The organism is Alteromonas sp. ABH4_454 (assembly GCF_056311775.1).
The window spans coordinates 2,998,912-3,056,582 of the sequence record NZ_CM149972.1; the positions used below are offsets into that span (position 1 = coordinate 2,998,912).

A 57,671-nucleotide genomic window follows, 5' to 3' on the forward strand; every position below is an offset into this window, starting at 1 on the left:
AAATAGTCTGAAACATCAATGCCGAAATGCGTGTCGCAAAGTGTCTGAATCACGTTATCGGGTGTGCCACACTCGTCAATACCATAGTGCTTCCACAGCAGTTGCATTACGTTGTCTAAGCTTACTTGGTTGTTTGATCTTTCGCGAAGCAGCAAATCTAGACCAAGGGCAATAATGCCGCCCTTAGTGTAATAACTGACGATGTTGTTGGTAGCGCTCGCATCCTGCTTGTAAAACTTTGTCCAAGCGTCAAAGCTACTTTCAGCTGCGCTTTGTTTGAAGCGCCCAGCGTTTTGTAACAGTCGACTGATATTTTGAGCCACAATATCTAGGTATTTTTGAGGCTCAATAACACCAGCTCTTGCTAGGGTTACGTCATCATAAAAGCTTGTAAAACCTTCATAAATCCAAAGCTGATTGGTGTAGGTTTCCTGAGATAAATCAGGTTTAACCATCACCTCAGGTTTGATGCGCTTCACATGCCATGTATGAAAGAATTCATGGCTACACAAACTTAAGAAAGTTATGTAGCTGTCGGTTTTGTTTTCACCTTCACCAATCTGTGGCAAATCAAAACGTGGATAAAGAAGGGCGGTTGAGTGCTTATGCTCTAAACCACCAAAGCCGTTATCGGCAAGCAAAGTCATAAACAGATAATTATTTATGGGTTGTGGAGCACCAAACAAATCCAAGTGATGCTTGCAAATAGGTGTGAGGTCTCTAGCTATGCGCGGGTAATCGATATTGTTGTTTCCAGAGAAAAGCAACGTAAAAGTAATACCGTCTACGTCGAAGCTGTGGGTGTCTGCAATACCAACGTAAATAGGGTGGTCGATGAGTTCATCGTAATTCTTTTCGGCATAATGCCAGCGCTTCGAACTCATACTTTCGCTGCGAATTGGCATAGAGGTGTAAGCCTTCCAATTTACGGTAGATGGGTCACTATCATCGAGTTCAATGTCTAGTTCGCAGGCTGATTGCTCAAAACCGGAAACGCGTAAAAACGCACTCGTGCCATTTATAAATGCGTACTGATCGTTCATGAAGGCAGAGCGAATTGACAAATCATTGGCATAAACCGTGTAGTTAACGGTGCAAGGTTTACCGTCAGTTTCAACGCGCCACGTTTGTTTATCGAGCTTAGTTACGGGAATATGGTTAGCGTTTTCGCCGCTAGCATTCTCTATGCGGCGGTCACTTGACTTAGCACTTAACCTAACTATGCTTTTCGCAAAGTCGCGAACCATGTAGCTTCCTGGGATCCAGCTTGGAAGAGTAAGTGTTAGCGATGAATCGTTATGTTCAGGAATGTGTAGCGCAACAGTAAATTGGTGTGCACGCCAATTTGAAATAGTTAACGTATAGTGAAGAGCAGAAGGCATAGACGTCCAAAAGGGTAAAAATACTATACCTTAACTATATCAACCTATTAGGTTAATCCCAATAGATTAGGAACCACCCTGTAGATTTTTACGACTTATAGAAGTCGGTTTACCATCATAGTATTGATAAGTTTTGGTTTGATGCGTAAATTGGACGAACTTATATTAAATCCAGCAATAACAAGTACAAATGGCTGACAAAATTCAAAGCGACTTACTGAGCGAAGATAATTTGGAATCGTTGCGAACGCTAGTACCTGGCGATGTCGTCGACTTACAAATTGCGATGCCCGCTGCCCCGAAGCGTGTAAAAACAGACTACGTAGGCATGCTTACTGATGAGTGCCTGCTTTTTCATATACCCACCTCGGCCAAGTGGATAACCGTTCGCGATGCACTCACCGTAGGTAATGAGGTTGTCGTTCGTTCCATACTTGAAGGTGATACTGGCCAAGTGATTGCCTTTAAAGTAAAAGTGTTAAAGTTGCTCGCTAAGCCTTCAGGTTTACTTATTACAACCTTTCCTAAACGGATTGAAAGTATTGGGCTTCGTGCAGCTAAGCGCGCGCAATTAGGCGTATCTGTAACATTGGAATCTGAGGTGTATCCAGATGATGAAAATGTGACAGGTATAATCATTGATTTAAGTGAAAAAGGATGCAAAGTAGCACTTCAGGTTAAGCCAAATTGGCCTGTAATGCTTGATGAAGCCGAAGTTCGGCTAAACTATTCGTTAGACGGTAAAGAAGTAGCCCTTACAGCAAGGGTAAAAAACCATAAGCATGAAAGCGATATGGTTTATTATGGGCTCGCCTTTACCTGTGATGAAAAACTGATAAAAACGCTGTTGTCCCGACATACATTGTTGACCTAGTGGTTCGTTAAACGTGTTTACGGGGCGATTTAGATAATTATTAAAACAGGCAAAGGGGCAGGTATGAGAAGCATTGAGCGGCTTTTAATGCAGTATGGCGAAAGCCACCAAAACAAAACGAACGTTATCATTCACGCTATCGCCGTACCAAGTATATACTTCGTTTCTATTGGCTTGCTGTGGAGCTTGCCGGTACCTGATTTTATTGCCCAGTTTGATATAACCTGGGCACACATTATTGCAGTCCCCGTGCTCTATTATTACTTCATGTTGTCTGGGCCAATAGGTGCAGCAATGACACTGCTTACCATATTGTGCTTTGGTGCCGTTAATACGTTAGAGCACTTTAATATCTCAGTATGGTTATTCTCCTTAGTTTTGTTTGTTGTCATGTGGGTATTGCAGTTTATTGGGCACCATATAGAAGGCAAAAAACCATCGTTCTTCGAAGATCTGCGCTTTCTGTTAGTTGGCCCCGCCTGGTGGTGGGTTCACTGGCTTAAGAGAATGAACATAAGCTATTAATATAAGCAACGTTCTATTGAAAAATGCTTAATTTCAAGAATTTGCCCTGCGACCAGAGGTATAAGGTGTACGACCAAGCCGCTTGGGTCACAGCTGGGCTGGCGTATAATCTTCTTATTAGTTTTTAAATTGGTAATATTGTGAGTCGCTTTCAGCGTGTAATAGAAAGTAATGAGCGGTTATTTTGGACGTTGCACAGCGCAGGCTGGGCAGGGTTTGCGATAATTTATTACATCGGTTCGTTTCTTCATGATGTAAGGCCCATTTGGGTTTTTATAATCATGCTTAATGCCTATGCAGGGTGGTTGTTAACTATTCCACTGCGCTACGTTTATCGTTGGGCAAGGAAACAATCGCCGCTAAACATGATCATAATAGTGATAGTGTCATGTTATCTAATAGCGTTATTATGGGCAGTAGTGAAAAACATTAACTACTGGGAAATATATAAACACGGATATCGCCCAGATGAATGGTATATGTATTTCACCAACACCATTAACTCACTGATAATGGTCGGCTGCTGGAGTGGTGTGTACTTCGGCATCAAAAACTTTCAGATGCTGCAAAAAGAAAAGCAAAATGCGCTAAAAGCCAGCACCATGGCGCACCAAGCGCATATCAAAATGCTTCGCTACCAGCTTAATCCGCATTTTCTTTTTAATACGCTGAACGCTATTTCTACCCTTATCCTTTTGAAAGAAAATGATACGGCGGAGGCTATGGTCTCGCGCTTAAGTGATTTCTTGCGCTACTCGCTAGATAATGACCCGATAAAACGCGTCCCGTTAGGTCAAGAGATAAAGGCGTTAAGACTTTATCTTGAAATAGAAAAAGTGCGTTTTGATGATAGGTTGGATGTACAGTGGGATATTGATGAAGGCTGCGAAAGTGCTCTTGTACCTAGTATGATCTTGCAGCCAATTATTGAAAATTCAATAAAGCATGCCATATCTAAGATGGAAAATGGTGGTCGTATTTCCATAACGGCACGTACGTTTGGTAATGATTTATTAATGGACGTGGCTGATAACGGCCCAGGTGCAGATATCAAAGATGGCAACCTTAGCCGTGAAAATGGTGTGGGCTTAGCCAATATAAAAGAGCGTTTGCAATCCCTTTATCATCGCAATTTTGCATTCTCTATAGAACACAATCAGCCTTCCGGTGTGCGGGTTAGAATTCGCATACCGTATGAAGTTAAGGACGTATAACATGACAAAGCAAGTGATTAAAACCATTGTAGTGGACGACGAACCTTTAGCGCGCAGAGGCCTTCGTGCTAGGTTGGAACGTCATGATGATGTACAGGTTCTTGCAGAATGTCAGAACGGTCTTGAAGCTGTGAGCAGTATTTCTCAGCATCGTCCAGACTTAGTGTTTTTAGACATTCAAATGCCGGGTTTAAATGGCTTTCAAGTTATTCACAAGCTTCGTGAATTAAAGCAGCCAATACCAATGATTGTTTTTGTAACTGCCTACGACAACTATGCGATTAAGGCTTTTGACATACACGCGCTGGACTATCTATTAAAGCCCGCAGACGATGAGCGTCTTGGCGCTGCATTAGACAAGGTTCGTGAATACTTCTCAACACAACATCAAGATGAGCAGTCTCAAAAGTTGGTGAGCCTAGTGGCTGAACTAACCGGTGATGATTGCGAGGAAATTCTACGTAAATTAGCTAGCGGAGAGCCGGTTGAGACGAACCCTTACCCTGATGTTTTAGCAATTAAGGATGGTTCAGAAGTAACCCGTGTAAATGTACAAGACATTCAATGGATTGATGCGGCAGGGGATTATATGTGCGTACACGCACTTGATGGCATGCACATAATGCGTAAAACCATGAAAGAGCTTGAGCAAGAACTAAACCCGCAATTTTTCGTTCGCGTGCACCGTTCCGCCATAGCTAATATTCGTTTTGTTAAAAAGCTAGTCAGTCACATCAGTGGCGAGTATCACTTAATACTCCAAAACGATACAGAACTTAAGGTAAGCCGCAGTCATCGCGACAAAGTCAAAGCGGCTATGAAAATGTAATCTAGCTTAAGTGGTAAAATAATAGCTGAGGCGTTGTTTGAAATAGACAACGCCTTTTTTGTTTGTGCCTTTGAGTAACTAACTATGCGGATTGGTATAAGCTTTTTACTTTCAAATTACCGCCTCTAACCGTCAATTCAGTTACCACTGTATCGCTCATTCATAAGCGTACGCATAGCGTCAACACGGGCCTGGTTTAGAGGTTTGGTATCTTCCCACGTTTTATTGAGAGGCACAGTAACAGGGCGTTGATTTACTTCACCCACCATAATGTTGGTAATGTCGCTACCGACTAGACTTATAGCGAATTCTCCGAGCGTCGTTGCGAGCAACCTGTCTTGGGCAACAGGCGAACCACCACGCTGAACATGGCCTAAGGTTACCGGCCTGACGTCACAAATATCGTGGCTTTGTAATGCCTCAGTAAGGCCAGGTAAGCCATTTGGCCATACGTTTTCAGCAACAACAACGATGAAACTAACTGGCCCTTTTAACGCACGCTGGGCTTTTATCTGGGCGACAAGCTTTTCTATCTCTTTGTCAGCAGAATCGAAAAACTCCGGTACCACGACATAGTCAGCCGCAGAAGAAAGAGCAGCATTCAATGCTAAAAAGCCTGCGTTTCTGCCCATGACTTCTATAAGGAATATACGCTCGAATGCATCTGCAGTATCTCGAACTTTATCGATAGAACTCATGGCCGTGTCTATAGCAGTAAAATAGCCGATGGTTGCGTCTGTGCCGCTAATATCGTTATCTATCGTACCGGGTATCCCCAAAATTTGGCCGTCCCATTCTTTCCCTAGTTCAGCGGCACCACGAAACGAGCCATCGCCGCCAATCACAATAAGCGTATCAATCTCTGCCTTCATTAAGTTGTTAGCAGCTTTTTTAATTCCTTCTTGGCTCTTAAGCTCTTTACACCTTGCGCTGTGTAGTATGGTACCGCCTTGTTGAATCAAGTTGTGAGTAGAGTCGAGTGAAAGGGGAATATACTCTTGTTGCAACAGTCCATTATAACCATGCTTATAGCCAATCAGCGTATGATTAGCTTTCTGGCACGCAATAATAGCAGCACGTATACATGCGTTCATACCTGGTGCGTCGCCACCAGAGGTTAAAATTGCGACACGTTTTGACACATTAAAGTCCTTCTTTGTACCTGCATTACAGTTAAGGTAACGTTAAGGTAACAAGACGTAAAGTGAACATCTGTATTGTGAAGAATTTAAATAACTTAAAATAATAAAGCAGCACAATGTCGCAAGCGCTTCACTATTTACGATTACTATTTAATTGAAGTTATAAATAAGCGAATTTGCAGTAAATAACGTAGCTAACAAAAAAGGATGAGTTATGCGTGTACTGGTAGTATTTATTTCTGTTGTGTTTCTTGCTTCATGCAGTTCCAAACTGGCCTACAACAACTTGGATTGGTGGGTTTACTGGTACATGGACGACTATATTGAGCTTAAAGATGCACAAGAAGATAAATTTGATGACTATCTTCAAAACTGGCTTCGCTGGCACAAAACCTCTGAGCTTAAACGTTACCAGGCTCAACTCACCGATATTAAACGTCAAATTAAAGAAGGGCGCTTAGATTCAGATACTGTCCTTGAGCATCTCGCAAACGCAAGAACGCATTGGGAAAGAGTGCGTGATGAAGTTAGCCCTGAATTGGCAGAAATAGCAAAAACGCTCGATGACGAGCAAGTCGTTACGCTTTTCGCCGCGCTTGAGAAAGATAACAAAGAGGAAGAAGAGGAGCGCAAAGAGTCGTTAGAAAAGTCTGAAGAAGAGCGGTTAGAAGATCGTATTGAGCGCATAGAGGAGACTATAAGTGAACGCATAGGGAAGCTAACTAGCGAACAAAAGCAAATCGTGGCCACGTACTCTTCGCAATTCATTTCCACAGGGGGGGAGTGGCTAACCTATCGCAGAGCGATACAAAATGCGGCACGAAAGCTATTTGTAACTCGTAAATTTAACGATAATTTCGAGGCGGAACTGGTTGACCTAATGCAAAACCCAGATCGCTATAAAAGCGATCTTTATAAGCAAAGTAGCGCCCATAATATGACCGTTAGTGCTACGTTGATATCCGAGCTTTTTTCCACCCTAACTGACAAGCAGCGAGAAACTCTTATCGAAAATATAGACGACCTGATTGATACTGTAGACAACTTCAGAGACTAAGTTGGTTCTTACAGCGCCAGTGCTAGTCCACAGTTAAACCAACGTATAATCAAAGCTTGGTCCACAGTTAACGGGCTAAGCTCTGTTGTATCAGCTCAGTTGTATTAGCCTTAGCCCCGTAATATTAGTTCGTTTACATTGGCTAATTTTTGTTACCACAAAGCTTATTACCATCGCTGATCATCTTTCTGGCCCGAGCGTCCGATTGCTTAATCATATCGTCTATTAGCGATGTCTCTGGCATATTTTTCCAATATTTCTTAGGCATTTGATTTAACATCGCGTTTGTTTTGATGCGTGCAGGATTAAATATATTGGCGTAATAGGTCAGCCAGTATTTTTCAATGCGATCATCATCGGGTACAACGCTTGAATCGGGATTATCTTCTAGTACTAGGGTTTTGGTATCCCAATGAGCTGCACGATAGGGCGTTAAAATAGACCACCGCATATTCTTAAATCGGGTTTGGAAGAAGTTAAGCTTTATCTCTAAACTGAAATGCTCGGGTTCATACCATGCAACAAAATGCTCTTTCCCCTCTACGTCTATTTCTCTGAACCTCAAGAAGGCACTCATTTTATAAGCATCACGCTTTACCGCTTTCGCCATGGCAAACAGCTGGATAACATCGTCATCAGTTTTCATTTGAATGAGTTGCTTATTTTCATAAACGACACGCCACAATACTCGGTAACAAAGCGCAAATCGATTTTCATCGTTATGGCATAGAGCGTACTTTAAAAGCATTACCGTAGATTTAGGAATACTAAGGTTGCTTCGCGGCCTTTTTCGCGGCCTTTTGCTTTCGCATGGCTCAGCACCACTACCGAACAGATCGTCTTGTACTGAATGAGCGCTCTGCCAAATAATATGTTCAGGGGAGATACGCTCAGCAATGCACTCTCGAGAGGCTTCCCGCCATTCATCAAAGCCAGGTACTGAAGTAATGGTAATGGTCTTCATATAAAGCTACCTTTTAGACTAGGGCTAAACTTAGCTGCATTAACAACCCACTCAAGCGCTAAACAACTCAAACTGTTTAGGCTGTTTAAACTGAAGCTCGAAATTATTACTGTCGAGTAAATGGATATCAGGGAAGTAATCTCCAACACTGATAAAAGGCTTCAACTTTTTAAGAGGTAGCCGCATTTTAGTAAGGTCGATCCAGTTGAGCTTTGTATTACGCCTTATTGATAAAATCTTTTGTACCGTTCGCGCTCCAAGACCGGGAACGCGCAGCAGCATCTGCTTGTCCGCTTTATTTAAATCAATAGGAAATAGGTGACGGTTACGTAATGCCCATGCAAGCTTCGGGTCATAGTCCATATCTAACATGTCGTCTTGCAAGATTTCATCTAGGCCAAAACCGTAAAAGCGTAAAAGCCAATCCGCTTGATACAGGCGGTGTTCTCGTATCAATGGCGCAGGTTTTAGTGGTAAAACTTCCGAAGCATCAGGAATAGGGGAAAATGCTGAGTAATAGACACGTCGAAGTTTTTGATCGCTGTAGAGCTTAACGCTTGTACCTAAAATGGTTTTATCGTTTGACCCATCGGCACCTATAATCATTTGGGTAGACTGCCCTCCAGGTGCAAAACGGGGAGGGCGTTTGCCCGAATATGTTTTGTCTATTTTATGCTCAGCGATTTTTTCTTTTAACGTGTTCATCGAACCGTGAATATCGCCAAGATCTTTCTCTGGTGCATATTTGTTTAGCGAAGACTGTGTAGGCATTTCCACATTAATACTAAGTCTATCAGCATAAAGACCCGCTTCTGCTTGTAGTTCTGGCGACGCATTCGGGATAGTTTTAAGGTGAATATATCCTTTAAACCCGTGATCAAGACGTAGCGATTTAGCAATACGTACCATGCTTTCCATAGTGATATCGGGCGAACCCACAATTCCAGAGCTTAAAAACAAACCCTCAATGTAATTGCGCTTATAAAAATTTAGGGTTAAATCTACCGTTTCTTTGACTGTAAATCGCGCCCGTTGAACATTGCTTGAAACCCTATTAATGCAATAATGGCAATCATAAATACAGTAGTTTGTCATAAGGATCTTAAGCAGCGAAACACATCTCCCATCAGGTGTGAAGCTATGGCATATTCCCGAGCCACCAGTAAGCGAACCTATACCGGTCTTTTCGGTTTTCCCAGCTTGTCGTTTACCTGCTGAACCACTGGCGCAAGACGCGTCGTACTTGGCCGCATCGGAAAGAATTTCAAGTTTTTGTATCAGTCTGTCATGCATCGCCGATGTTTACTTCCTTTAACCAATTACATTCAAGCAGCCTAGTATTTTTCACCAAATCATGGATACGGGAATTTTTTTGGCCATAGGCTACGTGGTATTGCGTTATAGCATGTATATATATACAGTACAATTAATCACGGCGACAGAAGGGTAAGATTTAATGTTAGCCTAAGCAGGCTATGGCATAGATGCATGGGTTTATGGGCATGAATTACCAGTGATAATAAAGGTAGGTTTGCTTTTAAAAGAACCTAATATGTCACTGGATTTCAAAAGCCAATATACTTAGAAAGTTCATCTCGAATGTTTTCGTACTTTTCTTTGTACGGCGCTTTGAGCGTCATGTCATCAATAAGCTTAAATAAACGCTTACATTCGTTTATTAACTTCATTTCCGCCTTATCTTCTTTTATGGCTATCTGAAGAAGACATTGAAGCAAGTTAAGTACGACACCAGTGTTAACAGGTGCGAAACCCTGAGCAAGCGCAAACGAGGCTTTAGCGCGCTCAAAGTCTTGTTGCTGGTAGTGTTGAATGCCTTCACGGTTAAACTGCTGATAACTAGCAAGGCTTTTTTGTGCTTTTTGCGCTTGTGTCTTTAGCATGTAAGAACTATTTTGGTCGAGTTCTTCACCTCTCGATGAAAGTAGAGAATTCAACTGCAGCGCGTCGTCGAACTCTCCTAGTTTGTACATAACGTTAATGCTATCTGGAATAAACGCTGTAGGTACTTCTACGTATTTATCATCAAGCTGTATTTGCGATGTATTCAGATGACGCTTTGCATCAATGAGTTTCCCATCAATTGCGCTTATTCTTGCATTTACAATATTGCCAAATATTTCTACGTCGAACTCCCTGTCGATTCTATATAGATGCTCATCGAACTTACCTCGCTGTAACGTAAGTAACGCTTCTTGCTGATACTTATTGCGCTGGCTTTTGTCATCAGCTGATTCAGCAACATCAAGTAGGCTGCGTATCATTGTGCACCAATGTAAGCTTGCTTTGTGCACAGTGCGTTTTGATAGGTTCCAAATTGCTTGGCTAGAGTTGGCTGCTAGCACTAAATCGTCATTTTCCCGACCAATTTCACAAGCTTTAAAATGACGAGGTAATGAAAAGGGCGACAGCTTGATAGCTTCCTTAATTGCATCTAGGGCTTTTTCACCCGCTTCCAAGGCGTGGTGTGCTTGCGCAAGAATATCATGAGCATCAGCATTGAATCGGTTGCGTTTTAACGTTTTCTTGGCAATAGATATCGCTTTTTCATAATCGTTCAACAGCAAGTAGGTTCTACCTATTGCTATTTGTGCCCATAGTACAGGTCTACCTTCGATATACTCTTTTAATACATCTAAAGCTTTTTGAGGTTGAGAGATGCGCCAATAGAGTTCAACTAGCAGTTGTTCGCAGTGTCCTTTGTAGTGCTGGGGGTTTTCTAAAAGAGTCTCAATATGATCTACGGCGCTATTGTATTCACCTTGCTCTATTAAGTTGAACGCTTGCTGAAGAAATTGTCGTTTTTGCCATGCACGAACAATGCGAGACTTTAACTGTACTTGTGAGAAGGGCTTTATTAGAAAATCGTCTGGGCGGCGTTCAATACTGCCAAGCACAACCGGTCGAGCACTATCAGCACTGATAAGAATAAATACTGAGGTGGGGTTAATAAGCCTTCGCGTGCGCAACTCTTCTATGAGTTCATAGCCATTTTTGGTATCAGCGCCCAAGTGTAAGTCACAAATGACAATATCAAATTTATGTTTTTTACAAAGCGATACTGCCTGTTCAGCAGAAGACTTAGTGACAACATCAGACGCACCCATTGAATGCATTAGCCCTTTCAAAAGAAGAAGGAAAGGACGTTGGTCCTCAACAATCAGTACTTGTTTGTTGCTAAATTGCATTTCGAATCCGTGAATAAACCCGCTATCAGTAATTAGAAGTATATCTAACTTTAGAAAATAAGCTTAAGAAAAACATTATCTTGCCGACAACATACGTATACAACAACAGCATTGTGTACGTATGTCGCCAGATTTAGCCTCAGCAAGTGAACAAACAACACTAGACCCCAGTATTTACTGGGAGCGAAGTGGTGTACTTGCTCGAGCGTCATCGCAGGGGGCCTTGTTCTCGTTATACCTTGCAATGCAGCAACATAGCGTAGCTGAGCCGTTTGAAATTGAAGCGGCAACGTCAGACGCTGACACCGCGAATAGTATAGAGGCACAACTTGCGGCGTTAAATCACTACAGGCGACCGTCGTTGTCGGTCAGCGAAAATGAGTGGACAGACATGCATGTGCACTCAAATTTAGTCGCTACTGACTATGAAAGTGCACGCCTTTTTCTTAGTATGAATCCCGCGCCGTTAGCTCAAACCGATGACGCAAAACGCATCCCCGATGACGTTGTAGACAACTGCAGCCTAGCTACCCAGAAACGATTGAAAAAGCAGTATGACAACGCCATAAAAGAAGATAATACGTTACTTTACGATGTTATATCTTCTCAAGGCGACGCCGATGACGAGAAATATGGGAAAGATAAGCACCAAGCTACAACGCCAGACTTTTCTTCATTTGAAAATATCGCCTAGTTTTTAACGCTCAGTTTTGTTATATTCCGCGCCGCATTTTTGCACTGGTCTTACGCTCCAATCAGCAAAGGTTAAAATATGTCTAAATATATTGTTTGCGCAATGTATAAATTTGTTGCGCTTGAAAACTTTAAAGAAATCCGCCAGCCGCTTCTAGAAGCTATGGAAGCAAATGGTATCAAAGGTACACTTCTTCTTGCCCACGAAGGCATTAATGGCACTGTTTCAGGTACTCGCGAGGGTATCGACGCATTGCTCGCTTATCTGAATAGCGATGAACGTATCAATCCTATCTCTTACAAAGAATCACTTCACGACGAACAGCCGTTCTATCGCACTAAGGTGAAACTTAAAAAAGAAATAGTGACTATGGGCGTTGAAGGTATCGACCCTCGCCAAACCGTAGGTACTTACGTTAAGCCTAAAGACTGGAATGCACTAATAAGCGACCCAGATGTGACGGTAATCGACACCCGAAACGGTTATGAAATAGAAATTGGTACTTTCAAGAACGCCATCGACCCTAAAACCGATACGTTTCGTGAATTCCCAGAATACGTAGAAAAAGAACTCGACCCGTCAAAAAATAAAAAAGTGGCCATGTTCTGTACCGGCGGCATTCGCTGTGAAAAGTCGACAGCCTATTTGAAAGAGCAGGGGTTTGAAGAGGTTTACCACTTAGAAGGCGGCATTTTACAGTATCTTGAAGATGTACCAAAAGAAGAGTCTATGTGGGAAGGCGATTGTTTTGTATTCGATAATCGCGTTGCAGTAAACCACGACCTTGAAAAGAGTCATTACGAACAGTGCTACGCGTGTCGACTTCCTATTACCGCAGAAGACAAACAGAGCGATAAATATGAGCCTGGCGTAAGCTGCCCTCATTGCTACGGCACACATACCGACGACCAAATTGCTCGCTTTAGAGAGCGTGAAAAGCAGGTTCAGTTAGCGAAAGAGCGTCAGCAGGAACACGTAGGTACTGAAGCGCGTTTGACCATGGAACAAAAGCGTAAGGAAAAAGCAGAAGCTCAACGTTTACGCGCACTTAAAGCAAAAGAAAATCAGGCGTAGACAGTCAGAAAGAAGGGCGTTACACTCGTGTTTATTGCAGTTGAAATAAGGAATGCGAGTGGACACTCAACTTTCAGAATCTAAAATTGAAGAAATTAGAAAGGACTTCAGCTTTTTCGATCGTGATGGCAATGGCCAAATCGATTTACCTGAGTTCATCGAGCTTCTAACCGTAATTTCACCAAAGACTAAAGCTAGCCACGTACAGGAAGGCTTTAAGCTTATCGATAGTAACGACGATGGTTACATCGACTTTGAAGAGTTTTTGGAGTGGTGGCAAGAAGGGTGGTGGGAGTACTAAGTTTACTTAGTAACGCAAACCATCACTAAAGCTTTGTGTAGGCTCTTTCGAATGTGTCTTAAAAGCTTATAGTTACCCCAAAAAGAAGACGATAAAACGGGTGCTTTGTAAAGCACCCGTTTTTTATGCCTGAATTTTGCGCTGGTATGAATTGGCTAAATTTAGGTTTACATGTTTATTGTTTGATGGCTGCTTTGAGCGTTTAGCGGACGTTAAATAAACTATTATATTTCTCAATGGCTATTTTCCCCTTATTAATACTAGCAGGCAATTTGCCTGTTTTCTGAAACAGATAAAATGTTAAATTTCAGATCACTATCTGACTAGTAGCAGCTAATTATCAGTGTTATAAATTGTTGCAAAATGTAAACAGGCGATGTAGTGGCAGAAAAAGAGGCAACTTGCCAATTGATAAACTTTTATGCGCCAGAATGATTTGCCAATTTATGGATTAAAGATCAAGGAAGTTGAATGACTGATTTGTTAAATGATGCTCGACAACAATTCATCGCCTGCGAATGGCAGTATGACGTACAACCTGAAAATCATTATGGGTACTCTTCTGTCATGCAAAGCCTTCAGAAGCATGCAAAAGTGAAGGCTGAAGCTGGTTTAGAAGAACAAGCAAAAATTCTTGAATTACTTGGACGTGCTGCATCAATGATGCTTGCTCCTGGCAGCTTAAACGAGCCTTTTAATCCCTATTTTGCAGATTATCAGGCTGGAAGGCGTTCGGCTATTCCTGAAGATTTCACGGTAGATGACTTAGCTTTTTTCGAAGTAATACTGAATGACATAGTTGAGCCTTGGTTGAAGGCAAGGCTAGCGGATTTATTATGGCTGTGTAAAAAGCCAAGAAATCCGGAGCATGCGAAAGTCGCTATAGAGTCTTATATTGTGCACACCATCGATCCTGATACTTGGCATCGTGACATAAATGACTGTTGGGAACGTTCTGCAAGATTATGTATGCAAGTAAAGGACTTTGAGAAGCTAAATGATATCAAGAACCAACTATTTGGAGCATTTGGTATTGAGTATCCAAGTAATAAATTCATGGCTCTACGAATCGCGGGTTTACTGGACAAACTCAAAATAGATCATGAACTCAGAGAAAATATAGCACATGAATTAATGAGATCTGGCACTGGCCTAAAGCGCGAAGGTGATTTCAATTCTGCGAGATCTTATTTGGAGTTGGCGGCAAAGAAATTCCAACAGTGTCGTGATGAGCAAGCCTGGCTGGAGTGTTTGGTTTCGATAGCTGATTGCTTCGAAAAAGAAGCTGATTCTCGATCTGGCGGCAGTAATATGGTCTCCAACTCCTTCTATGAAAATGCAATACAAGCATACCGTCGTATTCCAGTCAAAAATCGTGAGAATTACAACGTCAACAGCAAGATAGAAGTAATTCGTACAAAGATAACAGAATCAGGCAAGGCTTCATTAGATGAAATGGGGCTGGTGAAAACACCGGGAGTGGACATCTCCGATATGGTCGAATCATCAATAGCGCATGTCTCAGGAAAACACTCTATTGAAGAGGCATTAATGTATTTTACCGGACTTTATCCTGGCCCTGAATACCAAAGGCTAGCCGATAGTGCTAAAGAAAGTATGCAGAATAGCCTCCTAGGAAGTCTAATTGGCTCTAGTCACATGAGTGGCGATGGAAGAGTAATCGCAAAAACACCACCAATGAATCTAAATGCAGGTGAAGATGATCCGGCCAACCAAGCAGTTTTACATAGGCAGATTCAGCGGCAATTTTCTATCGAAACTCAGATTACTGTTGAGGGACAAATACTACCAGCTTTAAAACAATTGCTTATGGAGCATAGATTTACGAAAGAACTCATGGAGGCATTGTGTCATCATTCTCCTATTGTTCCGCAAAACCGGAAACACCTTCTAGGTTATGCGTTGTGGCTAGGTTTTGAACACGATTTCGGAAATGCAATTCACCTATTGTGTCCGCAACTCGAACATATCGTTCGTGTTCAATTAAAAGAAGTTGGTGCACATACTAGCAACATAGACCGAAAAGGTATTGAAAACGAAAATGGTTTGAGCACACTGATGGATTTGCCGGATGCAGCGAACATTTTTGGCCAAGATTTAGTTTTTGAAATTAAAAGTGTTTTCACTGATGCTTTGGCTTTCAACTTGCGAAATGAGGTCGCACATGGGCTTTTGGACGACAACTCATCATCATCAATCTCGGCCATATATGCATGGTGGATGATTCTTAGGTTAGTGGTTCGGTCCATGATGCTTGGAGGTCTTCGAAAACCTGAAGGGTTTCCTGAAGGTGGGCAGCCTAGCGAATAATCTGCATAACAAATCAAAGATCTCGGAGTCTGTAAACGACGCCAGTGTTTATGGCGTACGAATGACAGCTTCTGGCACAAATCGGAAGTTTATAGCCTAACCCTTAAAGGTCTGGTGTTTGTCTATAACAGAGCTTTAATCCTTAAGAGGCGAGCGTATATATTGGACGAAGGTAGAAAAGTAAGCCAGCTTAGTAAGAGCTACCATTCAGTACTGTATTTTTTATTAGCTTTGGCAGCCTCGACTTCTAGTGGTGCTTTGTCGTAGCCGAACTCAGCCATATCAAAAAAATGTTGGGTGACAACCTCGTCTAAGCTAGCTCTTTCAATTTGTAACACGTGAACTAACTCATGGGCTAGTTTAGGTCTATTAAGTACGAAGTCCTTGCGCGAGTAAATTGAATAGCCAAAAACTTGTGCGTTATTTATTATGCCTTCTCCAACAAGTCCAACGGCTTCACCAAAAACCTTAAGGGCGAAACTTTCATAAGGGAATGGCACTTCATCCACATAGACGACTCTTACTTTTTCGGGGTGTTTAATGCCTATTTCAGCTGCTAGCGCCAACTCTTGTTCATTTAGCGGTTTACCTATTTCAAGCCCTTTCTGATCAGTTTCATGCGCCCATTCAATGTATTGAGGCAATAAGACACTCGCAATTATTTTTTCATAAAAAAGTACGGAAATAATGAGTACAGCAATGAGTAATATTGAAACGAGTTTTAGTGCTCTCATGTTTATAAAATCCATTTTAAAGAATGGCTTAAGAAGCTTTAAAGGTAATTAGAGTAACGAATAACGCTAGAGGGTAACCTCTCGCTATATATATAAATTAAAGCATGTGTTACGAAGCGATGATAGGGAAAGTGTGTAAGAGAGTGTTGGTTAAGAATAAATGAAGCGATGACCGCCGCTATTAACGCTAGCTATGATAATTAGCGGCGAATTAGTATTAACTATTAAACGTGTTTTACTCTTCGTCGTCCTGCTGTGTATTTCTTGGTTTGCGTTTAACAGGAACCATTCCGATATCTTCACCCAACATGGTGTCAACGCGCTTTTTCACATTTGTTTTAACAGGTTTAGCCACACGCTTTTTACCATTTTGCGCATTAGCTTTTTTCGACACTTTTTTCTTTGGCTTGAAACCCTTGAACGAGGCTGCGAATTCGTCGTGCGGTGAGCACTCTAAAGCATATTGAAGGTGATTCTTAAGCCCTTCAAAGCTGTTCCAATCGCGCGGGCCAATTAAAGAGAAAGCTTCGCCTTTTTGCCCAGCACGCCCAGTACGGCCGATGCGATGAATATACTCATCGGCGTTTTTCGGTAGGTCGAAGTTAACTACCAAGCCAACTTTTGACAGGTCCAGACCACGGGAGGCGAGGTCGGTGGTAACCAAAATACTGTGCTGCCCACGAGCAAATGCACTCATTACTGCTGCGCGTTGGCTTTGTAGCATATCACCACGAAGAGCAATAGCTTCTAAATTCTCTTCGTTAAGCAATGCTGCAATTCTATCGGTATCTTCACGGGTAGCAGTAAATACGATAGCTTGGTTGTAGGTACGTTTGGCCAGCTCAAACTGTAAGATTTGATCTTTGTTATCAACGTTGTCTGCAAAGAAGCACTTCTGCTCAATGTCGCCATGCTCTGCCGTTGAGTCTCCAACAGCAACGCGTACAGCACCTTGGGTCAACTGCGTTGTCATATGCTTAAGCTCAATATTATCGAGCGTGGCAGAAAACAGCATAGTTTGACGTTTTCTGTGATCAGCATAGTCGTTGATCATTTTAAGCTGAGCAGAGAAGCCTAAATCCAACATGCGGTCGGCTTCATCAAAAATTAGTAGTTCTAGACCGTTCAGATACACACTTTTGTCTAAAAGGTGATCGGCAACACGACCAGCTGTACCCACGATGATATGAGGGTTGCGTCGAAGCGCTTTAACTTGGTCGTTGTAGTTTTCGCCGCCCACAATAAGCGAACACGTAAGGTTTAAGCCCGTGCACATTGACTTGGCTTCAATGAAAACTTGTTTAGCGAGTTCACGTGTAGGAGCAAGGATAAGTGCACGCGGGTCTTGTCTGCTTAACGCTTTTTGCGACATTAGCCGGTTTAAAGCAGGTACTAAAAAGGCGAAGGTTTTACCTGACCCTGTTTTTGAAGACGCGATAATATCCTTCCCTTGTATTGCAGGAAGCATAGTACGCTCTTGAATTTCGGTTAGCGTCGAAATGTTTTTCGTTTCGAGCTTTGAAATAATTTTGTGGTGTACAGGTAAATCAGTAACTAGCAAGAAAGGTGAGCCTTTTTAAAAATATCGTTCGCGCGCATTATCCCCTAATGCACACTGTATTAAAAGGCTTATTGCGCCTCACGCTATAAACTCGGGTGTGTGGCACTGATAACGAACAAATAACACCTGTAATCCTGTAATAAGGGGCAGGATAGTTTTAGAATAAACGAATTGGCATGTTGCCTTGTGAGTCGCGCTTACCTTGAACACACAATGTGCTACTTGGTAAGCGCGAGCGATTTAGACGTAATTGTATAATGTTGTATGTAAGCGTTTCATGTGTTTTTGTTGAACGTACTAAAACTGCATCTCTGGTACGTTTTCAGGTACTACAAGGTTTCCACCGGTTTTCTCTTTGATTTCGTCTACGCTCACGCCTGGTGCGCGCTCCTGAAGGACAAAGGCGCCGTCCTCGACGCTCAGCACTGCTAAGTCAGTAATTATGCGTGTGATACAGTTCACGCCGGTTAACGGTAATGTACATTCGCTTAGTAACTTAGGGTTACCGCGTTTATCGGTGTGGGTCATGGTTACAATTATGTTTTTCGCGCCAGCAACAAGGTCCATGGCGCCGCCCATACCTTTAACCAGTTTGCCCGGTATCATCCATGAGGCAATATTGCCCGATACATCAACTTCAAATGCACCTAGCACAGTAAAATCTACGTGTCCGCCACGGATCATGGCAAAGCTCTCGGCACTGTTGAATATCGAAGCGCCGGTTATAGCCGTCACCGTCTCTTTACCTGCGTTTATCATGTCGGCGTCGACTTCACTTTCAGTAGGGTAACGGCCCATTCCTAAAAGGCCGTTTTCCGACTGCAGCATAACGCTGATATCATCGGGGACATAATTAGCCGCAAGGGTAGGGATACCTATGCCTAAATTCACGTAATCGCCATCTTTGAATTCTTGGGCTACGCGCATTGCAATCTGTTCTCTACTAAGCATTATACGGTCTCCTTGCTAACTACACGACGTTCTATACGTTTCTCAAATGACCCTTTAATAACACGGTTTACATATATACCCGGGGTATGGATTTCGCTAGGGTTTAGCTCGCCAGGCTCTACAATTTCTTCTGCTTCTACAACAGTGATCTTGCCGGCAGTTGCCGCCATAGGGTTAAAGTTCTGTGCAGTGTGGCGATAAACACAATTACCGTAGGTATCTGCTTTCCAAGCTTTTACAATTGCAAAGTCGCCAGTAATGGCATGCTCAAGAATATAAGGGCGCCCATCAAACTCTTTAACTTCTTTCCCTTCGCCGACCGGCGTGCCATAACCTGTGGCAGTGTAGAACGCGGGAATTCCTGCGCCACCAGTTCGCATTTTTTCAGCTAACGTGCCTTGTGGGGTAAGTTCAACTTCTAACTCGCCATTAAGCAATTGTTTCTCAAACAATGCATTTTCACCGACATAGGAAGACACCATTTTTGATATTTGTTTATCTTCTAACAATAGGCCTAACCCAAAACCATCCACACCACAATTGTTAGACACTACCGTAAGGCCTGACACTCCCAACGTCTTAATTTGACTAATTAGGCCTTCTGGAATTCCACAAAGGCCGAAGCCTCCAGCAATAACCGTCATCCCGTCTTCAAGGCCTTTCATGGCCTCATCGTACGAGGATACAACTTTGTTAAACCCTGCCATTTCTTATCTCCAACACTATTGTTAAAAATAAGTATCAGCATTGTTGCAAGATATGTAAAATCGAATTAATCTTTTAATTAATAAATATTATTTATTAATAAGTTGTAGAGGACTGCATTTATGGATGTCTCATACCGTCAAATAAAGGCATTTGTTGAAGTGGCCAAGTCTTCAACGTTTGCCGAAGCTGCAGTGAACCTGCACTTGACCCAGCCGGCTTTGTCTTCTGCGATAAAAAAAATGGAAGAGCAATTAGGCGGTAAGTTGTTTCAGCGTAATACACGTAACGTAAGCTTGACGCCTGAAGGAGAGGTATTATTTCCAAACGCGCTGCGTTTACTTCATGACTGGGACAACACTTTTTCAGACATGCAAAACCTATTTGCTATGGCTAAAGGCCAACTCACTGTATGTGCTATGCCTTCGTTTGCCGAGTCACACTTACCCAACATATTATCAATGTTTCACCAGCGCATTCCTAACGTAAACCTAAGAATAGTAGACGTTGTTATGGAACAGGTTATTCACGAAGTAACTACCGGGCGCAGTGAAATAGGCTTTTCTTTCGAGCCAGAACGCAAAGACGGCCTTGTATTTAAAAGCCTTTTTACCGATGAGTTTGTTGTAGTAGGAAATAAAGCGTTATTGTCTAGCTTGGGCAAATCACTTAATTGGAAGGATTGTCTCCAGTTCCCTTTGGTGATGATGAACCGTGGTTCTGCGGTACGTCACTGGACGCAGTCTAAGCTTCAACATTTCGGCGAGTTGAATATTATTGCAGAGACAGGGCAACTATCTACCCTTGGAAAACTTATACAAAATGGATTGGGCATATCTATTATGCCTGCTATTTGTAAAGATCAAATGGACGGGCTTGGTCTTGTAACTCTAAGTATTGCTGATGAGCCTTTAGTGAAAAATATAGGAATAATCAAAAACGCAAGAAAGGGCTTGTCGTTACCAGCTCAGTCTTTGTGGGACTTGGCCATTGCGCATTATGCACAAACGACATAACACGCGACGTAATTTACGAGAGTAGGGACTACCATTTCTTTTTAGGAGCAAATAGCTCGTCCAGTTCGTCTCTTTCTTCTTCTTGCTTTTTAGCGCGGTCTTTTTCGTTCACGCTCTTAAGATTGCTTTGAATTTCGTTTAGCCACTCGTTAAGTGTGGAAAGCTTAGATGCAGAGTATTCATCCTGCGGGTTCTGATTTTCCAGCGCCGTTTTGGCTTTTTCAAAATATTGTCTTGCTGAGCCCAACATATTGGTTTGTAGTGCAGCGCGGCCGCGCTTAATAAGCGTCTCTACGTTTACTTTGACCTGCAAACGTTCCAATTGCTTATCTTCATCCATGAATACTTTTGAATCAATTTGCCCTTTACTATGTTCAGAGCGAAGCACAATGCGCAGTTTTTTAACCGCTTGAATGTACTGAATTATCATTTTATCGTTATCAGGCAACGAAAACTCTGAAATGCCAGTCGACTTATCTGACAGCGCAGTCTGCGGTAGCTTGCTCGCTACTCGCTATCCGTTGTTTTAATTCTGCGGTGCTCGATAATTCATTCATGGTTTTGAGTGCATTAAGAATGCGATTGTGAAGAATACCCATGATCCGTGAAGAAACCGGCATATTTACACTTGCAGCGATAATGTTCTCGGTTTCATCAACAATAGTGCGCTGTTTGGCTAACTCGGTGCGACGCTCGGCGTCTTGCTTTTGACGATGTTGTTGAATTGCATTAATGAAAATAGCTGCGATTAGCAAAACAACAATTAAAATAATAATAATCACGTACATGCGTGTGTTTCCGTCTGTTTTTACATCTTATAACGTCAGTTTTTTATCAACCACGAGCGTTACTTTTTGAATTATCTATTGTTATCGGACAATCTTACGGTATTTTTACTTCAAATACACTCCCGCCTAGGCTTCCACCGTTATAAAGGGTAATCGTTCCTATTCTGTCGCCTTGAGAATGCGCGCTTGCAATGAGTTTAGCAAAGAACAGTCCGAGGCCTGTTCTACCTTGGCTTAATTCAAAGTCACATAGCGCGTCGTGGCTTTTAGACAACATTGCTTCGGGGTATCCACTCCCATCATCTTCAACCCTTAAAATCATAAATTCATCTTCATCAATACGGGCTGAAACAAGTATCTTCGACGTGCCATAGCGCATTGCATTTATAATCACATCGTTTAAAAGCAAATAAATTAGCTCACTGTCTAAATACCAACTTAGGTCCTCTTCAGCATCAACAGTAATTTTTATATTTTTCTGAGATACGTAGAGTGCGTTGGAGCCGACAACATCCTCAACTAAATCTTTGACAAAACTTTCATCAACCGTGATAGGCAGGCTTTCTAATTCTGCTCGATATAAAGAGAGTATCTGAACAAGGTTCGTGTTTAGCCTTGATGCTTCATAATGGACACTTGCTACTTGTTCTCTTGCTTCAGTGTTTTGCGGTGAAAGCGAATCGCTCAATGTTTCAATAGATTGAATTAAAAGAAATAGTGAATTCTTCATATCGTGTACAGCAGCAGCTAATACAGATGAAAAATCGATTGAAGATGTAACTTGTTTACTACTGCTCATTATCTATTAAACGCCGTGCGACTCTTTAACCCTAAACATACTGTAGAAGAGATTAGAAAATGAAGGGCAAATTACGCGTAAATTTGTAAAAAAATGAATTAAATTCAACTTTATAATGCTAATTTTGTAATAGCAACTAGTAAAAAACCGTAGTTTTGGTTATAACGGAGGGAGTAAAGTGTCAGTCGATCCCATAATACGGTGTAAAATATGAAGCTACAGCAACTACGGTATATCGTAGAAGTTCTCAATAATAATTTGAATGTGTCTGCAACGGCAGAAAGTTTGTATACCTCACAGCCAGGTATTAGCAAGCAAGTGCGTATGCTAGAGGACGAATTAGGCGTTCAAATTTTTGGCCGTAGCGGAAAGCACCTTACTCACGTAACCGACGCGGGTAATGATGTAATCAACATTGCTCGCGAGATTCTTGCGAAAGTAGAAAGCATCAAAGCCGTTGCAAGAGAACATACACTTCCCGACCAAGGCAAGCTTAATATCGCTACCACGCACACTCAGGCACGCTATGCGTTACCAGACGTGATCCAAGGTTTTATGACAAAGTACCCCAAGGTGTCGTTACACATGCACCAAGGTACGCCTTCTCAAATTAGCGACCTAGCCGCTAAAGGCGAAGCTGACTTTGCTATCGCCACTGAAGCGCTTCACTTGTACAACGATTTAGTTATGCTGCCGTGTTATCACTGGAATCGCAGCGTAATTGTAAACAAAGATCATCCGCTTTCTAAAAAGGGCACAATAGATATTTCAGACATTGCAAAGTATCCGTTAGTGACTTACGTGTTCGGATTTACAGGACGCTCAGAATTAGACCAGGCTTTTGAAAGAGCAGGGCTGACGCCAAAAATTGTTTTCACTGCCACCGATGCCGACGTAATTAAAACTTATGTGCGCTTGGGTGTAGGTATTGGAGTCATCGCGTCGATGGCCGTTAGCGAAGAGTTAGACGATGACTTGGTTAAAATAGACGCAAGCCACTTGTTTGATTACAGCACCACAAAGATTGGTTTTAGAAAAGGGTCATTCCTTAGAAGTTACATGTACGACTTCATTGAGCGATTTGCACCTCACCTTACAAAAGACAAAGTCGAAAAAGCGATGATGCTGAAAAATAATGAAGAAGTTGAAAAAATGTTTAAGGGCGTGACGTTACCAGTTAAGTAACGTTGTGAAAAACCAAGACGAATGAAAAAAGGGGCTGTCGCCCCTTTTTTTTAATCTTTGTTCATAGTGAACTTACGATTAACACTCGATGATATTTACCGCGAGACCGCCTCGCGCTGTTTCCTTGTATTTTGTCTTCATATCGTTACCCGTATCACGCATCGTTTTAATGACTTTATCTAGTGACACTTTTTGCTCACCTGTACCGCGTAGTGCAAGGCGAGAAGCATTTATTGCTTTTATTGCACCCATTGCGTTACGCTCAATACATGGAACTTGCACCAGGCCACCTACAGGATCACAGGTTAATCCAAGGTTGTGTTCCATGCCGATTTCTGCAGCATTTTCTACGGATGCCGCTGTTCCGCCCATTATTTCGGCAAGGGCGCCTGCAGCCATTGAGCATGCAACACCCACTTCTCCTTGGCAACCTACTTCAGCGCCAGAGATAGATGCGTTCTCTTTGTAAAGTATGCCAATGGCTCCAGCGGTGAGAAGAAAGCGGCTTGCTACTTCTTCATCAACAGGTCGAATAAATTTATCTACGTATTGAAGTACGGCGGGGATAATACCTGCGGCACCGTTTGTAGGTGCGGTTACAACACGCCCTCCCGCAGCATTTTCTTCGTTTACTGCCAAAGCAAAAAGGTTCACCCAATCCATAGTTTGCATAGGATCGTTCGTATGCTCGGTTTGAAGGCGACGATAAAGCCCAGGTGCGCGACGTACTACCTTTAGGCCTCCAGGCAGTATTCCTTCGCTCTCAATACCGCGTTGAATACAAGCTTTCATTACTAACCAAATATGATGTAACTGTTGCTTCACTTCATGTTTCGGTCTAAACGTCGTTTCGTTACGCAGCATTAAAGAGCTAATACTTAAACCGTTGTTTTTACACAGCGCAAGTAATTCTTCAGCGGTTTTAAAAGGAAAGGGCACCGAAGCTTGAAGGCTGGCGGCATGCGCTTTAGTTGCGTCAAAATCTTCGTCTTTGATAATAAAGCCGCCACCTATGCTGTAATAGGTTTGCTCTTTAACCAGCTCATCTTTTGAGTAAGCGTAAAACGTCAGTGCATTAGCATGTTTGGGCAGTGTCTTACGGCGATGAAATACAATCGCATTTTTATTCGGGAAGTTGACCTGCTTCTGGCCATTGAGACAAAGTAGTTCGGAATTACGAATATCCTCGAGTTTGCTGTCAATAGCGTCAACATCCACTACGTCGGGAATTTCGCCTAACAAACCTAGGATGACAGCTTTCCCGGTACCGTGTCCGATGCCAGTTTGACCTAGTGACCCAAATAGCTCAACTTTTACGCTATCAACTGAATCGAAAAGCGCAGTATCTTGTGCAAGTTCAGAAACGAACTCGGCACCTGCTTTCATCGGTCCTACTGTGTGCGAACTTGATGGGCCAATACCCACACTGAACATATCGAATACACTGATCATAAACATTCATAAATTAAAACTAAGTAATATTAAGATCATGCATCTACTACGTTAAAAGCTCAATACAGAAATGCTAATAGTGAGATTAGTTTTGCTAATAGGCTGTAAAGTTTAATTTATAGGGCCTTAGACAAGGCTGCCTAATTTTCGATATCAGGGGTGAATATGGTGCGAAAGGTTTCGTAGCATAGCAGCTGTTGCGCCCCAAATCATACGGTGCTGCCAAGGAATAAAGTATATAGGAAAAGTTTTGTTATTTCGGTGAGTATTATGGACTAGGTGGTTCTTTCTATCTAACACATGAGCAAGCGGGACTTCGAAAGCGCTCTCTACTTCATTCTTATCGATAACCGGTGTGAAGTCAGGGTTTACAAAGCCTACAACAGGGGCTATTTCATAGCCACTGATTGTTCTATATTTTGGCAGCATGCCAATAACATCTACGTGAGTAGACGGAAGGCCAACTTCTTCTTCTGCTTCGCGAAGCGCAGCGGCAAAAAAAGAATTGTCGGTTTCATCCACCGCTCCACCCGGAAAGCTGATTTGGCCGGGGTGGTGTTTCAGATGATGTGCACGTTCAGTTAACAGAAGCTGTAGAGAGTTGCCATAGTCTATCAAAGGTATTAACACCGCCGCGGGCCGTCCTGTTTTCTTTAAAGGAAAGTCAGGCTCAGTGTGAGTCAGCCTTAAGTGATGAAATTGTGATAGAAATTCGCTTTTCTTCATAGATACTAATTATTTATAAGTCACAATCCAACGCAAGTTACAAACCAAGGCAGGTCAAAAGCCAGATATTAAGCTTGCCGTTAGAGCGCATAAAACTGTTCTGTTACTGATTCATCATTGCTAGCACGGGCAGTATTTTTGATACCTTATCAAGTGTTTCCTGGTATTCTTCACTTGGTACAGAGTCTAGCACGATACCACCGCCTGCCCAGCAATGTAATCTATTGTTCTCAGCTAACACCGTGCGAATACAGATACTTGAATCCATATCTTCTCGGTACCCCATATAAAACACGCTGCCACAATATATATGTCGGCGGTGAGGTTCTAGTTCATCAATCACTTCCATAGCGCGTATCTTTGGTGCGCCAGTAATTGAACCACCAGGGAACGCAGACGCTAAAAGCGCCAAAGGCGACGACGCGTCGTTTAATTCGCCCGTTACGGTACTAACTAAATGGTGCACCGCTTCATAACTTTCAAGTGCAAAGAGTGCGGGTACTTTTACTGTGTGGGGCTTGCAGTGTTTTGAAACATCGTTACGAAGTAAATCAACAATCATAAGGTTTTCTGCACGGTCCTTTTCGGCGTTAAGCAAACTCTGTGCACTGGCTTTATCTTTTTCAATATCGTCAAAGCGAGGGCGAGTGCCCTTAATAGGCTTAGTTTCTACAACCTTGTTTTTCACACGTAAAAAACGTTCAGGTGAAATAGACGCTATACAGCCTTGTGGAAGGTTGTAATAGGCAGAAAAGGGCGCTCGATTCTGATTACGTAACTCGCAATATGCCTGCCACATGCTTCCTTCAAACTCCGCACTAAATCGCTGTGCCATATTTACCTGATAGCAGTCGCCTGCACGAAGATAAGCGTTAATTTTAGCTAAACATGTTTCGTAGGCGTCTTTCGATAGATTAGATTCAAAGGGCGATGTGAGCTTAAAATCCTTAGATGTTGCTACTTGCATTAACGACTTAAATACTTGCGACAAAGGACGATTATCTGCGCTGCAAAAATATATATAGCCCGTTTGGGTGTCTTCAATAAGTGAATACAGATACAAGCCAACAGTGAAATCAGGTGTACTGTAGTCGCTTTGAGCCATACTGGGTAATGTTTCATAGAATCGACCGGTGTCATATCCAGCCATTCCTGCTACACCAACAACGAAAGGTAAGTGGGTAGTGTCAAAAGTAGCCTTTACTTCGATAGATTCGACTCTGGCATGCAAATGCGCTTGAACCGCCTCGAAAGGCCGCATGTTAAGACGTTGGCGTGAAGAGGTGTGTAAATCGATTAGTTCTGTTTGTTCGCCTTTCGCCTCAATGACAGCGGTAGGTGAAAAGGCCATTATATTAAACCGGCCATCGCTCTTAGAAGAGCCTGAAGTGTCGAATAAAATAGCGTAGGGCTGTGCAGATATTTGTTCAAATAATCTATTGAAAAATAGAGTTTTATCGCAGTCTAGCGCAAATTCGTTGACTAACTCCTGCTGAGTAAAACGGGTGACATGAACATTGATAGTATCTGCGTGTGGCATAGGTTTTTCTGTACTTCTTTTCATCCAGGCCGTCGAGTGCTTAAAAGCAGAAAAGAACGACCGCCAATTTGTAACTGACACTTGCGAACAAGTGTTTTTATTGTCGCTATTACAACGCTTTCTAATGCGTATAACTAATATAGCGCGTAAAAATATCTGGAATTAGCCCCAAGCACATGGTTTTGCATGGTGCGATGTCTTGAGATGCGCTAGTATACGCTTTTTTAGCTAGCTAAGACCACGAAAGCCAAATAAAAAGAGGATGTCATGACCGTTATCCGTCAACAAGACTTCATTGACAGCATTGAAGATGCCCTGCAGTTTATTTCTTACTATCACCCACTCGACTATGTTAAGGCCGTAGAAGAAGCGTACAACAAAGAGAAGAGCCAAGCCGCGAAAGATGCAATGGCCCAAATTCTTATCAACTCGCGTATGTCGGCCGAAGGAAAGCGCCCATTGTGTCAAGACACTGGGATTGTAACCTGCTTCGTTAAAGTGGGTATGGGCGTAACATGGGACAAAACTGACATGACCGTTCAAGAAATGGTTGATGAAGGTACACGCCGCGCTTATCTTAATCCTGACAACCCGCTTCGTGCATCTATCGTTGCTGACCCAGCTGGTGCGCGTAAAAACACGAAAGATAACACGCCATCTGTTGTTCACATCGACATGGTTGCGGGTGAAAAGATTGAAGTAATGATCGCAGCAAAAGGCGGCGGTTCAGAGAATAAATCTAAAATGGTTATGCTAAACCCAAGCGATGATATTGCTGATTGGGTTGTTAAAACATTGCCTACAATGGGGGCGGGATGGTGTCCTCCTGGTATGTTGGGTATAGGCATTGGCGGTACAGCTGAAAAAGCTGCAGTACTTGCTAAAGAAAGCCTTATGGATCCAGTAGATATTCAAGAACTTATTGAACGTGGCCCGCAAACTACTGACGAAAAACTTCGCTTAGAAATTTTTGACCGAGTTAACAAACTGGGAATTGGCGCACAGGGCTTAGGCGGTTTGACGACCGTTGTTGACGTTAAAATTAAGTCTCTGCCTACACATGCTGCATCTAAGCCAGTGGCTATGATCCCTAACTGTGCCGCTACACGTCACGCACACTTTTACTTAGATGGGTCAGGTCCAGCAGAACTTACGCCGCCTAAGCTTGAAGATTGGCCAGAAGTAACGTGGGAAGTGAGTGAAAACACCCGCCGCGTGAACCTTGATGAAGTGACCAAAGAAGACATTCAAGAGTGGAAAGTAGGCGAAACGGTATTACTATCAGGTAAAATGCTTACTGGCCGTGATGCCGCACATAAACGCATTCAAACCATGATGGAAAATGGTGAAGGCCTTCCAGAAGGTGTTGACCTAACCAATCGCTTTATCTATTACGTGGGCCCAGTTGACGCTGTAGGTGACGAAGTAGTGGGTCCGGCTGGCCCTACAACAGCTACCCGTATGGATAAGTTCACAGACATGATGCTTGAACAAACAGGTCTTATCGGCATGATTGGTAAAGCAGAGCGTGGCCCAGCAACGGTTGACTCCATTGCAAAACACAAAGCTGTATATCTTATGGCCGTTGGCGGAGCAGCTTATCTGGTATCGAAAGCGATAAAGAACTCACGTGTTGTGGCATTTGAAGATTTAGGTATGGAAGCAATCTACGAGTTTGACGTAGAAGATATGCCGGTAACCGTTGCTGTAGACAGCACAGGTGCAAATGCACATAAGAATGGCCCAGCTATTTGGAAAGCTAAAATAGAAGAGCTTGACGCTTCACTTTCTAAATAGTGAGTTACGGTGAGGCTTTTGCAAAGCTTTTACAAATAACTTGGCTAATGCGAAAATCATCACGAAGTGAGATTATTTCGCTTACCAAAGCAAGTATAAAAGCTTTGATTGATTAAATGAAACGGGCGCGCAGTCGCTCGTTTTTTGTTTTTAATTGAGACTACATGGCCTCGGGCGAGAAACTAACACTCACTTGATTCACCTGTTTTAACCCTTACAAATTGGTATATTTTCATTATTTTGTTTATAGTGCTGTACAAAATAACAGTATGAATGTGCACTATGATTACCAACCTTATCTCAAGCGAACCCGTCGCTTTCTTAATTGCTTTTATTAGTGTTTGTCTATTAGCTCTCTATTCTTTCATCCGCAGCCAAAATATCTCGGCGAAGCTTTTTCAATCTTCACAGTATTGTGACACGTTGCAAAATGAATTGAGCAGCGAGAGGGTGGCTAACGCAAAAATTCAGGCACAAAACGAGGCCCACCAGGCCAGAATTCAGGCGCTGCATGCGGCGCATGAAGACAAGTTAGCGGCTATGAATGCTTCTGAACAACGGTTGCAAACCCAGTTTGAGAACTTAGCAAACCGAATTTTTGAAGAGAAACAGCAGCGCTATACACAACAAACTAAGCACAATATTGAGGCTGTGCTGGCACCGTTTAAAAATGAACTAGATGGCTTTAAACGTCAAATTTCAGAGCAGCATATACGCGAAGGCCAGGAGCGAGCGTCACTTAAAACAGAAATATTAGGCTTAAAAGCTTTAAATCAAAAAATAACAGAAGAAGCAGCTGCACTTACCAATGCACTAAAAGGTGATAACAAGAAGCAGGGTAACTGGGGTGAAGTCGTTCTTGAACGCATTCTTAAGGAATCTGGTTTACGGGAAGGACACGAATTCGAAACTCAAATGTCTGCGACATCTGAACAAGGCAAGCGTTTCCAGCCTGATGTAGTAGTGCATTTACCAAATGATAAAGACGTCATCATAGATTCAAAAGTAAGCCTTGCAGCTTATGAGCGCTATTTCAATTGTGATGATGAAACGGAAAAAGCGCAGTTTTTAAGTCAGCACGTAGCTTCAATTAAAGGGCATATTAAAGGTCTTGGCGCAAAAGACTACCAGAACTTAAAAGGATTAAAGACGTTAGACTACGTTTTACTTTTCATTCCCATAGAACCCGCTTTTTTAATTGCTGTAGAAGAAGAGCCCGACTTGGTCACCATGGCGCTAAACCACAATATTATGCTGGTAAGCCCTACAAACTTACTTGTAGCGCTTAGAACCATTAATAATATTTGGCAATACGAGTACCAAAATCAAAATGCACAGCTTATTGCTGAACAAGCCGCTAAGTTATACGACAAGTTTGTAGGTTTTGTTACTGATATGGAAAAAGTAGGAAAGTCTATGGATACCGCTCAGGCAAGTTATGAGCAAGCAATGAATAAACTAACTAACGGGCGAGGGAACATCGTTAGACAAATTGAAAAGTTCCGTGAACTTGGGGTCCAGCCAAGTAAGAGGATGTCACAGCATCTACAGCAACTTTCGAAAGACGATTAAAAAAGGCCGCGATTGCGGCCTTTTTTACATTTTTAGTAAACGTTATGAACGTTTCATGCGTCTACGCAGGTATACCGCTGGTGCAAGAAGTAATGCAATCCAGCCCATAGAACCACCAGACTTATCGTTAACTGCAATAGTTACGGTTTCTGTAGTTGTATCGATACCGTCTGTCGCTGTTACTTCTACCGTCACAGTTGTCGATTGCTCATGACTTGGTGCAGTACCAGTGAATGATGTCATTTCAACACCATTGATAGCGATCGTAACGTCATCGCCGTCTGCGTCAGTTGCTGAAGCTGTTACGGTAAATGACTCGCCTTCATCAACGCTTGATGGCGCAGAAATTGAAAGTACTGGTGCATCTTGAACGCCAGCAACTTGTACAGTTACCGTACCTTCACCAATGATATCACCTTCTACAACTTCACCTTCATCAGTAGTTGTACCTTCAACTTGGACTGTGTAGGTAAATGAGTCTTCACCAAAGAAGTCTGTATTTGGTGTGTAGGTTACCGTACCATCATCGTTAACTGTCACTGAACCGTTTGCTGCTTCAGTAGTAACTGTAACAGTTGACGGGTCAAGTGGCTCTTTATCGATAGTAATTGGCGTAAACGTTCGGAAATCACCTGAAAGTGATTCCATTGTAAACGTGTTAATGATCGTGCTATCCATCTCGTTAGCAAGGATGTTAGCCGTTACCGACGCATCTTCATCAACAGTTAGCATATCATCCATGTATTCGCCTGAAGGAAGAACAGTACCTGCGTAACTGATCGTTACTTCATCACCAGCATTAGCTGTTAATGCGAACTCATCACCTTCCGCAGGAAGCGTGCCTTGAAGGCCATCTGTCGTAAGTGAAGCGAAAGTAGTACCAACGCTACCAGATGCGTTTTCAGCACCTACAACCGTTGCATATACTGGCGTGTCCATTGGACCGTAAACAAAGTTAACGCTGCCTGTTTCATACTCAAACCATACCTGGAAATTAAAGCTTGTACCATCTTCACCCCAAATTTGAGCATTTTCCCACTCAACAACAAAGTGACCTGTACCTAAAGGAACTGCCCATATTCTGCCCGTCCCTGCGCCGCCACCTTCTAGATCAAAGTCGGTCCAGTAAGGAGCAACAACGTTATTTGGTTCGCTCAGGCTAGGAAGTACCTCTGCGAATGGAGTAGTAATATTACCCGAACTTGTACCCAACGAGACAAAGCCATTCGTTGAAATTTGCATAGTCGTGTATTCACTACCTAAATAAGTGATAGCCTGAGGTAGACTAACTGTAATAGACGTATCATCACATGCGTCAGAGCATTGGATAGGCTCAGCCCCTCTAACAAACGCCATAGGTAGGTAACGTGGTGCGCCTAGACTTTCAAGTAAATCACCGATTGAAGTATCTGCGCTCATTGAGAATGACGCAGTATTCAGTGCACCTTCCCAGTATAATGTGCCAGAATCAGCGTCGAAGCTTACCGGCTCTTGGTTGCCGTTTTTGACCGCAGAAATAGTTGACGGGTTGATGTCGTATTTATGGTCAATCTCACCAGAAATGCTGATCATACCTGTAACATCGGTGTTGGTCGCAAATGCTTCAGTAACAACTAGCTCACCTTCAGCGGCAAGTTGAGTACTCACATCACTATCAAATAGAGTTGGTTCATCGCTGCTGATTGGGTAAACCGCTACAGGAATAAAGTAATCCGTCGTTGTATCGTCTGTATCTGCCCAGTTGATGCCACCGAAAGACCATGAGCCTGTAGAGGCTGTTGTAACGTCTACCGCAACCATAATTTCAGCAGAAGCACCTGCTGGCAGAGTAGCCATTTGTGGTGTAACGGTTGCTACAATAGCAGAGTCGTTAAACATAGCTGTTGCATCAACAGTCACTTCTTCGTCGCTAGTATTAGTAACCGTGATAGACATTTCACAGTTCAAGTAGCAGCTACCATCTACCAAGCTTAGATCACTGTATGTAAGCTCAACGGTTGTAGCACGAGGTAGATCTAAACGACCTGCACCCATGTCAAAGTTGTCTGCTTGTGTAGCTGCATCTTCTTTAAGTACGTCTCGGATAGAAGACGTTACAAGAGCACTCTTAATTTGCTGTGCAGTCCAGTCTGGGTGCATTTGTTTAAGTAGAGCCGCTGCGCCTGCTACGTGTGGTGACGCCATAGACGTACCATTTTTGAACGAGAAAGATTCGCCTTCATGTCCTGGTGCATCTGGTGACTCACCCGAGAAAATACGTGTACCAGGTGCCGCAATATTAGGCTTAAGGAACGTAGGATCACCGTTTGGCCCACGAGAGCTGCTTTCATTCATGATGTCAGCAAGGCTATCTGAGACCACTCGAACAATTTCACTACCAATGGTCACATTTAGCGACTCGTCTGTTTCCACTGCAAGAGTTGCAAGCGCTTGTCCTGGCGTAGCAGGGAGCATTAACGAAGGAATAGTTTGCGCTTCGCTTAGGCCGCCCATTAAGATTGGTGCTTCTCCGCGACCATCTACGTTGTGGATGAGCACGGCTTCGGCGCCAGCTGCTTCTGCGTTTTCAATTTTTGTTACGAAACCACAAGTGCCACGGCTGATAAGTGCAATTGCACCCTCAAACGCGCCAGCGTCGAATGCATCACAACCTTCCACATTTTCCGCATTAACTTCACCAGCATAAACAACCGGTGCCGTAATTGGGCTATCGAAAACAATTGCAGGGTTACCCACTGAATAAAGCGCAGGGATTGAACCAATTGTGGTATCACCTTCGATAGTCACTTCGTTTGCAAACAAACGACCCGTTGTTGTGTTTGCAACCGTGATAACGTCTTCAGAACAACCCGGGCAACCAATTGTACCTTCACCCGGACCATCGTTACCCGCTGCAAATACGGTAACTACACCAGCATCGTGCATGGCTTCAAGTACATCTTCGTATACAGAGCCGTTAGGGTTACCGCCAGCGCCGCCGCCCCAAGAGTTATTAACAACATCAGCGCCGTCTGTCAGTGCAGCTTCAAGCATTGACAGTAACATTGAAGATGCACCGCTTGAAGATGCAGGGTTTGCTGGAGTTGCGTACAGGCCTTTGTACACCATCAGGTAGGCAGCTGGTGCCACACCAGAAATCTCTGCTTCAGCACCGTCGCGCTCAGCCATAACACCGTAGTTACCCACCGCAGTACCAGCAACGTGAGTACCGTGACCGTTAAAGCCTAGCGGGCTTTCATATTCATCTTCAACAACTGCGAAGCCTTCTACGATATCCGCTGCACGTGCCACAATTAGCTTGTTGTTACAAAAATCAGGGGCTTCTGAACAGTAATCGTCAGTAGGTAGGGTATCTGCGGCAGGCGCTTCGAAGTTCTCTCCGCTAAATAGAGGGTTCTGTGGGCGAATACCACTATCGATGATAGCTACTTTGACACCTGCACCGGCACTTTCTTTACCGCCAAACTGTTCCCAAGTTTCAACCGCACCGATTAAGTCTAAGCTGGCATCCATTTGTGCGTGGTGAATAACGTCTGGGTATACCGCTTTAACTGTAGATAGGCTCGAAAGCTTATCAAGCGCGCTTTTCGATACAATACCAGCAAAACCGTTGAATGCCGCTGTGTAAGACAAGTCAGCTTTAAATGATTTATCAAACGCTTTGATTGATTGGATAACAGATTGCTGTTGAGTTTCAAGGAACGATTTATATTCCTTAGCTGCGTTTGACTCAAAGTTAACCTTTTGCCCTTTATGCGCAGACATACTGCTAACACTCGGGTTAACAGCGCTAAATTGCGCCATTGGTACGTCGTTTAACTGAACGATAACGCGAACACTATCACTACTTGTTTGGATAGCATTTGCAAGAATATTCTTTTTATCGAAAGAAGCCTCAATTGCGTTTTGTTGTTCAACGCTGTGGCCGGAGATTTGATTTGATAGAGCAAACGCGCCAAAAGCAGAACCTGCTAGTGCAGTTGCAACTACCGTACTGATAATTGTTTTTTTCATAATTATTCTCGTGTGAATAGTTCCCTGGGCCTGACGGTCTTTATTTGCTTTAAAGGCTTAATGCCCTTTTTTAATAGCTATTTGCCGTCATGACACATTTATTGTTAGCACAATTTCGCGGGTTATGTAATGTGTATTTCAGAAATACACAAATTACATATTTTGTTACATTTGGGTGTCAGTTAAATTTGAAATAAAACTAGAATAATTGGCTGCTGAAGTAATAGTTCGTCGAATAAAATTGAAATAAAATTACATAAAAAACCACCAGCGAACTTTGTGTTTCGCTCAATTATACAATTTTACTATGAGGATTATCCTACGCTGTTTTCATAAAATTTACATGAGCTTTACTTTATTAGGACGATTATCCTTTTAATTTAGACTAATTGAGTATAGTGATTTCATCCATCTGAATTATTACCTTCGAATAAGTAAGACACTCCTGCAATTCCTCATCTAGCATATCCCAAACTATAAAAGTCGCTATTAACCCTCATATTTAAGGGGAACAAACGTGAAAGACAGAAATCATTTGGCCGAAGTAAAAACAACAAATCAGGTCGAAATCATTACAAAAGGGGTTGTTGATATCCCAATGCTTCAAATTTTGTCATCAGAAGGCGAGATTATCGAAAAAGCGGTAGAGCCTGAACTTGACCAAGATGAAGCATTAAAAATTTTTAATACCATGCATTATATCCGCGTTTTGGACGAACGCATGGTAGGTGCACAACGTCAGGGGCGTATCAGTTTCTATCTTGCGAGTACAGGTGAAGAAGCCGCATCAGTAGCAAGTGCTGCTGCGTTATCAGACGATGACATGATTATGTCGCAATATCGTGAACAAGGCGCTCTGGCCTACCGTGGTTATACGACCGAACAATTCATGAACCAAATGTTTAGCAATAAGGACGACCCTAACAAAGGTCGTCAAATGCCTATCCATTACGGTGACAAGCCCCTTAACTTCATGACCATTTCCTCGCCTTTAGGCACACAAATCCCTCAAGCTTCTGGTTACGCTTACGGACAAAAAATGTCGGGTAAAGACGTGGTGACCATTTGCTACTTTGGTGAAGGTGCAGCTTCAGAGGGCGATTTCCATGCTGGCTTAAATATGGCAGCTGTACTGAATTGCCCCGTAATTTTCTTTTGTCGTAACAATGGTTACGCCATATCAACGCCCGCAGAAGAGCAATTTGCAGGTGATGGTATTGCGTCTCGCGGCTTAGGCTACGGTATCAAAACTATCCGTGTTGACGGTAACGATGTGTTAGCTATTTATGCCGCTACTAAAGAAGCCCGCCGAATCGCCATTGAAGAAAAGTGCCCTGTGCTCATTGAAGCCATGACGTACCGCTTAGCTGCACACTCAACGTCGGACGATCCAACAGGCTATCGCTCTCGTGAAGAAGAAGACAAATGGCGTGCAAAAGACCCTATCGCTCGTATGGAAAAATGGCTGGAAAGCAAAGGGTGGTTTGATGCAGCTGAAAATCAAAAGCGTGTTGATAAAGCAAGACAAGATGTATTAGCTGCGATGAAGAGTTGTGAGAAAACAGACGTATGTGCTATCGACGATATAGTAGAAGACGTTTACGACACAGCGCCATGGCACCTAAAAGAACAACTTAACGAACTAAAAGCACACATAAAGAAATACCCAAAGATGTACCCTAAAACCGCAGGGAGAGTGAAATAATGGCCAAGATGAACTTACTACAAGCAATTAATAATGCACTCATCACTGCCATGACCGAAGATGAGAAAGTAATGGTCTTTGGTGAAGATGTGGGTCACTTTGGTGGTGTATTTCGGGCAACGAGCCATCTTCAAGAAAAATTTGGCAAAGCCCGTTGCTTCAACACGCCACTCACTGAGCAAGGCATTATTGGCTTTGCCAATGGTTTAGCCTCGCAAGGCTCGGTTCCTGTTGCAGAAATTCAGTTCGGTGATTACATCTTTCCAGCTTTTGATCAAATAGTAAACGAAACAGCGAAGTGGCGTTATCGTTCAGGTGGACAGTTTGATGTAGGTACATTAACTATCCGCACTCCATACGGCGGTGGGATCGCAGGTGGACATTACCATAGCCAGTCACCTGAAGCGTTCTTTGCACATTGCCCAGGTCTTAAGATTGTTATCCCTCGTGATCCGTACCAAGCAAAAGGTTTATTACTTGCGTCAATTCGCGATAAAAACCCCGTATTGTTTATGGAGCCTAAGCGACTTTACCGTGCCTCCGTATCAGAAGTACCAGAAGAAGATTACGAGCTACCGCTAGGTAAAGCGGATATTGTGCAGGAAGGTAGCGATATTACGCTTCTAGGTTGGGGGGCACAGATAGAAATCTTGCAAAAAGCTGCAGAAATGGCCCTTGAAGATGGTGTGTCCTGTGAAATTATCGACTTGCGCAGCATACTTCCGTGGGATGTTGAAACAGTGATGCAATCTGTCATGAAAACTGGTCGTCTACTGATAAACCATGAAGCTCCGTTAACAGGTGGCTTTGCAAGTGAAATAGCAGCAAGCATTCAAGAGCGCTGTTTTCTATATCTTGAGGCGCCGATTGCTAGGGTTTGTGGTTTAGATACGCCATATCCATTGGCTCATGAAAAAGAATACATGCCAGACGAAACCAAAACGTACGAAGCTATTAAGCGTACGCTTCATTATTAAGCCGGGAGACAATGATATGACAATTGAATTTATCTTACCGGATATAGGTGAAGGTATTGTTGAATGTGAACTTTTAGAATGGTTGGTTTCAGAAGGTGAACACATTGAAGAAGATCAGCCCGTAGCTGAAGTAATGACCGACAAAGCCACCGTTCAAATTCCAGCTATGCATGCTGGGGTGGTTAACAAGTTGCATTATGCGGTTGGCGATATTGCTAAGGTTCATGAGCCACTATTTTCAATGACGCCGGATGATGCGAACGATGCAGTAGCAAATAGCGACACAAGCACTGAGGCAAATACGCAACGTATAAAAGAAAACGATAGCGCTGAAGGGCCTGAACATACAACTGCCGGCCAAAGTGGTTTATCAGCTTCAGGTGATTCCAACGGCAAACACATTGAAGACTTTATACTGCCAGATATTGGTGAAGGTATCGTTGAGTGTGAAATTGTGAAATGGAATGTGGCTGAGGGCGACGACATCGAAGAAGATCAAGCTGTTGTTGAAGTGATGACTGATAAAGCAGTGGTTGAAATTCCTGCCAAAAATGCGGGAACCGTGCATCGGCTTTATTACGCCCAAGGTGACATCGCTAAAGTACATAGTGCCTTGTTCGCACTAGAAGTTATCGGCGAATCTGCGGTAACAAATGACACGTCTGACAGCTCAGATGATAAATCTAAACTGTCAAGCACGAGTTCATCAAATGCTGTACCACAAAACTTAGATGACAGCCCACAATCGAAATTCAGTGACGGTGAGTTTGAGCCACCTATTGCTATTGAAGGTAAAGTGCTAGCGAGCCCTGCGGTAAGACGTGTTGCTAGAGAAAAGAATATCGACCTGTCTACAGTTAAAGGCTCTGGTAAAAAAGGGCGTATTCTTAAGTCTGACGTGTTGAATCTACAACATTCGAATGTTGATGCGTCGTCTCAAAATACGTCATCTTCTGCGCCAAGCTCATCTACCGCAGATAAAGGTGATTCGAATAGCACAAGCACTGTGATTAAAGGCACCGTTAAGACGGAAAAAGTGCGCGGTATTCAGGCCGCAATGGCCAAGCAGATGTCCGCGTCGGTCTACACAATTCCTCACTTCACTGTAAGCGATGAGTTAGTGATGGACAACCTAATGTCGTTACGTAGCTTGCTTAAGCCTGAGTTTGAGGCGAACAATGTTAAATTAAGCTTTATGCCATTTTTCGTTAAAGCGATGTCGCTGGCACTTAACGAGTTTCCTGTAATTAACAGTCAACTCAATGAGGATGCCACTGAGATTAGCTACTATTCTGATCACAATATTGGCTTTGCGGTAGATTCCAAAATTGGACTTCTTGTGCCTAATATTAAAAGGGTACAAGATCTTTCACTACTGGATATTGCCGTTCAAATGCAAGATATTATCGAGCAAGCGAGGGCAGGGCGCGTAGCCGGCGAGCATTTAAAAGGTGGTACTATCAGCATCTCAAACATTGGGGCTATCGGCGGTATCACTGCTACGCCGGTAATTAACAAGCCGGAAGCCGCTATTGTGGCGTTAGGTAAGACTCAAAAGCTTCCTCGCTTTGACGATGAGGGTAATGTTAGCGCACAACATATCATGGCAGTTAATTGGTCGGGTGATCACCGAATTATTGATGGTGCAACTATGGTGCGCTTCAATAATTTATGGATGAGTTATCTTACCCAGCCAGAAAAAATGCTAATGCACCTTAAATGATCTATTTAGTGCATTTTTATATGCTGTAGCGTAATAGTAAGGAGGCCAATATCAACGTATTGGCCTTTTTTTGTTTTGTGTACCTCATCGCGGGATGGCGTTATTATAGTTTCCTATAAACAAACAAATATTTTACTGAGGTTTTGTGCTTAGTTATCAACACGCCTTTCATGCTGGCAATCACGCCGACGTCATCAAACATCTTTGTTGGATTGGTGTTATCAACGCCTTAAAAAAGAAAGACAAGCCCTTTACGCTTTTTGACACGCATGCCGGTGCTGGCACATATGATTTAACCGACGACCTATCGTCAAAGAACAAAGAATACGAATCAGGTATTTCCCGTCTTTTCGGGCAAGGTGATGGAACTGCAACTCCAGGAAACCTGGCTCCCAAAAACAAGAGCACGGAAAATTTGCCAAGCTTACTTAATGACTACCTGTCATTATGTGAACCTTTCTTAGCGCAACAGCAATATCCAGGCTCTCCTGCAATAAGCGCTAAGGCTAAACGCGGTATTGATACTTTACATTTAATGGAGCTTCATCCTGGCGAGTTTCAAAAATTAGAGAAAAACATGTCGCGACTTCGTACCGGACATAGCCATACACACAAACGGGATGGCTACGAAGGACTTCGTGCTCTCACCCCACCAAAGCCCAATCGCGGTGCTATTTTAATTGACCCTCCATACGAAAGAGCGAATGAGTATAGCGACCTTGTTAAAGGCGTTGCACAGGTGTTGAAACGTTGGCAGCAGGCGCAAATTGTCGTGTGGTACCCACTGCTATCAGAAAGGGCTGGCGCTAAAAGCGGTGCAAGTGAGGCTATGTGCGACAAACTCGCAGAACTTGGCAGACCCTGCTTCAAAGCTGAGATATGTGTTGCAGAAAATACGTCTGACGCAGGCATGTATGGTTCTGGTGTGTTTGTACTGAACCCGCCATGGCAGCTAGATACGAACCTAGACAGTGCATTAACAAGCGTTGTTGACATGCTAGGTGAAAATGAAACGGGTTTTCATGCCACGGCGCAAATTACTTGGGTAAATGAAGATTCCTAATTAATGGTATTGATAGTCAACTAGGTGCCAATTAACCGCAAGCACATAGTTAATTGGCTAATTACTGGGTGAATAGTACATCAATAATTCCATAACCGTGAAACAATGAAATGTCTCAGCTTAAAGGTTTAAAACACTTTTACATACCAGATGAACAGTCGATTTACTTGCTATCCCATGCGGATGCAAAAAAACTGAAAGACTGGGTAAATCTTTGTATGTCTCAACTTGCTGGGTTGGGGTATAGCGATATTGAACTTTTAGGAAAAGGCGCATTTGGTTTTGCATTTGCAGGGAATGCGCCGAGTGGAGAATCACGGGTATTTAAGTTCTCGCGTATAACCTTGCCGCAGCATGTCCAAGACCGCTTAGAAGAAGAAGCTTTTATGCTTTCTCACGTTAACCACGAGTTTGTGCCGCGTTTTATTGAATATCAGCAGATACGTAAGCAATCAATATTAGTGATGGGCAGAGCGCCTGGTGAAGATTTAGAAAAAGTAAGCTTGAAAACAGGCCCTTTGTCGCCCCGTATAATCGTGAAAATAGCCGTTCAAGTGGGCGAGCTTTTGTCGAGTTTTCGCCAATACAGCGAGAATGGCGAAATTAAGCCTATTGTCCACGGCGATATTAAACCCTCAAATCTGGTCTGGGATGCCACTAATGAATCTATAGGCTTAATAGACTGGGGGTCTTCGGTCTTCGCTCAGACCGATATCGCTGGGCAATATGTGGGTAACAACGTCATGGATTTGATGTCCGGCGAACTTCATCAGACGAACGCACGGCTTGGTGACGTTTACTTTATTGGGGAAGAGCAGTTAAACGGTGCGCTTTCAAGCCCGCGCTTTGATGAGCAGGGATTAGCTAGCACGCTATACGCTTTAGCATCTGGGCAATCTTGTCGCTATGGAAGTAAAGTTATTACGCCATCATCCCTCGGGTTACCCAAAATGCTTGCTAATATTTTGGAATATATGCTTAGTGATGACCCTGTAAAAAGAAGACAGGGTGGCGATTATTTGTTTAACCACCTTCACGTTTTAAAAAACATGGTTTTCACCCAAGACAAACCTACGCAATACACGCCGTTAATACCCACTTGGCTCACCCATACTTTTAATGCTGACATTGAAACCGTCGTTTACAGTTCGCGGAAGTCTTATTTACGCCAACAAGCGCTGCTATCTGACTCTTTAGATGATAAAGACGTAGAAGAGTTACGCTACATAGACGATGCGCAATTTGACCGCTACTACAAAAACTACCTGCAAGGTATGGGAGATACTGAAAAAGCATTCGTATCAGCCATCAGTAGGCTAGGACGCTACCCAGTAGTAGGCGGTATGGCGGTACGTTGGGAGCCAGAGGGTATTTATGTAGATTCCAGCCTGAACTTGTATGATGAAACCCTCAAAACTACCTTTGATTTAGCGGTAAATAACGTGATTAATTTAGCGAGAGCTATACACAAGCCAGCCGTTTTTAAATGCTGTATGTTTAATGCGAAGAATACGCTTCATATTGAACGCGACAGCGAAGATGAAGATTTTCTACCTGGTAATGACCTTTCCATTCCTTATGAGTTGTCACGTGTTTCTGCACAAAAAGACGAGAGCCGAACTCACTCTTACTTTGAAGACGGCGATGATCCTGATGAATTACTTAAGCTGCCGAAAGATATCATCGAAACTATCGTACAGTTAAACACAATTCATCACACAGGATGTATTATATTTGAAGCATTACCTAAACACCTGAAGATACACAACTATTATACCTTGCTTGACCATAGCCAAGAAGAGCGCTTTAAAGCTTTACTGGCGCAACTAGTGCAACAAATTCCTAACATAAAAGGGCTAGGCATTTCAGGGTTTATGAAGTTACCCTATAAAGATACGCGCTTTTTTGAGCATAAAGCAAAATTGCCTGAAAAATATTACCCGCGAAACCCCAAAGCAGTTATAGAAGAGAACGTACAACATGTCCGAGATTAAACTATCATCACTATTTGAACTTGAAACAGTGGAAGCTGGCATCTATCGAGGTCAAAGCTGGGATTTAGGCTTTAGAGCTTTATTTGGCGGGCAAGTTTTGGGACAAGCTCTGGCAGCTGCTTATGAGACCGTATCACCAGACAGAGTGGCCCATTCATTCCATACCTACTTCCTTTTACCGGGCGATGCTAAAAAACCGGTTGTATACGACGTAGAAATAGTACGAGACGGAAGAAGTTTCTCGGCTCGTCGCGTCAAAGCGATACAAGATGGCAGAAACATATTCTACATGACTGCATCTTTCCAAGTGCCACAAGAAGGCATGGAGCATCAGAATCCCACCATGCCCGATGTCCCTCCGCCTGAAGAAGTGCAATCTGACATAGAGTTTTACGAAGCGAACTTCAACAAAATAGCGCGCCCTATGCAGGAAGCGTTAAGCTACCACAAACCGGTTGATATTCGCACCGTAGATGCAGCAAATTCATATCATTCAGCTAAGCGTGAACCTACCCGCTATATTTGGTTAAAAGCAAGAGATACCATGGATGCGCAACTTGCCGTGCACCAAGCTGCACTTGCTTACGCATCAGACTATCATTTTTTAAGTACCTCATTACAACCTCATGGTGTTGCTGTAACTGATAAGTCACTTCGCATTGCAACCATTGATCATGCAATGTGGTTTCATCGCCCAATTAGCATGAATGAATGGATGTTATATGCAATGGAAAGCCCATTTAGTGGTGGGTCTAGGGGCTTAGTTCGCGGTCAGATTTTTAATCAAAAAGGCGAACTTATTGCATCAACCATGCAAGAAGGGTTAATGAGAAAAGTAGACGAATAGGGAATAAGCGAATGCGTTATAAGTTAGGTTCAGCAACACCGCAAGTTCACCAGAGCGCTTTCATTGCACCGGGGGCTCACGTTATTGGAAACACAGAACTTAAAGAGGGGGCCAGTGTTTGGTTTAACGCGGTAATCCGTGGCGACATGGACAAAATATCGGTGGGTGAGAATACAAATATCCAAGACGGCAGCGTGTTACATACTGATGCGGGAATTCCTTTGGTCCTTGGCAAAGGAGTGACAGTAGGTCATAAAGTTATGCTTCACGGCTGTGAAATTGGCGATTACTCGTTGATAGGTATTAACGCCGTGGTGCTAAACGGTGCGAAAATTGGAAAGTTCTGTATTATTGGCGCTAATACACTAATCACTGAAAACATGGAAATCCCAGACTACAGCTTAGTTGTAGGAGCACCTGGCAAAGTTATCAGAACTTTTGATGAAAACGTAGAGCCAAAGTTAAAGGCCTCAGCAGACCACTATGTCAGCAACGCAAAGACTTACATGACATCTTTGAAACAGATTGATGAGTAATCATCCTACTCGCGATTTAATTTTTTCTTCCCCATAAAAAATGCCCAGAACAAACGTTCCGGGCCTAGGGGAATGGCTCATTGCTGAGCCGTGCGCTAACTTTTACAGGGAGAGTTTAAATAAAAAACTTTAAACGGACAATGAGTATAGTTTAAATTAGCTCAAAATATAAACAGCAATTGTGTGAATTTTATCTTACACCCTGATTAATAACGTAAGTATAGAAATAACCTTAAATATATCAATGAACTAAATGCTGGTCGGATGTGGTAAAAATTTTAACTCAATTTGACGCACTTATTCACTCGGCCGTAACTTTCCCATCTTTATAGCCTTTTGATTCCTGCATATACATAAAAGTGAATGTGTAGTTCGGCGCTCATTCATCTTATTTATGTTCAAAACAGACGGTTGTTCCTTTTAACCAAACTTGTAGTATGACGGCATTGGTCATGCTTTTAAGGCTAGACACTAACTATAATCATTGGCTCTCACAAAAATAAGGATGGATTATGCAATCTTTTTCTACTTTTATACCGCCTGAACGTACCTTGATGGGACCAGGACCATCCGACGTTAATCCAAGAATACTAAATGCCATGGCTAGACCTACTTTAGGTCATTTGGATCCTCTATTCATTGAGTTAATGGATCAAACGAAACAGCTATTACAATATGCATTTAAAACCGAAAATGCTCTCACTATGCCCATTTCTGCCCCTGGCTCCGCGGGTATGGAAGCGTGTTTTGTTAATCTGGTAGAGCCTGGCGATAAAGTACTTGTTTGTATTAATGGCGTTTTTGGCAACCGCATGGTCGAAAATGTTGAGCGATGCGGTGGTGAAGCTATCACTATTAAAAATACTTGGGGTGAGCAAACCGACCTTAACGCTGTTGAAGATGCTTTAAAAACCAACCCCGATATAAAAATTCTTGCCTTTGTTCATGCAGAAACATCAACGGGTGTACGCAATGAAGCCAAAGCACTGTGTGAAATAGCCCAAAAATATGATTGTTTAACTATTGTCGACGCGGTTACTTCATTAGGGGGCATTGAGTTAGATGTAGATGGATGGGGTATCGATGCTATTTATTCAGGCTCACAAAAATGCTTAAGTTGCGTGCCGGGAATTTCACCAGTTTCTTTTAGCGATAAAGCAGTTCACGTCATTCAAAACAGAAAAACAAAAGTGCAAAGCTGGTTCTTAGACATGAATTTGATTGTCGGTTACTGGGGCCAAGGCGCAAAACGTGCGTACCATCATACGGCGCCCGTGAACACTATGTATGCAATGTACGAATCACTTCTAATATTAAAAGAAGAAGGGTTAGAAAATGCGTGGAAGCGACATGCCGCAGGCCACGAAAAACTTGCACAAGGTTTAAGTGACATTGGTTTAGAGCTAACCGTAGACAGTGCTTATCGCTTACCTCAGCTAAATGTTGTCAAAATACCAGATGGCGTAGATGATGCAGCCGTTCGGAAGCAACTACTTGAAGATTTTAATCTAGAAATAGGGGCTGGGCTGGGCGATCATGCAGGAAAAGTATGGCGTATTGGGCTGATGGGTTATGCGTGTAAACCACGCAACATAGACCACTGTCTTGCAGCGTTGCGAAGCGTATTGAAATAGCAGCTTTTTGAAACAAGCCAGGGTGACCAAACCCCAAATATTTACTTTTACCTAATGCCTAATAAACGCCAACATGCGAAGCTTCTAAGTTGTTAAACATGTTGGCTTTTTGAGCTTCATCTTTTGAAATAATCTCAACTAGTTGCCCCTGTTTACTATTGTTAACACGAGGCTTAACTTATAAATAACGCTGCTCGACGAAGTTGTAACTCTCTAACTTGCGGTTCAGTGCTAATATTTCCTGCATCAAATACATTCATACACTATTCAGCCATGTACATTTATTCTCAATAACAAAGTGAATAAACATGTCTTCTGAAAAGGAATCATTATGAAATTATTTATGCATACTAAACCAAACATGTTCACAAGAGCGCTTTGGGCTTCAGCAGTAATCGCATTGTCCGCCCCAGTGGTTTCTGCTCAAGCTGCACAAGATGCAGTAATAAATGTTCAAGGCGTAGGTGCTGTAGAAGTGACACCAAATGCTTACTCAGTGAAGTTGGTTGTTGAAGAAGAGGGCGCGACGGTAGGCAAACTCAATACGCGACTAGATGCAGACTTGCGTTCTATCGTTAAGTTTCTCCTTAATCAAGGCATAGACGAAAAGCATATTCAAAGTATGCAAGTGCGCTTGCAACCTCGTTATACCAATACACCGCAAGGACGACAGCAAGAAGGTTTCACTCTGTCTCGTGATATCACAGTCACCTCAACCGATCTTGAAACCTACGATAAAGTGCTAGATGGCGTGCTAAAGCGTGGTGTTGACCGTATCCAACAGTTTAACTTTATCACTATTGGTGAAGGCGATGCATACCAGAAAGCTCTAATTGCTGCAGTGAAAGACGCAAAGCAACGCGCCCACTTATTAGCGAAAGAATTAGAGGTGGAAGTAGGTGAAGTAGTTGCAATCTCAGAATCTGGTGGCAATATGCCGATTCCAGTAATGCGTGCTGAAGCTTTTGCCAAAGACATGTCTATGTCTTTACCGGGTCAAGAGCGTATAGAAGCGCGGATTAATGTGTCTTTTAATATTGTTCAATAGCAGGAAATTCGTTTGAAAGAACAACAGTACAGCCAGTTAGTCGCCCAAGCAAAGAGCTTGGTTTCTGGCGAGCATGATCTCATTGCTAATATGGCCAACATCAGTGCACTGCTTTTCAATAACCTCGAAGAGGTAAATTGGGCAGGCTTCTATCTTTTTAAAGAAGAGCAATTGGTACTTGGTCCATTCCAAGGTCAGCCCGCTTGCATTCGTATTCCCCTAGGAAAGGGCGTTTGCGGTACAAGTGCAAGTACCAGAACCGTTCAGCGTATAGCCGATGTTCATCAGTTTGCAGGACACATTGCTTGTGATGCCGCGTCTAACTCTGAGATTGTTGTTCCACTTGTACTCAATGATAAGCTCATCGGCGTACTGGATATCGACAGCCCTGTGTTTGAACGTTTTAGTGAAGAAGACGAAAAAGGGCTCGTTGAAATTGCTCAAATTCTCATGGATTCGCAGAAATAATTATGAAATCCAGTGTCGACATACACGTTGTTTTATCCACATTTGAAGATATGGAAGACTTTCATGATGACCCAGATGAGGCATCTGAACGTTTAAACTTCATTCTTCACGCGGTTTATGACAATGCAGAAGAAGATATCGAAACACAGCGTTTAGAGCAAATTTTGCACTACGCATGGGAATCTTGGCAACAAGATAAGCATTTATTAGAAATAGATGACGACGAATTGCTTGATTGGGTTGACCACACGCTGGCAACTTGGGATGATGCAAGTAACGATGAAATCTCCTGAATAATTTAGAAAGTTAATGGAATCACCAGAGAAGTTTACTAACAGTAAGGAAGTGATAGCTTTCCTTGCAGAGACCTTTCCGAAATGTTTTAGCATTGAAGGCGAGGCCCGCCCACTTAAGATCGGTATTTTTCAAGATCTAGCCACTCGTTTAGAAGAAGAGGAACGCGTTAGCAAGACGCTTCTTCGCTCTACACTACGTCATTACACCAACAGCTGGCGCTATCTTTATAGCATCAAGGAAGGTGCGAACCGTGTAGATTTAGACGGCGTTGAAGGCGATGCGATTGAAAAAGAACATGCTGATCACGCGCAACAGCAGCTTGAAGAAAGCAAAGCTAAAGCCGCTGAAAAGCGCAAAGCTAAGCTTGCACAGCAGCCTAAGCGTAAAGACAAACGTCAATTTAATCGTCCAAAAGGTGAAAAATCTGCAAATTCGGACCATGCTGATACTAAGCGCGGAACTAAACCGAAAAATAACAGACCAAACACTACACCACCTGCGAAATTGACCGACAGCGATTTACAGCAAGGTACGCAAGTTACCGTTAAATTAGGTAAAGCACCTATGCCAGCAGTAATTACCGAAGTTGCTAAAGATGGCATCCACGTTCAATTAGACTCAGGCATGGTAGTTAAAGTAAACGCAGACGCTTTACGTTTGGCACGCTCCAAGAGGTCGTAAAATATGAGAGACATCCTTCGAATTTCCATCGCCAGTGCTTTTCTTACCGTAGGGGTAGGAGCTGGCGCCGTTACGTCAACACCAGAGGTAGACGAGCTTCCTATTTTACAGCAGGAATCTCAACACAGTGTTGCCGCAAAACGAGTAAGCGCACTTTTTACAAGGGCGCATTACAAGGAAATATCGTTGGATGACGCGCTTTCTGCTCGAGTTTATCAGCGCTTTATCGATTCATTAGATCACAATAAGCAAGTATTGTTATTGTCTGACGTGGTAGGTTTTGAAAAATACCGCACCCTGTTCGATGATGCGCTGAGTAAAGGTAACCTTTCAGTTGCCTATGATATGTATAACGTAAGTGCGAAGCGTCGCGTTGAACGTTATGAGTTTGCATTATCATTGTTAGAAAAAGGGCCATTTGATTTCGAAAAAGAAGGCGATAAATTCTTTTACGATAGAGAAGGCGCAGACTGGCCTGCAAATAAAGCTGAGCTTGATGAAATCTGGCGTCAACGCGTTAAGTATGATGCGTTGAATTTGATACTTGCAGATAAAACGTGGGAAGAAGCAAAAGAGCTGCTTACCAAACGTTACACGCGAGCAATTAAACGTACTAAACAAGCGAAAAGCGAAGACGTGTTCCAAACTGCCATGAATGCGTTTGCTCGCACTATAGAAGCTCACACTAGTTATTTGTCTCCGCGAAACGCTGAACGTTTCCAAATGGACATGAACTTGTCGTTTGAAGGTATTGGTGCGGTATTACAAAGCGAAGACGACTACACAGTTATAAAAAGTGTAGTGCCAGGCGGGCCAGCAGACGAATCGGGCGCAATAAAGCCTGAAGATAAGATTGTTGGCGTAGCGCAAGACGATGAAGAATTTGTAGACGTAATTGGATGGCGACTAGACGAGGTCGTTGAGCTTATCAAAGGCCCGAAAGGAAGTACTGTCCGATTACAAGTTGAAAAAGGCGCCTCTGAGTCCAAAACAACCTCGGTGGTTAGTCTAACTCGCGATAAAATTAAACTTGAAGATCGCGCCGCAAAGTCTGAAGTATATGTACCTGAAACAGGTCCTCACGCAGGTGAACCATTAGGTGTAATCACCATTCCAAGCTTTTACAACAACCTAAGTATGGATGTTGCAAAAGAAATAGAAAGCTTGAAAGCACAAAACGTAAAAGGCGTGATTGTTGATTTACGTGGTAACGGTGGTGGCTCACTTACTGAAGCCACATTGTTAACCGGCTTATTTATAGAAAAAGGCCCAGTAGTTCAAATTCGCTATGGTCAAAGCAAAGTAAGCGTAAATCGTGATACTGATGGTGAGGTCGCCTACGATGGTCCACTGACGGTATTAGTTGATCGTTATAGCGCATCAGCATCAGAAATTTTTGCAGCGGCTATGCAGGACTATAACCGCGCACTCATTGTTGGCGAACAAACTTTTGGTAAAGGTACAGTTCAACAACACCGCGGTTTAGGCAAGATTTATGACCTTTACGATAATCCACTTGGCAGTGTTCAGTTCACTATCGCTAAGTTCTATCGTATCGACGGTGGAAGTACTCAGCATAAGGGGGTTATTCCTGACATCCTTTATCCATCTGCTGTAGAACCATCAGAGTGGGGCGAAGCGCAGGCAGAAAACGCCCTGCCATGGGATAGTATTAATCGAGCAAACTATACGACTTTTGCTGACGGCACTGCCGCTCTGGACGTATTAACAGCGAAACACAACAAACGCATTCTGCAAAACCCAGAGTTTTCTTATATTTATGACGATATTGAAGAATACAAAGAAAACAAAGATAAGAACTTTATCTCACTGGTGAAGTCTGTACGCGAAGCAGATAAAAAAGAGGCGGAAGAGAAATCTCTCGCACGTGCTAACGAACGTTTACAGCGAATGGGAATGGAAACTGTCACATCATTGGACGACTTACCGGAAGATATGGAAGAATTAGACCCATTCTTGGATGAAGCCGCCAACATCACGTTCGATATGATTGAAACAGGCCGTTACGCTATCACAAGAAACTAAGTGATTAGAAAAAAGGGCTGGTCTAGGGCCAGCCCTTTTTTTGTGTCTATAAATAAACTAATAAAACAATAATAAAGGGAAATAACATGGCTATCAGAGGCGAATTTTCCTCTCGAATAGGGTTCGTGCTAGCAGCGGCAGGCTCAGCAGTTGGACTCGGCAATATTTGGGGTTTCCCCACAAAAGTAGCGAGTAACGGAGGGGCTGCGTTTGTTCTTGTATACTTACTCCTTGCCTTCGTTCTCGCTTACCCGGTTCTCATGGCTGAACTCATCATTGGACGTAGTTCACGTTCGAATATGGTTGACGCTTTAGGTAAAATTTCAGGTAATTTTGCCGGAAGGCTAACCGGAATTTGGGGCTGTGTTACCGTTTCACTCATTCTTGCCTTCTACGCTATTGTTGGTGGATGGATGCTAGTTTATTTTGCCGATGCTGCCGTCAGTATGGTTGGATTAACCAGTGCAAGCGATTGGCTGCTCACCTCATCAGTTACGCGTAACGTTATATTCTGTTTTTTATTCATGGGCTTAACCGCATTTATTGTTGTTGGCGGTGTAAAGTCAGGTATTGAGAAGTGGTCAGTTCGGCTTATGCCTACTTTAGTTATTCTCATTCTTGCATTGATAGTCTACGTGAGCCTTCAGCCTGGTGCCGTAGAAGGATGGTCAGCGTATTTAGTGCCTGACTTCTCCCGTGTTCTAGACCCGGAATTACTAATTAATGCAATGGGGCAAGCGTTTTTCTCAATGTCTTTAGGTGTAGGTACTATGCTGGTCTACGGCTCATACCTTAGTAAAAATGAGAACCTACCAAGCATTGGCGCTTCCGTTGCGCTAGTCGATATAGGTGTAGCCGTGATAGCTGGTATGCTTATTATTCCAGCTATGTACGTTGCGCTGAACAATGGCGTCGAAATCTTCACGCCAGAAGGCGCGTTAATCCAAGGTGACACGCTGATTTTTAAAGTACTGCCAGCACTGTTTGATACCATTGGTACTGTAGGGCTTTTCGTTGCCTTTACCTTTTTCGCGCTAATGGCGATTGCGGCAGTCACGTCTTCAATTTCAATGTTAGAAGTGCCCGTTGCGTTTATGGTAGAAAGCAAAGGTCTTCAACGTAAAAAAGCCGTGCTATTGATGGCATCGATCATCTTTGTTTTAAGCTGCATCATTATTTTGAATTTCGAAACCTTGTTTGGCCTTGTTATTGCTCTAACCACAGAGTATAGCCAACCACTCCTTGGACTAGCATTGTGTATTTTCGCTGGTTGGGTATGGCGTAGAGACGCCATACTGGAAGAACTCAAGCAAGGTGATGAGTTTGCTGAGCACAGTATTTTCTGGAAAATCTGGCCTTGGTACGTTCGCTTTGTATGTCCGGTTATCATTGCGCTGATGTTTTATCGCTCTGTGTTCTAAAGCGCCATAAGTTGCAGCAAAAAGCACGTTTAACGCGTTATAAATACAATAAAAAAGGTTTTTAAAAACGACAATGACGAATAAAGAGATAAAGACGCCGTCACTACTCGATGCAATACTTCCTATTCTTGCGCTAGTGCTCATGATGGGAAGTGCGGTTTACCTGTTTGCGGATAATTCTTCATATGGTCCAAACCAAATTGCGTTACTTTTGGCAATGGGCTTAGCTGCTATTATCGGCATGAAAAACGGGTACAGCTGGAAAACCATAGAGAAGGGGATCGTTGATGGTATTTCCATGTCTCTGGGTGCCTGCCTCATATTGTTAGCCGTAGGCTCACTCATAGGTACATGGATGCTTGCCGGCACCGTGCCTACACTTATTTATTTTGGATTAGAGTTGCTTAACCCTTCGTTTTTCTACGCTGCTGCATGTCTAATCTGTGCAGTAGTTGCTATGAGTATTGGTAGTTCTTGGACGACCGCAGCAACGGTAGGTGTGGCATTAATGGGTGTATCAGCGGGTATGGAAATGTCTGCTGCTATCACAGCTGGCGCTGTGGTCTCTGGAGCGTACTTTGGCGACAAAATTTCGCCATTGTCTGAAACAACTAACTTAGCTCCCGCGGTTGCAGGCACCGATCTGTTCGAGCATATCCGCTACATGCTGTGGACGACCATTCCAAGTTTTGTCATTGCCCTTGTATTATTCACTGTCCTTGGCTTTAGCGAAGTAGGTGAGGCTAAAGCAGAGCGTATAGAACAAATGCAGCTTTTGCTTAATGACTCTTTTGACTTGGGGTGGCATTTGCTAATTCCTCTTGTGGTTCTACTTACTTTAGCAATTAAGAAGATGCCGGCTTTCCCTGCGGTTTTTATTGGCGCTTTGTTAGGGGGCGTTTGGGCAGTTGTGTTTCAGTGGGATGTGGTTACATCCATGGCAAGTAGCGATGACTCAGCAAACATTGGCGCGCTAAAAGTTGTGTGGACAGCGCTATTTGACGGCGTAAGCTTTTCTACGCCAGACGAAAATTTAAATAGCTTGCTGTCTCGCGGCGGCATGTCTTCTATGCTAAATACTATTTGGCTTATTATTTGTGCTATGTCGTTCGGAGCCGTACTTGAGCGTGTAGGTTTGTTAAAACGTGCCGTGTCTGCCATATTGATTGGCGCTAAGTCAGCCGGTGATATGGTAAGTCGAACCATTCTTACGTGTTTTGGAACTAACCTTGTAACGGCCGATCAGTATATTTCTATCGTTATGCCAGGGCGCATGTACAAAGAAGAATTTAAAAAACGAGGGTTAGACCAACTTAACCTTTCTCGTAGTCTTGAAGACGGCGGTACACTTACATCTCCGCTCATTCCTTGGAACACTTGTGGTGCCTACATGCACAGTGTTTTATTGGTAAACCCATTTGATTACGTATTCTATGCATTCTTTAACGTAATCAACCCGATCCTTGCTGTTGTGTACGCGTATTTAGGTATTAAGATTCTACGTATTACACCACCACACGTTGAAGTTAACAGTAAAGAAACGGTTTAACCAAACGTTCCAAATAAACCCACGTAGGCTTTCTTTTAGGAGGATCTATGTCAGTTCAAGCTAAACGCCGGGCGGATTATCAGCCGCCCGCTTTTTCAATAGCGACAGTTGACCTACATATTACGCTACACCCAACGCAGACTCAGGTTGTCAGTACATTATCTGTCTCACGCAATGGCAATCATGATAGCCCTTTAATCCTTGATGGCGATAACTTATCGCTTAACGCTATTGCAATTAACGGTAATGCTTTATCTGGTGACGAATATTCGGTTTCGGATACGTCGTTAAGCATTGCCACTCATCTCGATAAATTTGTCTTAGAAATTACTAACACCATTGCGCCTGAACAAAATAAAGCCCTTGAAGGCTTGTATTTATCGGGCGGCGCCTATTGCACGCAGTGTGAAGCGGAAGGGTTTCGCCGAATAACTTATTTCATGGACCGCCCTGACGTTTTGTCCGTATACACGGTTACTGTCGTTGCCGATAAATCAGTACCTATGTTACGCGCGAACGGTAACCCTGTAGACAAAGGGGATATCGATGAAAACACCCATTTCGTGAAATGGCATGACCCGCACCCTAAACCTTGTTATCTTTTTGCATTGGTGGCCGGTGATTTCGATTTACTAACCGATAGCTACACAACGACAAGCGGTAAAGACGTTGCGCTAGAGTTGTATGTCGACAAAGGCAAAAAGTCCCAGGGCGTCTTCGCTTTAGAATCCCTTAAACGAGCGATGAAATGGGACGAAGATGTTTTCGGGCTAGAGTACGATTTAGATATTTACATGATTGTTGCCGTCGACTTCTTCAACATGGGAGCGATGGAAAACAAAGGCTTAAACGTCTTTAACAGCAAGTTTGTTTTAGCTGACCAGAAAAGTGCGACTGACGATGACTTTTTCAATGTCGAATCTGTTATTGCACATGAATATTTCCACAATTGGACTGGAAATCGAGTTACTTGTCGCGATTGGTTCCAGCTAAGCCTCAAAGAAGGGCTTACAGTATTCAGAGATCAACAGTTTAGTGCTGATATGACCTCGGCGCTAAGTAACCGTATAAAGCACGTTCGCGTAATGCGAGAGCATCAGTTCGCTGAAGATGCCAGCGCAATGAGTCACCCGATTCGCCCTGAAGAAGTGATTGAAATGAATAACTTCTACACGGTAACAGTTTATGACAAGGGCGCAGAAGTCATTCGCATGTTCCATACATTACTTGGACCTGATGGATTCAGACGTGGCATGGATGAGTACTTCAGAAGGCACGATGGTCAAGCGGTCACGTGTGACGACTTTATTTCCGCCATGCAGTCGGCGACTGATTTAGATTTAACTCAGTTTACGCGCTGGTATAGCCAATCTGGAACACCTGTGATTTCTGTTAAGCACAGTACGGAAGCTATCGACAACGACACCGTCAAGCATACCTTTACTTTGACGCAGCACACGCCCGCCACCTCAGACCAAAGTGAAAAGCTTCCCCTTTATATCCCAGTGAATATTGAGATCATCGATAAAGAGGGCAATACCTATACTGACAACGAATCGCTCATTGATGATGGTATGGTTATCTTAAAAGATGCCTCTTTGCGTTTAACCGTAAATGCTAAAAGTACTGATTTAACACCGGTAGTATTAGGTAACTTTTCGGCACCAGCGAAAGTAGAAAATCCGCTAGATACAGAATCATTACTTACTATTTTCAAACACGCGAAAGATCCGTTCAATCGCTGGGACGCAATGCAAGCATTGTATGACCGCTGTATAAAGCAGTTAGAAGAATCTCCGGGCTCTGCCATCAGTAACGCTATTTGGAACGGCGTTAAACAAGCAATAGCTCAAGAGCAGAATAATCTGGAACTGCTTGGCGAATGCCTAGTTATTCCTTCTTTTGAGACCTTGTGTCAAAGTCGTAGCAATATCACTGTGTCCGCGCTATCAAAAGCACGAAAGGCATTTTGTGAGCAGTTTTCCCGCGCGCTAGAACAAGAATTATTAGCGGTGTTTAACAACATTGAACACAGCGCCTATAGCTACACGCAAGATGCAATTAATCAGCGCCGTTGTAAAAATGTCGTGCTTGCGCATTTAGCACGCTTATCTCAATACGAAGACCTTGTCGTGTCGCAATTTGAAAATGCAGATAACATGACCGATACACTAGGGGCACTGAGAAGTGCGCAACACTGCAGTTCAACTACGTTCGATAGCTTGATGGCTAGTTTTGAACAAACGTGGAACCACGACCCTCTGGTTCTAGACAAATGGTTTGCGCTTCATGCAACGCAAAATCGCGAAGATATCTTTGCTACTATAACTATGCTGTGTGAGCACCCGCAGTTTGCAATGAGCAATCCAAACCGTGTCCGCTCTGTTATCGGTAGTTTTGCGTTCTATAATAGCGAAAGGTTCCATGCCGCAGATGGTAGCGGTTATAAGTTTGTAACTGACTATTTGCTAGAACTTGATGCAGTCAACCCGCAAGTTGCCGCTCGTATTGTAACACCGTTAACCCAATGGCAAGGTTTCGCTAGTGAACACCAAGTTCATATGAAGCAGCAGCTTGGACGCTTACTTAACCATAAGGGCCTAAGTAAAGACTTGTTTGAAAAAGTAAGTAAAAGTCTTGCTTATGAAAAGCATTAACGCATCAGACTCCGTCTTTTATTTTTCAATAAACGCACCTTACAAACAATGTGAGGTGCTGTATGTCCCGTCTATGCCAGATGTAGTCATGTTTAGTGAATCTGGTCTTAGTGTTCAGGTACCCACCAATCGGCTTCGCCAATTTGTCACATCGGACGGTATCAAAGGCCGTTTCAGAATGGTCATTGACGCTAATAAAAAGATTAAATCTTTTGAGAGGCTCGGATAGGGCCTTTTTTGTTTTTTCAAAGCTATAATTTACACAATACTTTAATTACCTCCGCGTCTTTAGTTCACGGTCTTCAGTAGTGCGCCTCACGCTTAAAAATGCTACTTAGCGGTAAATAAGATAAATCCTCTTAAAACTTGTACAATTTTCCTGCAAGTTTATAAATGCCTTTTATACTCACAATAAAGCAATAACTATTTGATACGACTAATGTTGTAAATTTTGTTAACTGGTAGGATTAGTTCTTGCGGTTATGGCAAAATGATGTAATGATTTTGTTAATCGTTATGGTTGGTCATGATGTCACGCATTAAGTCACATCGACTTGGGAGTATAAAAATATGAAAAATGGGCCTAGCGCTTTTAAGATATCACCGGTAGCAGCGGGAGTTCTCTCTCTGCTAGGTGCTGCTGCAGTACCAGCACACGCTGCAAACTGGCAAGTAGGTGATGTAAATATTTCTTTAGATTCAACATTTACATTAGCTACAAGTATTCGAACAGAGGCAAGAGATTACGACCTTATTGGTAACAGTAACCATCCTCAGTTTGACTGGAGCGGTTATCACGCAGCTTTCAATCCTTTATACCCAAGCAGCGATGTATGGGGTTTGGCTGATGGTGCGTATTCAACGAATGGTGACCTCGGTAACCTAGCCCACGATCCGGGCGATGCGTTCGCAACGCAAGTTTCAGGCTCACATGAATTAGATATTAACTTCGGCGACTATGGTTTCTTCGCTCGGGGATTCTGGTTCTATGATTTCGAGCAAATGGATGGTGACCGTCCTTACTCTAACCCAATAACCGGCAACCAATACGATCTTTGTCAAGACCCAGAGGCGGAAGACCTTTTATGTACAGATGTTCGTTTGTATGATGCTTTCTTCTATGGCGACTGGTGGATTGGAGACAAGCCACTAACTCTTCGTGTTGGCCGCCAAGTAATCAGTTGGGGTGAAAGTACGTTCATCCAACATGGTATCAACACGACCAACCCTGTGGATGTAACGCGTGCTCGTGCACCAGGTGCCGAGCTAAAAGAAGTATTCCTACCGGTAGGTATGGTTTACGCGTCTTTAGGCTTAACTGATACGGTGAGCATTTCAGGTTACTATCAGTATGAGTGGCAACGCAGCTGGCTTCCTGTGTCAGGCAGCTACTTCGCCGGTAACGACTTTGCAGGCGAGGGCGGTCAACGCCAGAATATTCAGTTAGGTTTTAGTGGTAACCCTGATATTGACTTAGATCACTTATTAACTGCTTTAAATGGTTACGGTGATTTATTACGCTCAGGTGCTGATGCTGCAGATATCTCTCAAGCCTATCTTGCTTACCCGACAAAAGTTGCCATTCGTGGTTTCTCTGATGAGGCGCATAACGATGCAGACGACCAAGGCCAGTATGGCTTGCGCTTAACGTGGTTTGCTGAGAATTTGAATGAAACAGAATTTAGTTTCTATCACATTAACTATCACAGCCAGCGTCCGCTTATTTCTGGTAAAACATCAGACTTTACTGCCGAAGGTATTGGCGCAGACCTAGCGTTCCTAGCCACTAACACGGTTACTCGAGATAACATAACAGAGTTGGGTGCGTTCACGCAGTCTGAATTCTACTATCCAGAAGACATCAAACTTTACGGTATGAGCTTCAACACCAACATTGGTACTACGGCTCTAGCGGGTGAATTTGCTTATCGTGTAGATGAGCCACTTCAAATAGATGATGTAGAGTTGCTATACATGGGTATGCCTGAGCAGTTAGCTAACGCAGGCCTACGTCCAGATCTTGAAGGAATCTCTCAGCTAAATAACATTGGCCGTGCTGTAGGTCCAGGTGAAACTGCAGAAGGTTTCCTTTTCTCTGATACATGGCAAATGCAATTTACCGCGTCACATGTATTCGGCCCTAAATTTGGCTCTGACAACTTCGTACTTCTAGGTGAAGTAGGTTATGTAAACGTTGTTGATATGCCAGACCCAGACGTAATTCGTTTAAATGCACCAGGTACTGCTCGAACACCTTCGCTTGAACCAATTAACGGTAACGCTCGTGAAGGTCTACACCAAGGCCTTTCAGACGGACCTGAGACTAATCCGTTTGCTACTGACGATGCGTGGGGCTATCGCTTATTGGCGGTTGCTGACTACAACTCAATATTCGCTGGTATGAACCTTCGAGTTCGCGGTACTTTCTCGCATGACGTTGAGGGTACTACGCCAGATCCATTATTCCTTTTCACAGAAGATGTTAAGTCTGCTGCACTTTCTTTCACGTTCGATTATTTAAGCAAATGGTCTGCAACGGCGTCTTACAGTGCATTCTGGGGCGGCATTGGTACAACTAATGCGCTATCTGAC

General features: G+C 43.1%; 45 protein-coding genes and 1 pseudogene (2 of these 46 only partly in view). 31 read left to right on the top strand and 15 right to left on the bottom strand.

The genetic code is table 11. The annotated features are described in order from the left end of the window. A protein-coding gene (locus ACYX4W_RS13105; protein ID WP_476073483.1) for a M61 family metallopeptidase crosses the window boundary here: on the bottom strand, nucleotides 1-1,382 show its 5' portion. Its footprint begins 97 nt before the window's first position; only the first 1,382 of its 1,479 coding nucleotides appear in the window; the start codon lies at nucleotides 1,380-1,382; its stop codon lies off the left edge, out of view. 190 nt (nucleotides 1,383-1,572) lie between these two features. Here ACYX4W_RS13105 and ACYX4W_RS13110 point away from each other — a divergent pair, with 190 nt between their 5' ends. The 4 genes from ACYX4W_RS13110 to ACYX4W_RS13125 all read left to right on the top strand — a co-directional run bounded on the left by ACYX4W_RS13110 (nucleotide 1,573) and on the right by ACYX4W_RS13125 (nucleotide 4,824). Then, on the top strand, nucleotides 1,573-2,256 hold the full coding sequence (locus ACYX4W_RS13110) for a PilZ domain-containing protein (RefSeq protein WP_476073484.1): 684 nt from the start codon (nucleotides 1,573-1,575) through the stop codon (nucleotides 2,254-2,256). A gap of 63 nt (nucleotides 2,257-2,319) precedes the next feature. Next, a complete protein-coding gene (locus ACYX4W_RS13115; protein ID WP_179983429.1) occupies nucleotides 2,320-2,781 on the top strand; it encodes an Mpo1 family 2-hydroxy fatty acid dioxygenase in 462 nt (153 codons plus the stop codon). A 140-nt stretch (nucleotides 2,782-2,921) separates the two neighbouring features. Continuing rightward, on the top strand, nucleotides 2,922-3,995 hold the full coding sequence (locus tag ACYX4W_RS13120) for a sensor histidine kinase (protein WP_474825569.1): 1,074 nt from the start codon (nucleotides 2,922-2,924) through the stop codon (nucleotides 3,993-3,995). 1 nt (nucleotide 3,996) lies between these two features. Further along, a complete protein-coding gene (locus ACYX4W_RS13125) occupies nucleotides 3,997-4,824 on the top strand; it encodes a LytR/AlgR family response regulator transcription factor (RefSeq protein WP_179983431.1) in 828 nt (275 codons plus the stop codon). A 137-nt stretch (nucleotides 4,825-4,961) separates the two neighbouring features. Here ACYX4W_RS13125 and ACYX4W_RS13130 read toward each other — a convergent pair whose 3' ends face one another. Next, a complete protein-coding gene (locus tag ACYX4W_RS13130; protein ID WP_476073485.1) occupies nucleotides 4,962-5,966 on the bottom strand; it encodes an ATP-dependent 6-phosphofructokinase in 1,005 nt (334 codons plus the stop codon). A 214-nt stretch (nucleotides 5,967-6,180) separates the two neighbouring features. On the opposite strand from ACYX4W_RS13130, the gene ACYX4W_RS13135 reads away from it, so the two are divergent. Next, nucleotides 6,181-7,023 carry a DUF6279 family lipoprotein gene (locus ACYX4W_RS13135; protein WP_476073486.1) on the top strand — a complete coding sequence of 281 codons (843 nt, stop codon included), beginning with the start codon at nucleotides 6,181-6,183 and terminating at the stop codon, nucleotides 7,021-7,023. 142 nt (nucleotides 7,024-7,165) lie between these two features. On the opposite strand, the gene ACYX4W_RS13140 is transcribed toward ACYX4W_RS13135, so the two are convergent. The 3 genes from ACYX4W_RS13140 to ACYX4W_RS13150 all read right to left on the bottom strand — a co-directional run bounded on the left by ACYX4W_RS13140 (nucleotide 7,166) and on the right by ACYX4W_RS13150 (nucleotide 11,193). Next, entirely contained in the window at nucleotides 7,166-7,987 is an 822-nt protein-coding gene (locus ACYX4W_RS13140; RefSeq protein WP_476073487.1) for a TIGR03915 family putative DNA repair protein, read from the bottom strand. Between the two features lie 51 nt (nucleotides 7,988-8,038). Beyond that, a complete protein-coding gene (locus ACYX4W_RS13145) occupies nucleotides 8,039-9,280 on the bottom strand; it encodes a putative DNA modification/repair radical SAM protein (protein WP_476073488.1) in 1,242 nt (413 codons plus the stop codon). A gap of 272 nt (nucleotides 9,281-9,552) precedes the next feature. After that, nucleotides 9,553-11,193, bottom strand: a complete 1,641-nt coding sequence (locus ACYX4W_RS13150) for a response regulator (RefSeq protein WP_476073489.1) — start codon at nucleotides 11,191-11,193, stop codon at nucleotides 9,553-9,555. A 121-nt stretch (nucleotides 11,194-11,314) separates the two neighbouring features. Here ACYX4W_RS13150 and ACYX4W_RS13155 point away from each other — a divergent pair, with 121 nt between their 5' ends. The 4 genes from ACYX4W_RS13155 (at nucleotide 11,315) to ACYX4W_RS13170 (ending at nucleotide 15,593) form a co-directional block, all read left to right on the top strand. Next, the gene (locus ACYX4W_RS13155) at nucleotides 11,315-11,887 is read left to right on the top strand and encodes a VC2046/SO_2500 family protein (protein WP_476073490.1); all 573 of its coding nucleotides are present in this window, start codon (nucleotides 11,315-11,317) and stop codon (nucleotides 11,885-11,887) included. A 78-nt stretch (nucleotides 11,888-11,965) separates the two neighbouring features. Further along, complete coding sequence (gene trhO, locus ACYX4W_RS13160) at nucleotides 11,966-12,961, top strand: oxygen-dependent tRNA uridine(34) hydroxylase TrhO (RefSeq protein ID WP_476073491.1); 996 nt, start codon at nucleotides 11,966-11,968, stop codon at nucleotides 12,959-12,961. A 52-nt stretch (nucleotides 12,962-13,013) separates the two neighbouring features. Next, complete coding sequence (locus ACYX4W_RS13165) at nucleotides 13,014-13,262, top strand: EF-hand domain-containing protein (protein ID WP_474856335.1); 249 nt, start codon at nucleotides 13,014-13,016, stop codon at nucleotides 13,260-13,262. Nucleotides 13,263-13,733: 471 nt separating this feature from the next. Further along, entirely contained in the window at nucleotides 13,734-15,593 is a 1,860-nt protein-coding gene (locus ACYX4W_RS13170; RefSeq protein ID WP_476073492.1) for a DUF4209 domain-containing protein, read from the top strand. Nucleotides 15,594-15,793: 200 nt separating this feature from the next. On the opposite strand, the gene ACYX4W_RS13175 is transcribed toward ACYX4W_RS13170, so the two are convergent. From ACYX4W_RS13175 to ACYX4W_RS13190, 4 genes are all read right to left on the bottom strand, one after another. Next, nucleotides 15,794-16,327 (bottom strand): hypothetical protein, encoded by a 534-nt coding sequence (locus ACYX4W_RS13175; protein ID WP_476073493.1) that lies wholly within the window; start codon nucleotides 16,325-16,327, stop codon nucleotides 15,794-15,796. A 235-nt stretch (nucleotides 16,328-16,562) separates the two neighbouring features. Continuing rightward, nucleotides 16,563-17,888, bottom strand: coding sequence for a DEAD/DEAH box helicase (locus ACYX4W_RS13180; protein ID WP_476073494.1), 1,326 nt, complete (start codon nucleotides 17,886-17,888; stop codon nucleotides 16,563-16,565). A gap of 297 nt (nucleotides 17,889-18,185) precedes the next feature. Then, the gene (locus tag ACYX4W_RS13185; RefSeq protein WP_269917095.1) at nucleotides 18,186-18,839 is read right to left on the bottom strand and encodes a CoA transferase subunit B; all 654 of its coding nucleotides are present in this window, start codon (nucleotides 18,837-18,839) and stop codon (nucleotides 18,186-18,188) included. Next, on the bottom strand, nucleotides 18,839-19,546 hold the full coding sequence (locus ACYX4W_RS13190; protein WP_476073495.1) for a CoA transferase subunit A: 708 nt from the start codon (nucleotides 19,544-19,546) through the stop codon (nucleotides 18,839-18,841). Before ACYX4W_RS13190 ends, ACYX4W_RS13185 begins: the two co-directional genes overlap by 1 nt. Nucleotides 19,547-19,666: 120 nt before the next feature. Here ACYX4W_RS13190 and ACYX4W_RS13195 point away from each other — a divergent pair, with 120 nt between their 5' ends. Continuing rightward, nucleotides 19,667-20,560, top strand: coding sequence for a LysR family transcriptional regulator (locus ACYX4W_RS13195; protein WP_476073496.1), 894 nt, complete (start codon nucleotides 19,667-19,669; stop codon nucleotides 20,558-20,560). A gap of 28 nt (nucleotides 20,561-20,588) precedes the next feature. Here ACYX4W_RS13195 and ACYX4W_RS13200 read toward each other — a convergent pair. Together ACYX4W_RS13200 and ACYX4W_RS13205 are read right to left on the bottom strand one after the other, a co-directional pair. Next, nucleotides 20,589-21,348: pseudogene (locus tag ACYX4W_RS13200) on the bottom strand (hypothetical protein). Nucleotides 21,349-21,442: 94 nt separating this feature from the next. Then, a complete protein-coding gene (locus tag ACYX4W_RS13205; protein WP_476073497.1) occupies nucleotides 21,443-22,147 on the bottom strand; it encodes a sensor histidine kinase in 705 nt (234 codons plus the stop codon). 210 nt (nucleotides 22,148-22,357) lie between these two features. Here ACYX4W_RS13205 and cysB point away from each other — a divergent pair, with 210 nt between their 5' ends. Beyond that, nucleotides 22,358-23,332 carry an HTH-type transcriptional regulator CysB gene (gene cysB, locus ACYX4W_RS13210; RefSeq protein WP_118494818.1) on the top strand — a complete coding sequence of 325 codons (975 nt, stop codon included), beginning with the start codon at nucleotides 22,358-22,360 and terminating at the stop codon, nucleotides 23,330-23,332. A 78-nt stretch (nucleotides 23,333-23,410) separates the two neighbouring features. On the opposite strand, the gene ACYX4W_RS13215 is transcribed toward cysB, so the two are convergent. From ACYX4W_RS13215 to pabB, 3 genes are all read right to left on the bottom strand, one after another. Continuing rightward, the gene (locus ACYX4W_RS13215; protein ID WP_476073498.1) at nucleotides 23,411-24,784 is read right to left on the bottom strand and encodes an L-serine ammonia-lyase; all 1,374 of its coding nucleotides are present in this window, start codon (nucleotides 24,782-24,784) and stop codon (nucleotides 23,411-23,413) included. 153 nt (nucleotides 24,785-24,937) lie between these two features. Then, entirely contained in the window at nucleotides 24,938-25,510 is a 573-nt protein-coding gene (locus ACYX4W_RS13220) for a CoA pyrophosphatase (protein WP_179983451.1), read from the bottom strand. 103 nt (nucleotides 25,511-25,613) lie between these two features. Beyond that, nucleotides 25,614-27,050, bottom strand: a complete 1,437-nt coding sequence (gene pabB / locus ACYX4W_RS13225) for an aminodeoxychorismate synthase component I (RefSeq protein WP_476073499.1) — start codon at nucleotides 27,048-27,050, stop codon at nucleotides 25,614-25,616. Nucleotides 27,051-27,317: 267 nt separating this feature from the next. Between pabB and ACYX4W_RS13230 the strand changes: the two genes are divergently transcribed. Both ACYX4W_RS13230 and rmuC read left to right on the top strand, forming a co-directional pair. Further along, nucleotides 27,318-28,847, top strand: coding sequence for a fumarate hydratase (locus ACYX4W_RS13230; RefSeq protein ID WP_118494812.1), 1,530 nt, complete (start codon nucleotides 27,318-27,320; stop codon nucleotides 28,845-28,847). Nucleotides 28,848-29,129: 282 nt separating this feature from the next. Continuing rightward, a complete protein-coding gene (gene rmuC, locus ACYX4W_RS13235) occupies nucleotides 29,130-30,419 on the top strand; it encodes a DNA recombination protein RmuC (RefSeq protein ID WP_476075479.1) in 1,290 nt (429 codons plus the stop codon). Nucleotides 30,420-30,461: 42 nt separating this feature from the next. Here the strand turns inward: rmuC and ACYX4W_RS13240 are convergent, their stop codons facing one another. Further along, a complete protein-coding gene (locus tag ACYX4W_RS13240) occupies nucleotides 30,462-34,433 on the bottom strand; it encodes a S8 family serine peptidase (RefSeq protein ID WP_476073500.1) in 3,972 nt (1,323 codons plus the stop codon). Between the two features lie 517 nt (nucleotides 34,434-34,950). Here ACYX4W_RS13240 and ACYX4W_RS13245 point away from each other — a divergent pair. The 18 genes from ACYX4W_RS13245 to ACYX4W_RS13330 form a co-directional block, all read left to right on the top strand. Further along, a complete protein-coding gene (locus tag ACYX4W_RS13245) occupies nucleotides 34,951-36,138 on the top strand; it encodes a thiamine pyrophosphate-dependent dehydrogenase E1 component subunit alpha (protein ID WP_474806749.1) in 1,188 nt (395 codons plus the stop codon). After that, on the top strand, nucleotides 36,138-37,115 hold the full coding sequence (locus ACYX4W_RS13250) for an alpha-ketoacid dehydrogenase subunit beta (protein ID WP_061095031.1): 978 nt from the start codon (nucleotides 36,138-36,140) through the stop codon (nucleotides 37,113-37,115). Before ACYX4W_RS13245 ends, ACYX4W_RS13250 begins: the two co-directional genes overlap by 1 nt. Nucleotides 37,116-37,131: 16 nt before the next feature. After that, nucleotides 37,132-38,838 carry a dihydrolipoyllysine-residue acetyltransferase gene (locus ACYX4W_RS13255; protein ID WP_476073501.1) on the top strand — a complete coding sequence of 569 codons (1,707 nt, stop codon included), beginning with the start codon at nucleotides 37,132-37,134 and terminating at the stop codon, nucleotides 38,836-38,838. A gap of 145 nt (nucleotides 38,839-38,983) precedes the next feature. Further along, complete coding sequence (locus tag ACYX4W_RS13260; RefSeq protein WP_476073502.1) at nucleotides 38,984-39,901, top strand: 23S rRNA (adenine(2030)-N(6))-methyltransferase RlmJ; 918 nt, start codon at nucleotides 38,984-38,986, stop codon at nucleotides 39,899-39,901. 110 nt (nucleotides 39,902-40,011) lie between these two features. Next, nucleotides 40,012-41,895, top strand: coding sequence for a protein kinase domain-containing protein (locus tag ACYX4W_RS13265; RefSeq protein ID WP_476073503.1), 1,884 nt, complete (start codon nucleotides 40,012-40,014; stop codon nucleotides 41,893-41,895). After that, nucleotides 41,882-42,742 (top strand): acyl-CoA thioesterase II, encoded by an 861-nt coding sequence (gene tesB, locus ACYX4W_RS13270; protein WP_474806742.1) that lies wholly within the window; start codon nucleotides 41,882-41,884, stop codon nucleotides 42,740-42,742. The genes ACYX4W_RS13265 and tesB overlap by 14 nt, the downstream gene beginning before the upstream one ends. 11 nt (nucleotides 42,743-42,753) lie before the next feature. Further along, nucleotides 42,754-43,278, top strand: coding sequence for a gamma carbonic anhydrase family protein (locus tag ACYX4W_RS13275; protein ID WP_476073504.1), 525 nt, complete (start codon nucleotides 42,754-42,756; stop codon nucleotides 43,276-43,278). 512 nt (nucleotides 43,279-43,790) lie between these two features. Then, nucleotides 43,791-44,912 carry a pyridoxal-phosphate-dependent aminotransferase family protein gene (locus ACYX4W_RS13280; protein ID WP_476073505.1) on the top strand — a complete coding sequence of 374 codons (1,122 nt, stop codon included), beginning with the start codon at nucleotides 43,791-43,793 and terminating at the stop codon, nucleotides 44,910-44,912. A gap of 331 nt (nucleotides 44,913-45,243) precedes the next feature. After that, nucleotides 45,244-45,960 carry an SIMPL domain-containing protein gene (locus ACYX4W_RS13285; RefSeq protein WP_474806736.1) on the top strand — a complete coding sequence of 239 codons (717 nt, stop codon included), beginning with the start codon at nucleotides 45,244-45,246 and terminating at the stop codon, nucleotides 45,958-45,960. A 12-nt stretch (nucleotides 45,961-45,972) separates the two neighbouring features. Further along, on the top strand, nucleotides 45,973-46,428 hold the full coding sequence (locus tag ACYX4W_RS13290) for a GAF domain-containing protein (protein ID WP_476073506.1): 456 nt from the start codon (nucleotides 45,973-45,975) through the stop codon (nucleotides 46,426-46,428). Between the two features lie 2 nt (nucleotides 46,429-46,430). After that, nucleotides 46,431-46,721 carry a hypothetical protein gene (locus ACYX4W_RS13295; RefSeq protein ID WP_118494789.1) on the top strand — a complete coding sequence of 97 codons (291 nt, stop codon included), beginning with the start codon at nucleotides 46,431-46,433 and terminating at the stop codon, nucleotides 46,719-46,721. Nucleotides 46,722-46,737: 16 nt separating this feature from the next. Beyond that, nucleotides 46,738-47,406 carry an RNA chaperone ProQ gene (gene proQ / locus ACYX4W_RS13300; protein WP_474806732.1) on the top strand — a complete coding sequence of 223 codons (669 nt, stop codon included), beginning with the start codon at nucleotides 46,738-46,740 and terminating at the stop codon, nucleotides 47,404-47,406. A gap of 3 nt (nucleotides 47,407-47,409) precedes the next feature. Beyond that, complete coding sequence (gene prc / locus ACYX4W_RS13305; protein WP_476073507.1) at nucleotides 47,410-49,452, top strand: carboxy terminal-processing peptidase; 2,043 nt, start codon at nucleotides 47,410-47,412, stop codon at nucleotides 49,450-49,452. Between the two features lie 86 nt (nucleotides 49,453-49,538). Beyond that, a complete protein-coding gene (locus ACYX4W_RS13310; RefSeq protein WP_476073508.1) occupies nucleotides 49,539-50,873 on the top strand; it encodes a sodium-dependent transporter in 1,335 nt (444 codons plus the stop codon). Nucleotides 50,874-50,946: 73 nt separating this feature from the next. Further along, nucleotides 50,947-52,422 carry a Na+/H+ antiporter NhaC gene (gene nhaC, locus ACYX4W_RS13315; RefSeq protein WP_476073509.1) on the top strand — a complete coding sequence of 492 codons (1,476 nt, stop codon included), beginning with the start codon at nucleotides 50,947-50,949 and terminating at the stop codon, nucleotides 52,420-52,422. A gap of 47 nt (nucleotides 52,423-52,469) precedes the next feature. Next, nucleotides 52,470-55,079: an aminopeptidase N gene (gene pepN, locus ACYX4W_RS13320; RefSeq protein ID WP_476073510.1), complete on the top strand. Its 2,610-nt coding sequence runs from the start codon at nucleotides 52,470-52,472 to the stop codon at nucleotides 55,077-55,079. Then, nucleotides 55,066-55,308 carry a DUF2835 family protein gene (locus ACYX4W_RS13325; protein WP_476073511.1) on the top strand — a complete coding sequence of 81 codons (243 nt, stop codon included), beginning with the start codon at nucleotides 55,066-55,068 and terminating at the stop codon, nucleotides 55,306-55,308. Before pepN ends, ACYX4W_RS13325 begins: the two co-directional genes overlap by 14 nt. Nucleotides 55,309-55,649: 341 nt before the next feature. Next, on the top strand, nucleotides 55,650-57,671 hold the 5' portion of the coding sequence (locus ACYX4W_RS13330; RefSeq protein ID WP_476073512.1) for a DUF1302 domain-containing protein. 39 nt of this gene lie beyond the right edge of the window; the window shows 2,022 of its 2,061 coding nt (coding positions 1-2,022); its start codon is at nucleotides 55,650-55,652; the stop codon falls past the right edge of the window.

Coding starts and splice junctions, on each gene's coding strand:
- ACYX4W_RS13165 (WP_474856335.1), top strand. CDS start 13,014: ATGCGAGTGGACACTCAACTTTCAGAATCTAAAATTGAAGAAATTAGA.
- ACYX4W_RS13195 (WP_476073496.1), top strand. CDS start 19,667: ATGGATGTCTCATACCGTCAAATAAAGGCATTTGTTGAAGTGGCCAAG.
- proQ (WP_474806732.1), top strand. CDS start 46,738: ATGGAATCACCAGAGAAGTTTACTAACAGTAAGGAAGTGATAGCTTTC.
- ACYX4W_RS13125 (WP_179983431.1), top strand. CDS start 3,997: ATGACAAAGCAAGTGATTAAAACCATTGTAGTGGACGACGAACCTTTA.
- nhaC (WP_476073509.1), top strand. CDS start 50,947: ATGACGAATAAAGAGATAAAGACGCCGTCACTACTCGATGCAATACTT.
- ACYX4W_RS13250 (WP_061095031.1), top strand. CDS start 36,138: ATGGCCAAGATGAACTTACTACAAGCAATTAATAATGCACTCATCACT.
- ACYX4W_RS13265 (WP_476073503.1), top strand. CDS start 40,012: ATGTCTCAGCTTAAAGGTTTAAAACACTTTTACATACCAGATGAACAG.
- ACYX4W_RS13155 (WP_476073490.1), top strand. CDS start 11,315: ATGTCGCCAGATTTAGCCTCAGCAAGTGAACAAACAACACTAGACCCC.
- ACYX4W_RS13285 (WP_474806736.1), top strand. CDS start 45,244: ATGAAATTATTTATGCATACTAAACCAAACATGTTCACAAGAGCGCTT.
- ACYX4W_RS13170 (WP_476073492.1), top strand. CDS start 13,734: ATGACTGATTTGTTAAATGATGCTCGACAACAATTCATCGCCTGCGAA.
- ACYX4W_RS13275 (WP_476073504.1), top strand. CDS start 42,754: ATGCGTTATAAGTTAGGTTCAGCAACACCGCAAGTTCACCAGAGCGCT.
- trhO (WP_476073491.1), top strand. CDS start 11,966: ATGTCTAAATATATTGTTTGCGCAATGTATAAATTTGTTGCGCTTGAA.
- ACYX4W_RS13295 (WP_118494789.1), top strand. CDS start 46,431: ATGAAATCCAGTGTCGACATACACGTTGTTTTATCCACATTTGAAGAT.
- tesB (WP_474806742.1), top strand. CDS start 41,882: ATGTCCGAGATTAAACTATCATCACTATTTGAACTTGAAACAGTGGAA.
- cysB (WP_118494818.1), top strand. CDS start 22,358: ATGAAGCTACAGCAACTACGGTATATCGTAGAAGTTCTCAATAATAAT.
- ACYX4W_RS13240 (WP_476073500.1), bottom strand. CDS start 34,433: ATGAAAAAAACAATTATCAGTACGGTAGTTGCAACTGCACTAGCAGGT.
- ACYX4W_RS13215 (WP_476073498.1), bottom strand. CDS start 24,784: ATGATCAGTGTATTCGATATGTTCAGTGTGGGTATTGGCCCATCAAGT.
- ACYX4W_RS13325 (WP_476073511.1), top strand. CDS start 55,066: ATGAAAAGCATTAACGCATCAGACTCCGTCTTTTATTTTTCAATAAAC.
- ACYX4W_RS13150 (WP_476073489.1), bottom strand. CDS start 11,193: ATGCAATTTAGCAACAAACAAGTACTGATTGTTGAGGACCAACGTCCT.
- ACYX4W_RS13175 (WP_476073493.1), bottom strand. CDS start 16,327: ATGAGAGCACTAAAACTCGTTTCAATATTACTCATTGCTGTACTCATT.
- pabB (WP_476073499.1), bottom strand. CDS start 27,050: ATGCCACACGCAGATACTATCAATGTTCATGTCACCCGTTTTACTCAG.
- rmuC (WP_476075479.1), top strand. CDS start 29,130: ATGATTACCAACCTTATCTCAAGCGAACCCGTCGCTTTCTTAATTGCT.
- ACYX4W_RS13115 (WP_179983429.1), top strand. CDS start 2,320: ATGAGAAGCATTGAGCGGCTTTTAATGCAGTATGGCGAAAGCCACCAA.
- ACYX4W_RS13310 (WP_476073508.1), top strand. CDS start 49,539: ATGGCTATCAGAGGCGAATTTTCCTCTCGAATAGGGTTCGTGCTAGCA.
- ACYX4W_RS13280 (WP_476073505.1), top strand. CDS start 43,791: ATGCAATCTTTTTCTACTTTTATACCGCCTGAACGTACCTTGATGGGA.
- ACYX4W_RS13205 (WP_476073497.1), bottom strand. CDS start 22,147: ATGAGCAGTAGTAAACAAGTTACATCTTCAATCGATTTTTCATCTGTA.
- ACYX4W_RS13220 (WP_179983451.1), bottom strand. CDS start 25,510: ATGAAGAAAAGCGAATTTCTATCACAATTTCATCACTTAAGGCTGACT.
- ACYX4W_RS13145 (WP_476073488.1), bottom strand. CDS start 9,280: ATGCATGACAGACTGATACAAAAACTTGAAATTCTTTCCGATGCGGCC.
- ACYX4W_RS13255 (WP_476073501.1), top strand. CDS start 37,132: ATGACAATTGAATTTATCTTACCGGATATAGGTGAAGGTATTGTTGAA.
- prc (WP_476073507.1), top strand. CDS start 47,410: ATGAGAGACATCCTTCGAATTTCCATCGCCAGTGCTTTTCTTACCGTA.
- ACYX4W_RS13230 (WP_118494812.1), top strand. CDS start 27,318: ATGACCGTTATCCGTCAACAAGACTTCATTGACAGCATTGAAGATGCC.
- pepN (WP_476073510.1), top strand. CDS start 52,470: ATGTCAGTTCAAGCTAAACGCCGGGCGGATTATCAGCCGCCCGCTTTT.
- ACYX4W_RS13110 (WP_476073484.1), top strand. CDS start 1,573: ATGGCTGACAAAATTCAAAGCGACTTACTGAGCGAAGATAATTTGGAA.
- ACYX4W_RS13185 (WP_269917095.1), bottom strand. CDS start 18,839: ATGCTTAGTAGAGAACAGATTGCAATGCGCGTAGCCCAAGAATTCAAA.
- ACYX4W_RS13135 (WP_476073486.1), top strand. CDS start 6,181: ATGCGTGTACTGGTAGTATTTATTTCTGTTGTGTTTCTTGCTTCATGC.
- ACYX4W_RS13190 (WP_476073495.1), bottom strand. CDS start 19,546: ATGGCAGGGTTTAACAAAGTTGTATCCTCGTACGATGAGGCCATGAAA.
- ACYX4W_RS13140 (WP_476073487.1), bottom strand. CDS start 7,987: ATGAAGACCATTACCATTACTTCAGTACCTGGCTTTGATGAATGGCGG.